The following is a 48137-nucleotide window of genomic DNA, read 5'->3' as shown; positions in this document are numbered from 1 at the left end:
CGGCAAAACATCTGGGCTTCTCGATGCGGGAGACCGTTGCCGGTCAATTTCGTCCTTGACGCCACACGCTCCACACGAGAAAAACAAAGGGGACGCACGCCGTACGAGTCACTCTTTTCTGTCCATTTATGCATACATAGTATTAAAGTAATGAAAATGAGATTTGAAACAAAAAATATATATGAATATAGTTCTGTTTTTATTATAGTCAAATCGAAAAATGAATGGAACAATCGGTGGATTATTTTGAATGAATAGAAAATTCATCTCGTCGTGAAACTTTTGAGATGATGGTGAAAATAAGAGATATCCATAAAGTGCTGTAGAAGAAATGTAGAACACTACCTGACAGTGCTATTTTCTGTCAGATAGTGTTTTTTCAGTTATTCATCGTGGTTAAGCGCATCTTGATGTCGTCGGTCATTTGTATCTTGTTGAATTTGCTGGGCATGAAAGCTGTTTACTTTAACCTGTTCTAAATCCTTTACAACGTTTCGAAGATTTTTATCCACATTTCTTTCTTTTTTATTGTTTTCCATATTTATTCCTTCTTTCTTTGCACTATTGCTTAGTCAAGGAATGGAGAGTCTGGGCACATTCATGAATATTGCGTGTATATTCCTCCGAGAGATTTTGAATATCTAGTGTTGGATCGTAGACCGTATCTCCCATGTGTTGAATATCCCGTAATGTGACCTGTACCTCACGTGGATCAATATAACGGCATGTATACTCAAATTCGTAATGGTTACGGCCTGCTGTGTTGACATGAATCCGAAGCGCGTCCTGATCCAGCGGATCAGCGGTGACTTCCACCTTATCCGTCTGTTTGAAAGTTGAAGGCAAAGTTTGCTGCCAGGCTGCAAGGAGTTCCTCTCGGCCCACAGACATGTGTGTTCGCTTGTTCATTTTTTAACACCTCCGCTTGTCTTAGCGTGTGGAACAGGAAATGCTTTTATACTGCAAGGAACAATAAGGCAAACAAAATAACGGGAAATTATGGAGATTACTATTGGCACCGAAAAGGTGAACGGATTGTTTGAGACGGTTGAATCCACTGATGCCACAATGAAAGAAGCAGAAGAGGTAAGCTCCACAACGTTGCGGTTAGCGAAGTAACAGCCGCCATCGAACAGGTTCAGCGTGAGGAGGCTACGGTGGAAGACGTAACAGATGAAGTAACCAGACAGCTCCGTGAATAGGTCAATAAATCTATACAAGCTATAAACGCACTCGCATCCATTGTAAAGCAGATAGAAGAAACTGGAGCCTTTGTAGAGATGATTGCTACCATTACAAAAGAACAGGAAGTCGTCACCCACGGCATTACGAGTGGCAAATAGAGGCGGAGAAGTAATGTTTGAAACACTACATACCCGTGATACAATAGGAGCAACATAATTTGGGACAGGGTGTGAGCAAAGGTGAATATATTTAACCAGAAAGTATTGCCCGCCATACGTCAGATGAAAGACTTCGAGGTACTTTTGCGTAGCCGCTTCGAATATATGGTGCTGCTGGACAGTCATATTGGACAGATTAAAAGCATTGTTCAGACCGCCCGTCAGCATGATAAGAAGATGCTCGTTCATGTCGATCTGATACAGGGCTTGCGTAATGATGAATATGCAACTGAATTTCTATGTCAGGAAATTAAGCCTGCGGGTGTGATTTCTACGCGTAAAAGCGCTGTAATGACAGCTCGGAAGAACAAGGTGCTGGCTATTCAGCGTCTCTTTCTGCTGGATACGAATGCGTTGGAGACAAGCTATCGGCTTGTAGAGCAGACGCAACCAGATTTCATCGAGGTATTACCGGGGGTGATGCCCCACATTATTGCTGAAATATATGAAAAAGTGAAGATTCCTGTGTTGGCGGGTGGTCTGATTCGTACGATCGAAGATGCGGAGATGGCTTTTGCTGGAGGCGCTATAGCGGTCACTACTTCACGAAGAGAAATATGGAAACACTTTGCGGGAAAAAAATAAAAGAAAACGCATTCACAATTTCTTGAAACTATGTTATATTGAACTTACTAAAAAGTTAATACAGCCATTTGGTTGGAGATATTGAGACGCAAACCATAAAAACAGGGTGAGGTATTCCTTTCCGCCTGTGTTTTTATGGTTTTTTGTTTTTGTTCTCTATTCTTTAATGAAAATGGACAAAGGAAAAGAGGAGGGAATTTATTTTATAAACCGGGGAAACACACATATACAAAGTGGAAAGGGATAAGAATATGTGGCAGCTAATCACAAATATTTTTCGTCCGGCTCCTCACATTGAACGCTTGCCGGAAGAACAGATCGATAGTACATATCGTCGGCTTCGTTTGCAAGTGTTCCTGGGGATTTTCATCGGGTATGCAGGGTATTATTTAGTAAGAAAGAATTTTTCTTTAGCGATTCCTTACTTTACAGAGCAAGGCTTTTCTAAAGGAGAACTCGGGCTTGTATTATCGGCTGTATCTATTGCATACGGCGTCAGTAAATTTGTTATGGGTATCGTATCGGACCGTTGTAACCCTCGTTATTTTCTTGCGGCTGGACTTATTCTATCAGGAATATTAAATATTTTATTCGGTACCGTACCATTTCTTACGTCAAGCATTGCTATTATGTTCGTAGCAATGTTTATCAATGGATGGTTTCAGGGGATGGGCTGGCCTCCGAGTGGAAGAACGATGGTGCATTGGTTCTCCGTCAGTGAACGCGGAACAAAAATGTCAATCTGGAATGTAGCTCACAACGTGGGTGGCGGGATTACCGCACCACTTGCAAGTTTGGGAATTTTACTTTTTGCAACATGGAACAGTATTTTTTTCCTTCCTGGAATTGTAGCTGTCCTTATTGGGGTTTATGTCATCATTACTTTGCGTGATACCCCTCAATCTGTGGGATTGCCTCCGATAGAAGAATATAAAAATGAATATCCGAATGATAATGTTGAAAATCGGGAGAAAGAGCTTACTGCTAAGGAAATTTTATTTAAATATGTATTTACTAACAAATTTTTATGGTTTATCGCTTTAGCTAACGTATTCGTCTATTTTGTTCGTTACGGGGTAGTGGACTGGGCACCTGCTTATTTAACCGAAGTCAAAGGGTTCAGTAATGATAATTCCAGATGGGCTTATTTTATGTATGAATATGCTGGAATTCCCGGTACGCTGCTTTGCGGTTGGATGAGCGATAAGCTGTTTAGAGGCCGCCGGGCGCCGGCAGGTATTTTATTCATGGCTGGTGTATTGGCTGCGGTGCTCGTATACTGGTTGAACCCACCGGGCAATCCACTTATCGATAATATCGCACTTATTAGCATTGGCTTCCTGATTTATGGTCCGGTTATGCTGATTGGTCTGCATGCGCTTGATCTTGCGCCGAAGAAAGCCGCAGGTACGGCGGCAGGGTTGACAGGATTTTTCGGTTATTTAGGTGGTGCGGCATTCGCCAATGCTGCTATGGGCTATATTGTTGACATATTTGGATGGAATGGCGGATTTATCTTGCTTATTATTTCTTGCGTTCTCGCCATTTTCTTCTTAGCTTTAACTTGGAATACCGGAAAGGTGAAAAATTAGAATTAAAAGGAAGTATTTTTTTGTATATTACTACCTGTTGCTTATCATTATTGATATACTTAACAGGTATGGTTTTATATACAAGTTAATTGTAGTGATGGAGACGCGGAGATCCACAGTGATACCCTGAGTTCTGTAGGGAATATTTGCTGTGGATTTTCTGTTTTCTTCGAAAAACTTAAGGAGGGGTACAGGGATGTCACCGTTTTTAGGAGAAGTAGTAGGGACGATGCTTCTGATTATTCTGGGTGATGGCGTAGTGGGTGGAGTTGTATTAAACAAAACGAAGGCTCATAACTCTGGCTGGATTGTGATTACGCTTGGTTGGGGTCTGGCGGTAGCTATGGCGGCATATGCGGTCGGTGGTATTAGTGGCGCGCATTTGAATCCGGCGTTAACGATTGGGCTTGCTATTGCGGGCAATTTCCCTTGGGCAGATGTACCGATGTACGTTCTGGCTCAAGTGATCGGTGCGTTTCTTGGTGCTATAGTAGTATGGTTACATTATCTTCCACATTGGAAAGTGACGGAAAGTTCAGCGGATAAGCTGGCGGTTTTTGCTACAGATCCAGCTATCCCTCATCGTGCAGCGAATTTAATAAGTGAAATTATTGGAACGTTTATACTTGTCCTTGGAATTCTGGCAATTGGCGCGAACAAGTTTGCTGATGGCCTTAATCCTTTTGTTGTCGGATTTCTGATTGTTAGTATCGGGCTTTCGCTCGGCGGTACGACAGGCTATGCGATTAATCCGGCGAGGGATTTTGGTCCGCGTCTTGCCCATGCGGTGTTGCCGATCGCAGGCAAAGGCCGATCAAACTGGGGTTATGCCTGGATTCCAATTGTAGGTCCGGTGATTGGCGGTGCTCTCGGTGCGTTATTCTATAAGCTAGTTTTTCTATCTTAAGATATATCAAACACTATATGTATAAAAAGGAGCGAACGTTCATGGAAAAAAAATACGTAATGGCTTTGGACCAAGGAACAACAAGCTCGCGTGCCATTCTATTCAATAAGCAAGGGGAAATTGTAACCGCTGCCCAGAGAGAATTCCAGCAATATTTCCCGAATCCGGGATGGGTTGAGCATAATGCACATGAAATTTGGGGCTCTATCCTTGCAGTTATTGCTGAAGTGCTTTCAAGCTCGAACATCAACCCAAAGGAAATCGCATCCATTGGCATTACAAACCAGAGGGAAACTGCGGTAGTGTGGGATAAGAATACAGGAAATCCAATTTACAATGCTATTGTTTGGCAGTCCCGTCAAACAGCCGATATTTGCGAGGAATTGAAATCTCAGGGCTACTCGGATATGGTTCGGAACAAAACGGGGCTTCTAATTGATGCCTACTTTTCTGGAACGAAAGTAAAATGGATTCTGGATCATGTCGAAGGGGCAAGAGAGAAGGCCAAGAACGGCGATCTGCTGTTCGGCACGATTGATACGTGGCTTATTTGGCGCTTAACTGGCGGTAAAGCGCATGTAACCGATTACTCGAATGCTTCACGCACGCTCATGTATAATATTTACGAGCAGAGATGGGATGAAGAGCTGTTGGAGATGCTTGGCGTACCTCATACGATGTTGCCGGAAGTTCGTCCATCCTCAGAAGTATACGGAGAGACTGTTGAATACCATTTCTTCGGCGAGCGTGTTCCGATTTCCGGTGCGGCCGGGGACCAGCAGGCAGCGTTATTCGGGCAGGCGTGCTACGAATCGGGCATGGCCAAAAATACGTATGGCACAGGATGCTTTATGCTGATGAATACTGGAGAAACAGCAGTAAGGTCAGAACACGGACTTCTCACCACATTGGCATGGGGAATTGATGGTAAAGTGGAATATGCACTTGAAGGCAGCATTTTTGTTGCAGGCTCGGCAATTCAGTGGCTGCGGGATGGCCTTCGCATGTTGAAATCGGCTGCTGACAGCGAGCAATATGCTACGCGGGTGGAATCAACCGATGGCGTGTATATGGTACCAGCTTTTGTTGGATTGGGCACACCTTATTGGGACAGTGACGTACGAGGAGCGATCTTTGGATTAACGCGTGGTACGCAGAAGGAGCATTTTATCCGCGCTACATTGGAATCGCTCGCATATCAGACGAAGGATGTGCTCTCCGCGATGGAGGCTGATTCTGGAATCGAGTTAAAGACGCTGCGCGTGGATGGAGGCGCAGTTAAAAATGATTTTCTGATGCAGTTCCAAAGCGATATTCTCGGTGTACCAGTAGAGCGTCCGACAATCAATGAAACGACTGCGCTTGGAGCAGCATATTTGGCAGGTTTAGCTGTAGGGTTCTGGAAGAGCCGTGACGAGATTGCTTCCAAATGGCGAATAGAGAAGCGGTTTGAGGTACAGATGCAGGAGGATGAACGTGCCCGGTTGTATGCAGGCTGGAAGAAAGCAGTAGAAGCAACGATGGGCTTTAAGCTTAAATGATTCACAACTCCCTATAGTTGAAGCCTAATAGTAGTTATGCTATACTTATGGATGATAAGACTGTAGAAGTTAATATTGGTCGGAGAATTGGAGAAGACCACAACAGATCCTTGAAATTCGTAGGATCTTGTTGTGGTCTTTTTGTTTTCGGGAAAAAGATAATTAATCGCATTCGGTTCATACTATATGGTAGGAGAGTGAATTTACATGGAACAATTATTTGCGAGCGTTAAACGTCAGCAGATTTTACGTGATATGGAAGCCCAACCGTTTGATGTACTTGTCATTGGTGGAGGTATTACAGGAGCAGGTATTGCGCTTGATGCCCAATCCAGGGGAATGAAGATCGCGCTAATAGAAATGCAGGATTTTGCTGCGGGAACATCCAGTCGCTCCACTAAGCTGGTACATGGCGGTTTGCGCTATCTTAAGCAATTCGAGTTTAAACTGGTTGCCGAAGTCGGTAAAGAGCGAGCCATTGTATACGAAAATGCGCCGCATGTAACGACACCAGAATGGATGCTTCTTCCAATGATTGAAGGTGGCACATACGGGAAGTTTGCCACATCTATTGGCTTACGCGTATATGATACGCTGGCTGGAGTTAAGAAGGACGAACGCCGTGTAATGTTGAACAAACAGGAAACATTAGCCAAGGAGCCGTTGCTGCGTACCGATAATTTAAAAGGCGGAGGCTATTACGTGGAATATCGGACCGATGATGCACGTCTGACGATTGAGGTTATGAAAGAAGCAGTGCGTCGGGGAGCCCGAGCGGTTAATTATGTGAAGGCTGAGGAGCTTCTGTATGAGAACGGCAAGATTATAGGTATCACGGCCGTTGATACACTCAGCGGTGAAAGATACAACATTCACGCCAAAAAGATTATTAATGCAGCAGGTCCATGGGTGGACAAGATTCGCGAGAAAGACGGTTCGAAGAAAGGTAAACGTCTGCATCTAACAAAGGGCGTACACTTGGTTATTGACGGAACACGGTTTCCGCTCCGCCAGGCAGTATACTTCGATACACCGGATGGACGGATGGTGTTCGCCATTCCGCGTGAAGGCAAAACATATATAGGAACGACGGATACAGACTATCAGGGAGACATTGCCAATCCGAAAATGACGATAGAAGATCGGGACTACATCATACGTGCAGCGAATTTCATGTTCCCTACATTGAAACTAACAGCTGAAGATGTGGAGTCCAGCTGGGCTGGTTTGCGCCCGCTCATTCACGAAGAGGGTAAGTCACCTTCCGAGCTATCTCGCAAGGATGAGATTTTTATTTCTGAATCCGGGCTTCTAACGATTGCGGGTGGTAAGCTAACAGGATATCGGAAAATGGCAGAACGAATTGTAGATTTGGTAGCCTCTCAATTGAAAGAGGAGGGGCACGGTTCATATCCTGGTTGTTCTACCGATAGCACGCGTTTATCGGGAGGGGATGTAGGCGGTTCGGCGAATTTCGAGTCATTTGTAAAAAAACAGGTGCCACAGGGGGTTGCTGCTGGACTCTCAACAGAGGAAGCGGAACGCTTAGCTCGCCGTTATGGCTCCAACGTAACCCGTATTTATACAATTGTTCGTGAGCGTGGGGAGGAAGCGGAAAAGGCAGGTCTGTCGAAAGAAATTTTTGCATCGCTCGTTTATGCGATGGAAGAAGAGATGGTTGCTACGCCGGAAGACTACTTCGTTCGTCGTACGGGTGCTTTATATTTTGCCATTAGCCAAGTTCAACAATGGATGGTTCCGGTTATAGCTTATATGGGACAAACACTCGGATGGAGTGAGCAGGAGACGGCTAGACATCGGGAACGACTGGAACAGCTTATCCATGATGCTACTGTTCCGCAAGCAGGTACAGCTTCTACATCTGCTTAATGTCATAAGAAAAGAGAATAGGTATAGTGATACAAAAAGACGGGTGATGATAACCCGTCTTTTTGTATGTGAAGCGTAATCCGGCTATGTAAAAAAATATGCCCGCTTATATGCTTTCGCCGCTTCGTTTATGCTCTTGAAGCCATATACTGCATTAATAATTTAGAAACTTTCCATAAAGTATGAACGGGGTGACGCATTTGGACGTGGCGGTCATCGGAACGGGATATGTAGGTACAACAACTAGCATCGCTTTTGCTGCTTGGGATCACAAGGTTATCGCTGTCGATAGCGACCAGATGAAGATTGCCAGACTTAATCAATCGATTCTTCCGTTTTATGAAGAGGGCCTGGAAAGGAGGCTGGAAAGATATAGGGAGAGTGGAAACCTTTCTTTTACGGATGACTTGGAACAAGGGATAACAAGGAGCGATGTTCTATTCATTGCTGTCGGCACGCCCTCTTCCCCGGACGGCTCCGCCGATTTATCGTATGTAGAAATGGTAGCAAGGCAGATTGGGCAAATGATGGATAAATACAAAGTAATTGTTACGAAAAGTACTGTTCCAGTAGGTACGGGAGATAAAATCAAATCAATTATTACCGATGAACTGAAGAGAAGAAATCTGTCTTTTTCCTTTGATATTGTCTCTAATCCCGAATTTCTTCGAGAAGGCAGAGCACTTTATGATGCGCTCCATCCCGAACGGGTTGTAATCGGCTGTGAGACAGAGACAGCGAGGAAGACGATGGCGGCACTTTATGAAAAAGTAGAAGCACCTATGCTTTATACAACTATCCGAGATGCAGAAATGATTAAATATGCTGCGAATGCATTTCTGGCAACAAAAATTTCCTTCGTAAATGAATTGGCCCGGCTTTGTGACAAAATGGGAACTAACATTATGAAGGTAGCCGAAGGAATGGGGCTGGATAGCCGGATCGGTCCGCAATTTCTCCGTGCTGGCATCGGATATGGCGGCTCCTGCTTTCCAAAAGATACGGCTGCGCTTCTTAACTTGGCCAAAGAACAGGAAACGATGCTTCCTGTTCTACAAGCTGCTTCTAATGTTAACCGGACACAGGTTTCCTGGTTTATGGAAAGAATTCACCATATTATGGGTTCCCTTGCAGGGAAGAAGGTTACATTGCTTGGTCTGACATTCAAACCGGAAACAGATGATGTTCGTGAAGCGCCCTCGTTAAAAATTATTGAGCAGCTGCTGCAAAACAAAGCGATTGTTAGTACTTACGATCCGCAGGGGATGGAGAACGTTAAAAAAATATATCCCCAGGTAGCATATAAACCTACGCCTTATGAAGCATTAGAAGGGGCGGACGCGATTATTCTCGCTACGGAGTGGAGAGAGATTCTTGATTTGGATTGGACCAAAGTGAAAGACTTGATAGCACAGCCTTATCTGTTTGATGGACGGAATGCGCTTGTTCCATCTGTCATGCGGAATTTAGGGTATTGTTATGTTGGTGTAGGCATCGACGGAAGAGGTGATTACCATTGAAAGGAGTTATCCTCTGCGCGGGAAAAGCCAAAAGAATGAAGCCGTTTTCGAATACGATTCCCAAAACATTGCTTCCGGTAGCCAATCGGCCGTTGCTTGAGCATTGTATCAACAAAATGACCCGTATAGGGATTAATGAAATTGGCATCGTTATGAATCCTCAGCAAAAAAGTATTGTTGAATATCTTTCGTTAAGTAATCTACCCGCTACATTTCATTATATTTTTCAAACGGAACAGCTAGGGGTCGCTCATGCGCTCGCTAGCGTGCAAGGGTTCGTTGGTACAGATTCCTTCCTGCTTTTGCTAGGAGACAATTTAACTGCTGAGCCGCTTGAAACGCTAATTGCAGCGTCTGGAGGAGACAAAAGTGCACTGTTGCTTGCGGAGGTGGATAACCCGCAAGATTATGGGGTTGCTGAAATTAGAGATAATCGGATCGTAAGCATTGAAGAGAAACCAAAACAGCCGCGAAGCAAATTGGCTGTTATTGGCACATATTTATTTGATGCAAATATCTTCATGGCTATTCAGCACATTCAACCTTCTACAAGAGGGGAATATGAAATTACCGATGCAATCCAATGGCTCATTCAGCATGGCTTTCCGCTTACTTATTCGATTACGAAAGAGCCATATACCGACGTAGGTACGCTGCAGCGATGGTTGGAGGCCAATCGCTGGATGCTGTCCCGGCAATTAGGAAACGAAGTGCAGGTCGGCGTGCAAACGAAGCTGGAAAACTGTGTCCTAAAAGGCCCCGTCATTATTGGGAATCAATGTACATTAAAAGATGCTGTGATAGGTCCGTATGTATCCATTCAGGATGGAACCGATTTAATGAATTGCACAATAGAGAACAGCATTTGTCTGAAGAAGGCTAGAATCCTCGATATTCCTTCCACTATCTCTCACAGCATTTTTGGCCAGCATGTCGTGCTGCAGGGGATTCACATGCAAGAGCCTTCATTGCGCTTCATACTTGGCAGCGATTCTCATCTTATATTCCCCGTGAGCGGAGGAAAGGAGGATGCAAATGAATGATAAAGAAATCGCACGGCAGCTTAAAAAAATCAAGGTAATCAATCAAGAACAGGCAGACGTAGAGGTCAAAAACCCAACGTCACTTACTATGATCGGCAAAGGACGGCAAGGAGCTGTATTTCAAATCGATGAAAATACATGTGCCAAAGTGTACGGAAACCCTGAGGACTGCGAACGTGAGCATTATGCGCTTTCTCTTGGACAAAAAACAAACCTTTTTCCGCGCATTTATGGTAAAGGTCAAAACTATATTGTCATGGAGATGGTCAGAGGCATTGACCTGCGCGAATATTTGCAATCACAACCATTAACGAAGGAACTATCATTTAAGCTAATCGAAATGCTGGTTACATTTCAGCAGGTTGGCTTCGACCGCATCGATCACCACAAAAGACAAATTTATCTTCAGCAAGATGGAACATTAAAGGTTATCGATGTTGGCAGGACCGTCTGGCGCGATCGGACGTATCCATATCCGAGAAAATTGCTGACCAGCCTGGGAGAGGAGTATAAAACACTCTTTCTTTCACATGTACAGGAGATGAACCCTAAGTTATATGCCGAATGGCAACACTATATGGCGATGGAAGCAAGTGCCCGTCAAATGTTTGAAACATTGTTTAGCAAAAGGCTGAAAAATGCAAAGGATATCGCTATTCAGCTTGCCGAACCGCTGCTAACAGTCGGCGATCAAGGGAAGCATTACGCAAAGCTGGAAGGACTTGTGCGCAAAGTTTTTAAAGAAGAGTGGATAAAGGTTCTGGTAGCCCAGGGACGTGACCCGGAAAAGGTCAAAAAGAAAATCGATGTGTTCATGGAAAAACAGGAGGGAATGGGGTGGGAGGAAATAGATCAAAAGAATGGAAATCAGCTTGATTGTTCGAAGAAACGACAAAAACAAAGTAAGAAGAAGGCATCCTTAAAGCAAAAAATGCTTATCGAAGACGTTATGAAGAATGTTAATAAACTTCTAAACGAAGGTAATAAGAAAAAGCGGGAAACTTTAACATCATATCCTGCTATCTACCGCACAAAGGTCAAGTAACAGGAGGTTATTATGAAAGTACTGGTTATTTGGCGTCTTTTGACGGTAGGGGGAGTTAACGCCGGTTGGAGAAATCGTGCGATTTACTTTAAACAACAAGGGATTTTTCCGGAATTTCTGTATACGACCGATCACGGTGGAAGACATATTATGGACGGTGTCGCCCCGGTTTATTTGACGAAAGACGAAAATAAAATCGTATCCATTATTCGAAATGGACACTATGACGCAATTATTGTAGTTGATACGGCAGATGCCTATCGTTGGCTGGAAAAGGCAGAATTTAGTGGGCCAGTGATTGTCGAGGCGCGTACACCGGAAATAAATAAGCTTATCCCCCATATTAAGGATTTTCGTTCGATTCGACCAGCCACAATAGTTGTTCCTTCCCTTTACCAAAAACGACTCGTTTCAATTCTTACGGAGAATATTCCTATTGAAGTGATTCATAACGGTATTGATACATCGTTTTTCCGGCCTATAGGCGGAACAGATATCGACCACAATACGCCCCCTAACGTAGCAGGGGATAAGAAAGTAATTGGCTGGATTGGTCGGATTGATAGGCGAAAAAACTGGAAACTGTTGCTGCGTATTGCTGATCTTATTAAAAAAGAGCGGAATGATATACAATTCTGGGTTATTGGCGGTGCACAAAGCGTGCAGCGGGAAAAATTTGCTGCACAGAGAATCGAAAAGCACCTTGAAGACATGGTAAGATGGTTTCCGGTAATCCCATATCAGGAAATGCCATATATGTATGCCAAAATTCGCGAAACCGGCGGTTGTACGCTTGCTACCACCCGGGGGGAATCATTCGGGAATACGTTCATCGAAGCGATGGCTTGCGGCGTACCAGTTGTTGCTCCAAAAGTTACTTCTCTTCCCGAGCTTGTCGTACACCGAAAAACTGGACGTCTTTTTCGTGAGGGGCATACACACGAGGCAATAAAGCATATATACCAAATCATAGATATGGGCCAAGTGAAGTATGAGAAGATGTCACATGCTGCCATCAGTCAGGTACGGGAGAGATTCGCCATGGAATGTATCGCGCCTCGCTATATTGAACTGTTACGAACGCTCGTTGGAGAGGTGAAGCATCCATGATTCAACCTGTGGCATATCAAAGAAAGGTGGATGGGAAATCAGGTGCTCATCTTATCACATTTGATGACGGACGCGACTATGTTGTCAAATTCCTTAAATCAGAATTTGAAAAGATGCTTGCTAATGAATGGATTGGCTACTGTTTGGCAAGGTTTATGCAGCTTCCGGTACCATTTGCACACATAGTGGAGATTCCTCCAGAATTTTATCGTAATATGCCCGATATAGGTTGCTTTGTTTATACAAAGCAGCAGTTTGCTTCTTTGTATATAGAGGATTGTAAAAATGGCTATACAGCTTCTAATATGAAGATGATTACTAATGCTGATTCGCTTGCCGGTATTATTCTATTGGATTACTGGCTATACAATCGTGATCGTACTCGGAAGAATATTTTGCTTCAGGAAGAGGCGGCAGGTGAATATAAATTATGGATGATTGATCAGTCGGAGATTCTAGGCTCCTATTCCTGGGTTCTTTCTGATCTTGAGACGCTGCCGGATACTCTCCTGCGAAGTGCCACCCACCAAATTATGGGGCGGTTTATTAGGGATGAATCGGCTTTCGAAAAGCATTTGCAAATTGCTGGAACCATCCCGCGACTTTTGCTGGAAGAAATCGTATCTTTAATTCCTGATGAATGGCGAGTATCTGTACAGGAAAGAGAGAAGCTAGTTGATTCCCTAGTTTCTCGCCGTGATCAACAGCTTCCACTAATGATGAAACGATTTATTGAGAATGTATACGAACCCCTTAAAAGAGGATGAAAATAAAAAGCCCAGCATGGTATCCTAGTATATAGACGGATGCCATGTCAGACTCGATTCTAAGATGAATTCAGACTAGTCATGTCGCTGTACTGCTTTTTTATCGCTATTTAAATTTTCGTTTTTTTTCATCACCTTCGTTAAATATCCTCCTTTAAAGGTGCGAGCTTCATAAGAAACAACAAATGCTTTTGGAGCTATTTCATTAATGATGGTTAGCAGCTCTTTTTCCCGTGTTCTCTTAGCCAGTACTTCTAAACGAGAGCGGCGGGCACTAATCCCCTCGGTCTCAAAAATGGTAACGCCAAACCCTGCTTTTCGTAGGGTATCAATTAATTCATAGTTTTTATCTAACAGGCTAACTTGATAAGTAACATAGCCAATCGCTAATTTTTTTTCAACTAAACCGCCTATATAAAGTCCACATCCAAACCCTAATGCATAGGCTGCTATATTGATGATGCGGGACATATCAGAGAAAACAATGCCTAGACTTAAAACGTTGATAACTGCTTCTAAAACACCTATGGCAGACGCCTTCTTTGTCTCATTTTTAACAAGAAGAATGGTACGAAGCGTAACGATTGGCATTAATATGAGCTGCATGCCAAAAATAAGCAAGGCTGTTAACAAGGTAAATCACCTCCTGCCTGTTAATGAACTTTTTATTCTATACCTCGATCAAGGCACTTATAAAAATGCAGCTATCAACTTGGGACTAAATCGTGTGCCAATAAATCAAAAAACCTGACATGACATCCTGTATGAAAAAGGATGTATGTCAGGTTTTTTCTATGCATCATTCGTAAGACCCGTTAATTCTTTGGCCCGCATCAGCTTTGTCATTCCTTGCAATACAAGACGATTGGAAAAGTCGCCTTCTTTCTTCATCATTTCAAGGGAGCTTGGTTCGTTATCATGCAGAAAACTCATTAAGTATTCCATTGTTTTTGTTTTTGAGGAATACGCGATAGAAAGCTTGCTCTTTGATTCAGTAAGAAGCATGGATATATTATCTGGTAAGCCAGCCGGCACATGCAATTTGTTATATGCACGTTGTATGGCCTCACACTCTTTTCTGGCATTATTGGCTGCTTCGTATGCATCCGAGAGACTTACTTGTCCATTACTGAATTTTTCAGCAACAATATTGTATTTTTCACCAACGGCTAAGGCTGTTTTTTCGATTTCATATATTTCCTGCTCGAACTGTAAAACCAGCTTTTGATGTTTATTATTGTTGGCTTCTTGTTCAGGCTTTTCAGTAGGTGTTATTTTTTCTTTAACTTGTGTACTGCTTGCTGGTGCGGCTATTGACTCTATAACATTTTTTTTCTGCTTATTTCCTCCTATATATCCAATAGCTGCAAGTAAAGCCAAAGATAAAAACCAAACCCACCACTTTTTATAAAATGGTTTTCTCACAATGAAAAAATTCCCCTTTCAAAGTATAAATAAGTAAAGTGACAAAGATAATGTAAGTAATTTTATTAAAATGATACAATGTGGATATAAATACCATATAAGTAAAGTATAATGTAAATGATTGCTTTAGATACAGTGTTTTTATACACATCTATTTTGATATATCGGTGTTTTTTTAGTGATTGGAAGCGAAAAAAAAGAAGTATTTGATATTTTTGATTCTATAAGCACGTGCCTAATGATGCGGTTTTTACAAGATGTCTATTGAGGGAATAAGATAAATGTCATACATAAAAGAAAAATATGATAAAATAGTTATATTATAAAAAGAGAAAAAAACGGAATCGTGTGGCATTTATGCTCAAGGATATAGAATAGCCTGAAACATATAAAGGGGAGAAGAGATATGAACTATACAGTAGAAAATCAGATGGAAGACTATCAGGAACGAACGCAAAGTGGGAGACCTAACGTATTCGAACATATAACAGAAGCGGAACTGGAAATGCGTAAACGCTTTCTCAATCTCACACCTTCTCGTTTGAGGCTCCTGGCTGAAAGTAAGCCGTTGATAGGGGAGCTTGCGCAGGAACTGGTAGAAGTATTCTACAAGAAACTGATGGCGAACGACGAGCTACAGAACATTATCCAGGAGAATTCCACAGTAGAGAGGCTGGGTAAAACGTTTGTTAAGTATTGTGAAAGTTTGGCTACGGATCAGGTAGATCTAGACTATGTGAAGAATCGGATGCGGATAGGCGATGTTCATAACAAGGTTCGTCTTTTGCCTAGCTGGTATATTGCCGCAAATCAGGTGATTATAGAGTTCTTTATTCAACGTATAACGGAGAAATATGCCCGCCATGATCTAGCTAAGGGGATTGAACTGACTACGGCGTTATCAGGTTTGATTAATCTTGACACCCAAATTATCATGGAATCATATATTGCTATTTACATCAAGGATCGGATGCGTGTGCAGGAAGAGATTAAGCAGGTACAACGCAAGCTGGTAGAATCGGGTGAAACATTGGCTGCTACGGCAGAGCAAACAAGTTCGTCTGCAAGCGAGATGTTTTACGCGACAGAAAAGGTATATGAAGATGCGCAGCGGATTGAAGCGAGCTCCGAGAATATCGTAGTACATGCAACAACAGGAGAGGAAATTATCGATAGAACATTCGAAACGATGGAGAGGATCGAGACGTTCTTCAAGGGTGTACAGGAAAAAATTCTAAAGTTAAGCGAAAGCTCTAATCAGATCGAGTCTATCATCGAATTTATCCAGAAAATATCTAAAATGACCAATATTTTAGCCCTCAATGCAGCTATTGAAGCTTCGCGTGCTGGCGGAGAGCATGGGCGTAGCTTCATGGTAGTGGCAAACGAAGTAAAGAAACTGGCTGATGATACGAGTAAAGCATTAACCGAAATTTCCGAACTGGTGCAGGTTTCACAGACAGATGTACAGGATGTGGTACGTTCGCTGAATGGAACGACTGATATGGTAGAGACGGGAACCAACCATGCTTCTAAAGCAAAAGCCAGCTTTCAGGATATCATGAAGGCGATTTCTGAATCGCTTTCCGGTATAAAGAAGGTAACCGCCGACATTAAGAATCTGGAGATGGTCTCACAGGAAATGCGCGATGCTTCCAGCAATGTTGCTGAACTGGCGGGTGAGTTAGCGGAGATTAGTCGTGAGATTAACCGTAAAATTAATCAGGCGTAAGCAGGCAGATGCAATGATGATGAAAAAACAGTCCTGAGCGTCAGGACTGTTTTTTTATTAGGAAATTTACGTTTTTCTGTCTGGATTTTGTGGCTCTGATGAATCCTCCAGTATTCCCTTTGTAGAGTGTCGGAATTCGCGCAGTGCATCGCCTGCACCACGACCAATTTGTGGTAGCTTCTGCGGACCAAAAACAATAAGCGCAATCACAAGAATAAGAATCAGACCGGGAATGCCGATATTGCTTATCATGCAAGTGAACCGCCTTTTTGATGATACTTGATAATGCCTTCAGCAGCACGATAAGCCAAAGCCCCTACCGTTCCGGTAGGGTTATAGCCGCTATTATGCGGAAAAGCGGAAGCGCCTATCACGAATACGTTTTCTGCATCCCACATCTGTAGGTAATTGTTTACGGCTGATGTATCCGGGTTATTTCCCATAATGACTCCGCCGGTATTGTGTGTGGATTGATATGGCATAATATCGTAAGGTCCCAGGTTTATGTTAATGTCAACTCGGTTTGCACCCATTTCCTTGAGAATGTCCCCGCATTTTGTAGCAAGAAACTTGGCCAGCTGGCGGTCCTGCTCTTCAAAATCAAATGTCATGCGAATGAGCGGATCTCCAAAGACATCCTTGTATACTGAATCGAGATCCAGGTAATGATGTCTGAAAGGCATTGAGGAACCTTGACCAGCAACGGTTAATGTCCGATTAGCGTATTTAACGGATTGGGCTTTAAATTCTTTTCCCCAGCTTGGCGTCCCTTTCGGAACCGGATTATTGGCGATAGGTCTAAGCCCAGTTTGGGTCATGGCGATGTTGCCACCATGAATAAAGTTTACGTTAGAATGATCAAAGTTATCTCCGTTGTAATCATCCAAGCATGCCCCAAGGGCGCCAGCACCAGCGAAAGTATTGAATTCTTTATTATCAAAAAAACCTATGGCGCTACCTCTCATAACCTGATAGGCATAGTTTTTGCCGATGACACCTTTCCCGGTTGACGGATCATATGGACGGCCTAACTTCGAATTTAATAACAGGCGTACATTATTGAATACATAGCTTGTAACAACAACGATATCGGCCGGCTGTTCAATTTCCTCTCCGGTCGTTACATCCGTATACATAACTCCGGTGGCTTTTCCGCCTTTATGCAAAATACGACGAACATAGGAGTGGGTTCGAATCTCGAAGTTACCGGTTTTTTTTGCAACAGGGATAACAGTAACAACCGGGTCGGCCTTAGCTCCATATTCGCATCCGAAGCGTTCGCAATAGCCGCAATATTGACACGCCGCACGTGCCACTCCGTCTGGATTGGTATATGCCTGGGATAGATTGGCAGAAGGTAGAATATAAGGGTGAAGCTTCATTTTTTTAGCTGCGTCAATGAACATTTTCATAGATGGCGTCGTTTTCATCGGAGGATTAGGATATTTGTCAGAACGTTTGCCTGCTAGTGGGTTTTCTTCTCCGGAGATGCCGGCTGTTTTCTCGAATTTATCGAAGTATGGTTCAAGCTCTTCGTATGTAATACCCCAGTCCTGTATAGACATGCCGTCAGGAATTTTATTTTTTCCATAGCGTTCTATTGTTTTGCTTTTAATCTGGAAGTCGTAGGGAAGAAAACGATAGTTTTGACCGTTCCAGTGAACTCCCGCACCGCCAATACCATCCCCGATTAAAAAGGAACCGTATTGCCTCATAGGAAGGGCACGAATTCGTTCGTTGCTGCGAAATGTAATGGTCTCTTTAGAAAGATCTTGCATCAATTCATAGCGATAAGCATAACGAAGCTCGTCGTGCACCATCAGATAATCTTCCGTTTTGCGTTCCTTGCCGCGCTCCAGCCCTACCACTTTCATTCCCTTTTTTGTCAGCTCTGAAGCAATAATTCCACCGCCCCAGCCTACGCCTACAATAACGACGTCAACCTTCGGTAATTTTTTCATTTTTTCACCTTTCTTTGACTTAATGGAGATGGTCTTTCAAGCTTTTTGGCGGCATTTTTGCGAATTCATCTTTGTCGATGATTTGCATATACGCCATCTGGTTGCCGGGATAGTTTTTGAGTTTCCACCCGTCCATATTTTTATTCCCGCCATACAACGGGTCTGCATACGCGCCCTCAATCGTAGCGCTTCTCAATATGCGGAAAAATCCGCTGGGCGAGATAGTCGTTAATTTCACCTCGTCCTTCTCAAATGCAGTGAGTACGGCATCCTGCTGTTCCGGTGTCAAATCAACGAAACCTTTCTTATACTTACTTTGGCTGTAATTCTGCATTTCTTGTAATGCAATATCAAAAATTTCTCTTCGTTTTAAACGTCCTTGATAACCTTGTACAGCTTCCCCTTTATAAAAAGGAGGCTGCATATAATCTCGGGCATTGAAGCCCCAATCACCGGCAAGCTGATGATCGATGAAAAAAGCGACACCGAGAGCTTTTGCTCCTGGACCGCTATCGTCAGCAGGAAAAATTCGTTCAGTCGCGGCTTCCACGATACGGAATTGATCCTGTTTAAAATACATTAACGCCTGATTGTAATCAGAGGGAGCAGATGTTGGTTGCTCCGGATTGGCTAAAGGCGGTTTTTTTCCTCCAACATTTAATAAGCTTCCGATAACTCCGCCTGCAAGTACGCCTCCAAGTACGTATCCGGATTTTTTCAGGAAGTTTCGTCGCGATACGGATACATCTGTTTTTTCCTTTGCCCTGCCTTCTGTTTTCTCGTCGTTAGACAATCTATTTACCTCCTGTCCTATATGTCTATTATCTTTTTGTACAAAGGTGGTAACTATTAAACTTTCTTGCATGAAAATTTTGTTCGAGATTAAGAGAGCAACCCGTATTAGGAAGGAAAATAAAGGGAAAACTAAGCGTGCAGATAGATTAAAACATAAATTGGTAAGGACGGAGGATACAATAATGCAGAAAAATTGGATAAGCACAGGGGCTGTTGTGGTACTTGCGCTTATTATTCTTGCAGGATGCAATAATCAAGAAAATCAGAATGGAAATGTTGCACCTTCGACTGCAAATGCAAACGTACAAGGGCACGTTCATCCCGATAGCGGGAAGATTCAGATTCCCGGTTATAATGAAGATACGGGCAGAATAGAAGGATCAACAGTTAAAGCCAATAACTATGAAGGACATACTGTGCAAAATGCAGGTACATCCGTATATAGTACCATCGGAAGCTCAGGGCTTCATGAAGGAGGGATATCTGCGCATTTGCAGTCCAGATTAACTGGAGCGGGGATTGAAGGCATTAAAGTGCTAGTGCTTGACGATGCAGTAATTCTTGGAAGAGAGAAGAAACAAATCGTCTCCACAAGTTATGATCCAATGCAGAATAAAGTATTAAATAGTACATCAGGAACATCAGGTACAGGAACGGCGAATATGAGCCGCCCTCCAGAAGCGCTTCCTCCCGGTAAAGCAGGCGGAGAGAAGGTAAATGGAACATCGGGCACATCAGGAACATCGGGCGTGCCTGCATCAGATAACCTTGAAGCTGCCAGGGGACAAATTGCAGAGATGTTTGGAAATAATGTTCGAATCCTGACGGTAGAACGGAAGGAGGCAGTTGCTTCGATTGACCGCATAAAAAAAGAAATGCAAGCGACATCGCCTTCTCCCAAAAAGCTGGTTAAAGAAATTTCGTTGCTTATGAAGTATGCATCCGATAAAGCAAAATAAAGAAAAAGCGGGCTCCGATGAATTCGAAGTCCGCTTTTTTCTTTACGGCTTAATCCAATATGCACTGCAATCAGGATAGCGCTCCATAAAGCCATATTCAATTAAATAACGTCTAATCGTAACATAATCCGAATAGATTTGCTTCAGTATTTCATTTACTTCTTTCTCGGTATATTGTCGGTTTAGCTCAAAGCGCTGTGCAATGTGTTTCAGAATAGCTATCTTACGCTTTTCCTTCTTGGGAAACTCAGTTAGTGGCCCATTTTTTCCTTGTTTGAAGTAGGTATGCAGAATGGCTTCATGCTCTTCCTCTGTAATAGCAAAGCGTTCATCCACCATGACTGCACCACGAGGAATATTGATGAATTTGTTTGGCTTGGCTGTTCTTTCCTCCACCAGATCCATAATTGCCAGCATAATCTTGGCCTGTTTCGCTTTTTCCCTAAGTGTAAAGCGATGATTACGTATTGTAGATGTACTGCCTCCGCCCAGTTTTTTAACGATGTTGCTGTCGCTTATTCCTTCACGGAAGTAGCGGATAATAGCTTTCTGGTGCTCAGTAAGGCCTGTCAGCTTCTTATCTAAGCTAAGCAGGAAGTCGAACGTAGAGCCGTGTTCATGTGTAATGTGTAGCTTGGTAAATTTCTCTGCCTCATACAGTATGTCTTCATAAGGATAAATTATGCCCTGATCAAAGCGCCGACCGCAGATTAGACAGATATATTGCTCAGTTTCCTCCTGATAAATATAGCCGTGTTTTATCTCTTCCAATGAGGCGTTCCAAAACAGTTCGGAGATTCCTTGCATAGAAACAATTCCCTTCATTGTTTGTATATTTTATAGACATAATACCACTGCGTTTGAGAAGCTACAACTTTTTCGTTGAATTAAGTCAAACGTAGGGGCATAGCGTCCTTATTAGAGCAGACGGAATCTTGAAATGTCTATAAATAAATGCTTGTGAAGGTATGATTGTATGCTTGGCAGAGATAAAGTAGAAACAGGGGAGCAAGGAAACCGCCTGCCGGTAAGCGTATAAAGCGAGATTTCATGCAATCAGCCGGGGGTTCGTTTGTCTTTATCCTGAACTGTTGGGAAGTTTTACCTTATTGTTTTTTGTCCTGCACGCCCGTATCACGGTAGTTTATCTCGTCTTGTTCGATTTCATCCACTAGATTTGAAGTGGTTGGCGTTTTTTCCATTTGGTTAATGAGCGTATGCACATCCTGGATATCTTGCTTCTTTTTATTTTTCTGGGCCATTGTTTTCATCTCCTTGCATTGAGAAGTTTTGGCGGGAATTCCGCTTCATCCTTTTTAACGTGCGAAAACTGCCGATAATTTATGCATATAAACGATCCATATATATAGGAAAGAATTAGAGAGGAAAATGATTCGGTACCGAACGAATAACATGCATGCAGGCATGGAATCAAGGCTGAATAAAAAAGTAAAGATCATCTCTTGCTTTTTAAACTTGTATACGATAGAATATTCAAGGTCTGAGTCATTATTTAAAAATGATGCAGAATGAGAAAAACCTTGCATTCAACCTATATTTTCGATATAATGTTGAATGTTGGTTTGATGAACGCGATGACGCGGGAGGTTGCTGACACACCAGGCTCCGATGCCATGGCCTGGCGGTCGGGTTTTTCCGCTGAGAATTGTCTGTTTATCAAAATAGGCGACAAAGGAGGGACTAAAATGGCAAAACAAAAAATTCGTATCCGCTTGAAAGCATACGATCACAGAATTCTTGACCAGTCCGCAGAGAAGATTGTTGATACTGCGAAACGTTCCGGTGCAGAGGTGTCCGGCCCGATTCCGCTTCCGACTGAGCGCAACGTCTTCACAATTCTGCGTGCGGTGCACAAATACAAGGATTCCCGTGAGCAGTTCGAGATGCGTACACATAAGCGCTTAATCGACATTGTGAATCCGACACCACAAACGGTTGATTCGCTGATGCGTTTGGACCTGCCGTCCGGTGTGGACATTGAAATCAAACTGTAAGTTTGAATCAACATACTAATGACAATAAATGAACGTACTAAATACATGAATTTGATTACTCAATAGGAGGTGGCTATCATGACCAAAGGAATCTTAGGTAAAAAAATTGGGATGACCCAAGTTTTTACTGCTGAAGGTATCGTAGTTCCAGTAACTGTTATCGAAGCAGGTCCTTGCGTGGTTCTTCAAAAGAAAGATCAAACCACTGATGGATATGAAGCAATTCAAATTGGTTTCGCTGACAAGAAAGAAGTGCGTGCTAATAAGCCTGAAAAAGGCCATGCAGCAAAAGCTAATACAACACCTAAGCGCTTCGTTCGTGAACTTCGTAATGTTGATTTAGCTGGATACGAAGTAGGTCAAGAGTTAAAAGCTGATATTTTTGCAGAGGGAGACGTTGTTGACGTAACCGGAACATCGAAGGGTAAAGGTTTCGCCGGTGCTATCAAACGTCATGGTCAAGCTCGTGGACCAATGGCTCACGGTTCCCGTTACCATCGCCGTCCGGGTTCTATGGGTCCGGTTGCTGCAAACCGTGTACCGAAAGGCAAAGCTTTGCCTGGACGTATGGGCGGAGAAAAAATAACAGTGCAAAACCTTGAAGTTGTTTCTGTTGATACAGAACGCAACTTGCTGTTGATTAAAGGCGCTATCCCAGGCCCTAAAAATAGCTTCGTAGTTGTAAAATCTGCGATTAAAGGCAGCAAATAAGCAGGAAAGGAGGACTCGCAATGCCTAAAGTAACACTTTTCAATCAAGCAGGCTCTCAAGTAGGTGAAATCGAACTGTCCGAGGCAGTATTCGGTATCGAACCGAACGAAGCAGTGCTTGCCGATGCAATTATCATGCAGCAAGCTTCCCGTCGTGCTGGTACGCATGCTGTGAAAAATCGCTCTGCGGTAAGAGGCGGTGGCCGTAAGCCTTGGAGACAAAAAGGAACAGGACGTGCTCGTCAAGGTAGCATTCGCTCCCCGCAATGGGTAGGCGGTGGTGTGGTTTTCGGACCAACTCCTCGCAGCTATTCTTACAAGCTTCCTAAAAAAGTTCGTCGTCTGGCGATCAAATCCGCTCTTTCTACTAAAGTAAAGAACGAGGAAATCGTAGTATTGGACGCTCTGAACTTCGATGCACCAAAAACCAAAGAAATGGTGAAAGTGCTCGGAAATCTGAAAGTGGACAACAAAGTGCTTGTTGTAACAGGTGACTATAATGACAATGTAGCGCTGTCCGCTCGCAACATTCCTGGCGTGAAGTTTGTTTCCGCTAATGGAATCAACGTTCTTGATGTTCTGCATCATGACAAGTTGCTGATTACGCAGGATGCAGTCGCAAAAGTTGAGGAGGTGCTTGTATAATGAAAGATCCTCGCGATATTATCAAGCGCCCGGTTATTACCGAACGTACTGCTGATATGATGGGCAGCAACAAATACGTATTCGAAGTTGATTTACGTGCGAATAAAACGGAAATCAAAGATGCGGTTCAACGCATTTTTGACGTGAAAGTCGTAAATGTAAATACAATGCGTGTTAAAGGTAAGCCGAAGCGCGTAGGTAAATATTTCGGTAAACGTTCTGACTGGAAAAAAGCTATCGTTCAGCTGAGCGAAGATAGTAAAGCTCTTGAGTTCTTTGAAGGTGTTTAATTCGTAAGACAGAGCGAAGGAGGGAAAACAAATGGCAATTAAAAAGTACAAACCGACTTCTCCTGGTCGCCGTCAAATGACTGTGTCTACTTTTGAAGAGATTACGACTTCCACACCGGAAAAATCTCTGCTTGCGCCGAAGCACAAAAAAGCCGGCCGCAATAACCAAGGTAAAATCACAGTTCGTCATCATGGTGGCGGTCATAAACAGAAGTATCGTATTATCGACTTCAAACGTAATAAAGACGGTATTCCAGGTCGTGTTGCTACAATCGAGTACGATCCGAACCGTTCAGCTAACATCGCGCTGATTAACTACGCTGATGGTGAGAAGCGCTACATCCTGGCTCCGAATGGTCTGCAAGTGGGCATGACTGTTGTATCGGGTGCGGATGCTGATATTAAAGTAGGTAATGCACTGCCGCTGGCTAACATTCCAGTAGGTACGGTTATCCACAATATCGAACTGAAAGCAGGCAAAGGTGGCCAGCTTGTTCGTTCCGCTGGTACAGAAGCTCAGCTTCTCGGTCGTGATGGCGATTATGCAATCGTTCGTCTGGCTTCAGGCGAGACTCGCATGATTCGTAAAGAGTGCCGTGCAACAATCGGTCAAGTAGGTAATGGAGAACACGAACTTATCACTATCGGTAAAGCAGGTCGTTCTCGCTGGTTAGGCAAGCGCCCGACAGTTCGTGGTTCTGTAATGAACCCGAATGATCACCCACACGGTGGTGGTGAAGGTCGCGCTCCAATCGGACGTAGCGGTCCTCTTACTCCTTGGGGTAAACCGACGCTTGGTGCAAAAACTCGCAAGAAAAACAAACAATCTAGCAAGTATATTGTTCGCAGCCGTAAGAAAAAGTAATGCTGCTTAACTAAGGTGCGGTTGCAAGGCACCGCACTTCTATTACGAAGGGAGGTTCGTTCATGGGACGCAGCTTAAAAAAGGGACCTTTTGTTGATGATCATTTAATGAAAAAGGTCGAAGAGCAAAACGAAAAAGGCGACAAAAAGGTAATCAAAACTTGGTCTCGTCGCTCTACAATCTTCCCGGACTTCGTTGGTCACACATTTGCAGTGTACGACGGACGTAAACACGTACCTGTATATGTAACCGAGGATATGGTCGGACACAAGCTTGGAGAATTCGCTCCAACCCGTACCTTCAAAGGTCACGTTGATACCGACAAGAAAACAAGAAGATAATTGATACGTTGAAGTAAGAGAGGGGGTTACTCAAATGGAAGCGAAAGCGGTAGCTCGTAATATTCGTATTGCTCCCCGCAAAATGCGTCTGGTAGTTGACTTAATCCGCGGCAAGCAAGTAGGCGAAGCGATTGCAATCCTGAAGCACACGCCGAAAGCATCATCTCCAGTTGTTGAGAAGGTTTTAATGTCAGCTATTGCGAATGCGGAGCACAACATGAACCTGGATGCTAATAACCTCGTTATTAGCAAAGTATTTGTTGATGAAGGTCCGACATTGAAACGTTTCCGCCCTCGCGCAATGGGTCGTGCGAGCCGGATTAACAAGCGTACAAGTCACGTTACAGTAATTTTATCTGAGAAATAAGGAGGGATAGCGAGTGGGTCAAAAAGTTAGCCCGGTAGGACTTCGGGTTGGCATTATCCGTGACTGGGAATCCAAATGGTTCGCAGAGAAAGATTATGCTGATCTATTACACGAAGATCTGAAGGTACGTGAATATGTGAAAACCAAGTTGAAAGACGCTTCTGTTTCCACCGTTGAAATTGAGCGTGCTGCCAACCGTCTGAATATTTCTATCCACACTGCTAAGCCAGGTATGGTAATTGGTAAAGGTGGTAGTGAAGTTGAAAAGCTTCGCAAAGCATTGTCTGCCCTTACTGGCAAGAAAGTGCACATCAACATCAATGAAATCAAAAATCCAGATATGGATGCAAACCTTGTTGCACAAAGCATCGCGCGTCAATTGGAAAACCGTATTTCTTTCCGTCGTGCGCAAAAGCAAGCTCTGCAGCGCTCAATGCGTGCAGGCGCTCAAGGTATCAAAACAATGGTAAGCGGACGCCTGGGTGGCGCGGATATCGCTCGTTCTGAAGGATACAGCGAAGGTACAGTTCCGCTGCACACATTGCGCGCTGACATCGACTACGGTACAGCTGAAGCTGATACAACGTACGGAAAAATCGGTGTTAAAGTATGGATTTATCGCGGAGAAGTTCTTCCTCAAGCGAAGAAGAGAACTGAAGAGGAAGGAGGCCAATAATCATGTTGATCCCTAAACGCGTAAAACACCGCAAGCAGCATCGCGGAAAAATGAGAGGGCAAGCAAAAGGCGGTACTCAAGTAACGTTCGGTGAATATGGCCTTCAAGCTTTAGAAGCCTCTTGGATAACAAACCGTCAAATCGAAGCCGCTCGTATTGCGATGACTCGTTACATCAAACGTGGCGGTAAAGTATGGATTAAAATTTTCCCGGACAAACCGGTTACTGCGAAGCCGCTTGAAGTACGGATGGGTTCCGGTAAAGGTTCTGTTGAGAGCTGGGTAGCAATCGTGAAACCTGGAAAGGTTATGTTTGAGCTGGCAGGTGTACCTGAAGAGGTAGCACGTGAAGCAATGCGTCTGGCTATGCATAAGCTTCCGGTTAAATGTAAGTTTGTAAAACGGGAAGAATTGGGTGGTGACGCAAATGAAAGCTAATGAAATTCGCAACCTAACCACTGCCGAAATCGAACAAAAAGTAACTTCCTTGAAAGAGGAGCTTTTTAACCTCCGTTTTCAATTAGCGACTGGTCAATTAGAAAACCCTGCACGTATCCGTCAAGTACGTAAAGATATCGCAAAAGCAAAAACGATTCTGCGTGAACGTGAATTAGGCATTAGCTAATAGATTAGAGAGGAGGTCGCAAACATGGCAGAAGAACGCAACGCACGTAAAGTGGTTCTTGGTCGAGTTGTTTCCGACAAAATGGACAAAACAATTGTTGTTCTGGTCGAAACATACAAAAAACACCCGCTGTACGGAAAGCGCGTGAAATATTCCAAGAAATTCAAAGCTCATGATGAGCAAAACACTGCAAAAATCGGCGATCTGGTAAAAATCATGGAAACTCGTCCGTTGTCCAAAGACAAGCGCTGGAGACTTGTTGAAGTGGTTGAGAAAGCCGTTATTATCTAAAGTAAAATGAATGCTTAGTTACATCTGAAGGGAGGGACTCTCCGTGATCCAAACTCAATCTCGTTTGCGTGTAGCCGATAACTCCGGTGCAAAAGAATTAATGTGCATTAAAGTATTGGGCGGTTCCGGCCGTAAATTCGCTAACATTGGTGATGTTATTGTTTGCTCGGTAAAACAAGCAACACCAGGTGGCGTTGTTAAGAAAGGCGATGTAGTGAAAGCTGTAATCGTTCGTTCTAAGAGCGGTGCTCGCCGTAAAGACGGTTCTTACATTCGCTTCGATGAAAATGCAGCAGTTATCGTTCGTGATGATAAAGGCCCGCGCGGAACTCGTATTTTCGGACCGGTTGCCCGGGAACTTCGTGACAGAGACTTCATGAAAATCGTTTCTCTGGCTCCTGAAGTACTGTAAATCCTGCTTACAAAGGCATTAAGTTAAACATAAGGAGGTGCCGTCATGTCCGAACAAAAGAAAATGCATGTAAAATCCGGTGACAACGTAGTTGTTATCAGCGGTAAAGATAAAGGCAAGAAAGGACGCATTCTCGCTGCTTACCCGAAAACAGGCCGAGTGCTTGTGGAAGGCGTAAACATGGTGAAGAAGCATACTCGTCCGAACGCTAGCAACCCGCAGGGCGGTATTGTTACACAAGAAGCTTCTATTCATGCTTCCAACGTAATGATCGTAGACCCGAAAACGGGCGAACCGACTCGTATCGGTTCTAAAATTGTAGACGGAAAGAAAGTACGTATCGCAAAAAAATCTGGCGAAGTATTGGATAAGTAGTCAGGTCGGAAAGGAGGTCATCTAAATGGCTGCAAGAATGGTAGAGCAATATAAAGAGAAGATTTCTCCTGCGTTGATGCAGAAGTTCGGATATAAGTCTGTCATGCAGGTTCCGAAAATAGAAAAAGTTGTTATTAACATGGGTTTGGGTGAAGCGGTATCTAACCCGAAAATCCTGGATAGCGCGGTTCGCGATCTGGAGATCATCGCTGGTCAGAAGCCGGTTGTTACTCGTGCGAAGAAGTCCATCGCCGGTTTCCGCCTTCGCGAAGGCATGCCAATCGGTGCGAAAGTAACCTTGCGCGGTGAGCGCATGTATCATTTCCTGGATAAATTATTCAATATCTCTCTTCCACGCGTACGTGACTTCCGCGGTATTTCCAACAAAGCGTTTGATGGACGTGGAAACTACACGCTTGGTTTGAAAGAGCAATTGATTTTCCCGGAAATCGAGTACGATAAAGTGGATGCTATCCGCGGAATGGATATCGTAATCGTAACAACGGCACAAACGGACGAAGAAGGCCGCGAACTTTTGACTCAATTGGGCGCTCCTTTCGCCAAGTAATTTCGGATTCCTATACGATAAGGAGGGAAACACGTGGCTAAAAAATCAATGATCGTGAAACAGCAACGTAAGCCGAAGTTTAAAGTGCAGGCCTACACACGCTGCGAACGTTGTGGTCGTCCGCATTCTGTGTATCGCAAATTTAAACTTTGCCGCATTTGTATTCGCGACTTAGCATACCAAGGCCAACTGCCTGGAGTGAAGAAAGCAAGCTGGTAATCCCGTAGAATGGGAAGGAGGTTAAACATATGGTAATGACAGATCCAATTGCAGATATGCTTACACGTATTCGCAATGCCAATATGGTACGTCATGAGAAGTTGGAAGTGCCTGCTTCCAAAATCAAGCACGCAATCGCGAACCTTTTGAAAGAAGAAGGCTTCGTACGTGACGTAGAGTACGTAGAAGATAACAAACAAGGCATTCTCCGTATCTTCCTGAAATACGGTGCGGATAATGAACGTGTCATCAACGGTCTGAAACGCATCAGCAAGCCTGGCTTGCGCGTTTACGCTAGCAAAGGCGAGGTTCCTCGTGTTCTGGGCGGATTAGGAATCGCCGTTCTTTCTACTTCAAAAGGCGTTATGACTGATAAACAAGCTCGTCAGCAGCAAGTAGGCGGCGAAGTAATTGCATACGTTTGGTAATACATTCGACGACGAATGGAGGTGTAACGAATGTCCCGTATTGGTAAAAAACCGATCGCTATTCCTGAAGGAGTAGACGTGAAGCTTGATGGAACAGTATTGACCGTTAAAGGTCCGAAGGGTACGCTGACTCGTACGCTTCATGAGGAAGTAACTGTGAAAGTGGAGGGTAACGAAATTAGCGTTGAGCGCCCTTCCGATCACAAATTGCACCGCGCTCTGCACGGTACAACTCGCAGCATTATCGCCAACATGGTGGAAGGCGTAACGAACGGATTCTCTAAAACGCTTGAACTCGTTGGTGTAGGTTACCGTGCTACTAAAAGTGGTAGCAACCTAACACTGAATGTTGGTTATTCTCATCCAGTGGAAATCACTCCGGAACAAGGCATTGAATTCGAAGTTCCGGCTCAAACGCAAATTATTGTCAAAGGTATTGACAAAGAGCGCGTAGGCCAAGTTGCTTCTGAAATTCGTGCGGTACGTAGACCTGAGCCTTATAAAGGTAAAGGTATTCGCTACCAAGGCGAACGCGTACGTCGTAAAGAAGGTAAAACTGGTAAGAAGTAATCGCTAAGGCGTATGTAAGAAAGGAGTGAATCACGTGATCTCGAAACAAGACAAAAACAAGGCACGGAAGAAAAGACACCTTCGGGTTCGTAAGAAAATTTCCGGTACTGCTCAAGCTCCTCGCTTGAACGTATACCGTTCTTCTAAGCATATTTATGCTCAGTTAATTGATGATGTAGCGGGCGTGACAATCGTTTCTGCTTCTACTGTTGATCCTGAGCTGAAAGATCAAGTGAGCCATGGTGGCAACCAAGAAGCTGCTGCTAAAGTTGGCGAATTGATCGCAAAACGCGGTATCGAAAAAGGCGTAAAAGAAGTCGTGTTCGACCGCGGTGGTTACCTGTACCACGGACGTATTAAAACTCTTGCAGATGCTGCGCGCGAAGCTGGCCTGCAATTCTAATTGAACGAAATTCCTTACACAAGGAGGGAAAATTTCATGCGTATTGACGCTTCGAACCTGGAGCTGGAAGAAAGAGTTGTCGCCATCAACCGCGTTGCGAAAGTTGTTAAGGGCGGACGCCGTTTCAGCTTCAGTGCTCTAGTAGTCGTTGGCGATAAGAACGGGCATGTAGGTACTGGCATGGGTAAAGCTCAAGAGGTACCGGATGCAATCCGTAAAGCCATCGAAGATGCAAAGAAAAACCTGATTAAAGTTCCTCTCGTGGGAACAACTCTGCCTCACGAAATCAACGGACGCTTTGGCGCCGGTAAAGTGTTCATGAAGCCTGCTGCAGAAGGTACCGGAGTTATCGCTGGTGGCCCGGTTCGTGCGGTACTTGAGCTTGCCGGTGTAGGCGACGTATTAAGTAAGTCTTTAGGCTCTAACAACCCGATTAACATGGTGAATGCTACGTTAGAAGGTTTAAGCCGTCTGAAAACTGCCGAGCAAGTTGCAAAACTGCGCGGTAAAACTGCGGAAGAGCTTTTAGGTTAGGAGGGGACTTGACTCATGGCAAAATTACAAATCACCCTCAAAAGAAGTCTAATCGGACGTACGCAAAACCAAAAAGCAACTGTAGCAGCTCTTGGTCTTCGTAAGCTTAACCACACAGTCGTTAAAGAAGACAATGCGGCTATGCGCGGCATGGTGGAAAAAGTGAAGCACATGGTTGAAGTAAAGGAAATCGCTGAGTAATAGATAACTTGCGTAAAGAGGAGGTGCAACGATGAAATTACACGAAATCAAACCTGCTGAAGGTTCCCGTCACACTCGTAAGCGTGTAGGTCGCGGTATTGGTTCTGGTAACGGAAAAACGGCCGGTCGTGGACATAAAGGTCAAAACGCCCGTTCCGGCGGCGGTGTTCGCCCTGGCTTTGAAGGGGGTCAAAACCCGCTGTATCGTCGTTTGCCGAAGCGCGGTTTTACAAACCCGAACCGCAAAGTGTATGCTGTAATTAATCTTGATAGACTGAACCAATTTGAAGAAGGCACAGTAGTAACACCTGAAGTACTTCTTGAAGTTGGTGTAATTAAAAATGCACGTGATGGCGTGAAGATTTTAGGGAATGGAGAACTTAACGTGAAGCTGACGGTTCAAGCCCAGAAGTTTTCTCAATCTGCAGTTGAGAAGATTGAAGCTCTTGGCGGAAAAACCGAGGTGATCTGATGTTCTCTACGATTGCCAATGTATTTAAGATTGCCGACTTGCGTCGAAAGGTTATTTTTACCCTTTTGATGCTTGTCGTCTTTCGAATTGGCAGCTTCGTTCCAGTGCCGAACATTAATGTATCGGTACTTGAACAGCTGTCACAGCAAAATAGCATCTTCGGACTCTTAAATACATTTTCGGGCGGTGCCCTGCAGAACTTCTCTATCTTTGCGATGGGGATTATGCCATACATCACCGCTTCGATTATTATGCAGCTATTGTCGATGGACGTTGTTCCGACATTTACCCAGTGGTCAAAAGAAGGCGATATTGGCCGTCGCAAAATTGCCCAGGTTACTCGTTATTTCACGATCGTACTGGGCTTGATTCAGGCAATCGGTCTTTCCATTAGTTTTAATAGAATGATGCCTGGACTAGTGAAGGATCCTTCTTTTACGACATATGCGATGGTTGCGATTGTACTGACCGCAGGAACTGCCTTTCTTATGTGGCTTGGAGAGCAAATCACAGAAAAAGGCATCGGAAACGGTATTTCTATCATTATCTTTGCAGGTATCGTAGCTGCGATTCCAAACGGTGCGAAACAGTTGTATGCCTCAGAGTTTATTGGCGCTGAGGATCAGATGTTCCTAAATATTGTTAAAGTATTGGGCATTCTGCTTGCGATCATTCTCATCATTGTGGGAATTGTTTTCATCCAGCAGGGAGCACGTAAGATTCCTGTGCAATATGCGAAACGCGTTGTAGGCAGAAAAATGTACGGTGGGCAGTCCACACACATTCCGTTGAAAGTAAACAGCGCCGGTGTTATTCCGGTAATCTTTGCTTTATCGCTGATTATTTTCCCTCCTACAATTGCTCAATTCTGGCCAGGGCATCCCGTTTCCAACTGGGTAATTCAAACGTTTAACATCCAGACGTTTAGTTCTCAGAACTGGATTGGCATGGTACTGTACGTTCTCCTTATTTTCGGATTTACGTATTTCTATGTACATGTGCAGGTTAATCCGACGCAGATGTCTGACAACATGAAAAAGAACGGCGGATATATCCCAGGCATACGTCCAGGAAATGAGACAGCCCAATTTATTACTCGAACGTTAAACCGAATTACTTTGGCAGGAGCAGCATTCTTGGCACTTGTATCCATTCTTCCGGTCTTCTTCTCAAAGGTGAGCGGACTGCCGCCTTCGATTCAGATTGGTGGAACGGCCATCCTTATTGTCATCGGAGTAGCACTGGATACAATGAAGCAAATCGAAAGCCAGCTTGTAAAGCGCCACTACAAAGGGTTTATTAAGTAATACAAAAGATAGGCTGTGAACTTACTGACGTATGGAGGGGTAGAGATGAATATTATCTTAACCGGATTACCAGGAGCGGGAAAAGGAACCCAGGGCGAGAGAATCGTCGAGGAATTCGGCATTCCGCACATCTCGACCGGCGATATGTTTCGCGCGGCCATCAAAGAAGAAACAGAGATGGGCAAACAGGCGAAGTCGTATATGGACCAGGGGCTCTTAGTACCGGATGAAGTTGTGATTGGTATTGTAAAGGAACGTTTAGGCAAAGCTGATTGTGAGAAAGGCTTTATGCTTGATGGTTTTCCTCGCACAATGGCTCAGGCGGAAGCGCTTGACGCAACGCTTGCAGAATTGGGACGCGGCATCGACCATGTAATCAATATTGATGTAGATCGCGGCATTTTGATGGAGCGGCTGACAGGCCGCCGCATCTGTAAGAACTGCGGCGCTACGTATCATGTAATATTCAATCCTCCTTCTCAAGAAGGGATTTGCGATAAGTGCGGCGGGGAGTTGTATCAGCGGGATGACGACAACGAAGCGACCGTTGCGACTCGCCTCGATGTAAACATCGAACAATCCGCCCCGATTTTGAAGTATTACAATGAAAAAGGATTGCTCCGTAATATTAACGGACAACAAGATATAAACAAAGTTTTCGAGGATGTTGCACAAGTATTGAGAGGTCAAGCTCAATGATTATATGCAAGTCCAAAGCAGAAATCGAGATCATGAGAGAAGCGGGACGTCTCGTTGCTCTCACGCATAAAGAGCTGCAGAAAGCGATTCGTCCAGGCATCACTACAAGTGAGTTGGACGCGATTGCGGAAACTTTCATTCGCAAACATGGAGCGAAACCTTCTTTCAAAGGATATGGAGGCTTTGCAGGCAGCATATGCACTTCAGTTAATGAAGAACTTGTTCATGGCATTCCAGGCAATCGCAAGCTCAATGAAGGGGATATCATCAGCCTTGATATCGGTGCTGAGGTAGACGGTTATCATGGCGATTCCGCTTGGACATACGGAGTAGGTCAGATTTCCAGGGAGAATCAGCATTTGCTTGATATCACCGAGAAATCTCTCTATGAAGGGTTGGCTCAGGCGAAGCCAGATGCTCGTCTAACGGATATCTCGCATGCTATTCAGGTTTGCGTAGAAGAAGCCGGGTACTCTATTGTTCGCGAGTATGTAGGTCATGGCATCGGAAGGGATTTGCACGAAGATCCGCAGATTCCTAATTTTGGACCTCCAGGTCGCGGACCGAGATTAAAGACGGGAATGGTATTGGCGATTGAACCAATGGTTAATGCGGGTAAGCGTTATGTACGTACGCTCGCAGACAATTGGACGGTTGTTACTGTGGACGGTTCCATGTGTGCTCATTTTGAACATACGATTGCAATTACTGAAGATGGCTATGAGATCTTAACCAAAGAATAAAATTGCAATTGTATTTCCCTTTGGGATAAACATTGTGTTATGATTGCCGATGGGGATATTGTAGGTTTATCGACTGAGTTAAGAATGCTTATGCATAAGCAGCCATGCTAAAGAAAGGAGAGTGGCTTTATGGCAAAGGAAGACGTAATTGAAGTTGAAGGTACCGTGATAGAGCCTCTACCGAACGCGATGTTCCGTGTGGAGCTAGAGAATGGGCACAAAGTGCTTGCCCATGTATCCGGTAAAATCCGTATGCATTTCATTCGTATATTGCCTGGTGACAAAGTCACCGTTGAATTGTCGCCGTATGATTTGACCCGCGGGCGGATCACATATCGCTACAAATAGAGAAGGAAACGTAAAGAGTTAGAGGTTAATATAGCCTCCACCCTCTAATATTTCCACTCTAGAAACGACAGGAGGTAATCCAAGTGAAAGTAAGACCATCTGTAAAACAGATTTGCGAGAAATGCAAAATCATTCGCCGCAAAGGCAAAATTATGGTAATTTGTGAAAATCCGAAGCACAAGCAAAGACAAGGCTAATTTATAAGGAGGTGCATGCTACATGGCACGTATTGCTGGGGTTGATTTACCTCGTGACAAGCGCGTAGTTATCGCGTTAACTTACATTTTCGGCATTGGTCGTTCCACTGCTACTAAGATCCTGAGCGAAACAGGTATTAATGAGAACACTCGTGTTCGCGATCTGACTGAAGAGGAAGCAGCTAAACTTCGTGAATATATCGATAAGACTGTTAAGGTAGAAGGGGATCTTCGTCGTGAAGTATCTCTGAACATCAAACGTCTCATCGAAATCGGTTGCTACCGTGGTGTTCGTCACCGTAAAGGTCTGCCGCTTCGTGGTCAACGTACGAAAACCAATGCACGTACTCGCAAAGGTCCGCGTCGTACCGTTGCGAATAAGAAGAAGTAAAGGGGGTAAATGAAGTTGGCGAAAAGAAAAGTAGCTGCGACGCGTACTCGTCGTCGTGATCGCAAAAATATTGAAACTGGTATAGCGCATATCCGCTCCACATTTAACAATACGATCGTTACTATCACTGACCCGCACGGAAATGCAATCTCCTGGGCTAGTTCTGGTGGACTCGGTTTTAGAGGTTCACGTAAAAGCACTCCGTTTGCTGCGCAAATGGCTGCTGAGCAAGCTGCGAAAGCTGCAATGGAGCATGGCATGAAAACTGTTGAAGTTCTGGTTAAAGGACCGGGCTCCGGTCGTGAAGCTGCAATCCGTTCCCTACAGGCTACTGGATTGGAAGTTAACATGATTAAAGACGTAACACCTATTCCTCACAATGGTTGCCGTCCACCAAAACGTCGTCGTGTATAATTTGGCAGCAAGTCGCATAAACTAACAGTTTAAAAAGTTATACACCTGTGCATACTATTATAATATGACACGAACAGGTCTGTGCTTTGGTTGCGATTTACTGGTAACCGCCAAGGGGAATTCCGGTCGTGGACCTTAGACCCGTCCGGAATTTTCGACGTTTTGAAGGAGGGTTTGTTTGATGATCGAAATCGAAAAGCCAAAGATCGAAGTGGTAGAAGTAAGTGATGACTCTACCTATGGCAAGTTTGTGGTAGAGCCTCTTGAGCGCGGATACGGCACAACACTCGGCAACTCTCTACGCCGTATTTTGCTCTCTTCACTACCAGGTGCCGCAGTAATTAGCGTTGAAATCGATGGGGTTCTTCATGAGTTCTCCACGATCGAAGGCGTGGTAGAGGATACTACCCAGATCATCTTAAATTTAAAAACTCTTTCTCTCAAAATCCATTCGGACGAGGAGAAAGTGCTTGAAATCGATGCGGAAGGCTCCGGTGTCGTGACCGCTGCTGACATTCGCGCAGACAGTGATGTTGAGATTCTGAATCCGGAACTGGTAATCGCAACGATGGAAGAGGGAGCTCGCCTCCATATTCGCATGGTTGCTAACCGTGGACGCGGTTATGTGCCTGCCGATCAGAACAAACGCCCGGATTTGCCAATCGGCGTGATTCCGATTGATTCTATCTATACACCGATCAACCGTGTGAACTATCAAGTAGAAAACACGCGTGTAGGTCAAGTAACAAACTACGATAAGCTAACGCTTGAAGTTTGGACGGACGGAAGTATTCGTCCAGAAGAAGCTGTTAGCCTCGGTGCGAAGATTATGACGGAGCATCTGAATCTGTTTGTGGGACTCACCGACGAGGCACAAGAAGCCGAGATTATGGTTGAGAAAGAAGAGGACAAGAAAGAGAAAGTGCTTGAGATGACTATCGAAGAGCTCGATCTTTCGGTTCGTTCCTACAACTGCCTGAAGCGTGCCGGTATTAATACGGTGCAGGAGCTGACGCAGAAAACGGAAGAAGACATGATGAAAGTCCGTAATCTTGGCCGCAAATCGCTTGAGGAAGTACAGGAGAAGCTTGAAGAGCTCGGTCTTGGACTTCGTAAAGACGATTAAGGACGATAGATTGTTTGTCTTAAGGAGGGAAAAAGCATGGCATACTCTAAATTAGGCCGCAATAGTGCTGCTCGTAAAGCTCTGTTTCGCGATCTGGTAACTGACCTGATCATCAACGAGCGCATTGAAACAACGGAAAGCAAAGCGAAAGAAGTTCGTTCTATCGCTGAAAAAATGATTACGCTGGCTAAACGCGGTGACCTGCACGCTCGTCGTCAAGTAGCCGCTTTTGTGCGTAAAGAAGTAGCAGATAAAGAGACCAACCAGGATGCAATTCAGAAACTGTTCGATAATGTTGCACCTCGCTTTTCTGAGCGTCAAGGTGGTTATACTCGCATCTTGAAAATTGGACCTCGTCGCGGAGACGGCGCACCAATGGTATACCTTGAGTTAGTTGAATAGTTAGCACTGGCGCAAGAAAGGGTGAGGTTGAAATCACCCTTTTTTTGCATGGAAGAAAAGATGCTGCTTACTAAATTTCGAGCGCTAGTCTGAAAGTGATGTGGTAGTTGTGAGTAAAGCTATCATACGCCTGGCCGACGTTTCGTTTTCATATGAAGGAGCGGAGGAAAGAGCGTTACAAGGTGTTTCATTTACGGTAGAGAAGGGCGAGTTTCTCTCTATTATCGGACATAATGGATCCGGTAAATCAACGTTAGCAAAGCTATTAAACGGTCTTCTCCTACCTTCTGAAGGGAAGATAGAAGTAAACGGTATCCCTACGGCAGATGATGCACATATTTGGGAAGTACGCAAAGTCGTGGGAATGGTATTTCAGAACCCGGATAACCAGTTTGTCGCGCCGACTGTAGAAGATGATATCGCTTTTGGTATGGAGAATATAGGTGTTCCTCCTGTAGATATGGAGGCACGGATTCAGGATGCGTTGGAACAGGTGAATATGACTGGGTTTCGTACCGCTGAGCCGAATCGTCTGTCCGGCGGGCAGAAGCAGCGTGTAGCTATTGCTGGCGCGCTTGCGATTCAGCCAGCAGTACTTGTGCTTGACGAAGCTACCGCTATGCTTGATCCAAGAGGGCGTAAGGAAGTGCTTGAGGTGGTACAGCGGATGAATCGTGAAGCCGGAATGACGGTTATCCAGATTACGCATTATCTTGAAGAAACATTGGATAGCGATCGAATTATAGTTATGGATGGAGGTAGGCTGGTAGGAGAAGGGACGCCCGAGAGCGTCTATCAGCAGGTAGATTGGTTACGCCGTCTTGGCCTGGACGTGCCGTTTGCTTGCGACTTACAGTACCGCCTCCAGCAAAAGGGTTTCCGCTTTTCAACGCTGAAAATGACTGGGGAGGGAGTGTTAGACAGCTTATGGACATCCGACTAGAGAATGTTAAATATACGTACTCTCCCGGCACTCCATTTGCCTATCAGGCGCTACAAGGTGTCTCGCTACATATTCCCCACGGCCGGTATGTTGCGATTATTGGACATACGGGATCAGGTAAGTCTACGCTTATTCAATTATTAAACGGATTGCTTTTACCAACAGAGGGAACAATGCAGGTTGGTGAATTTACGCTGCCGCCCAAGAAGAAAAAAGGGATGGAAAAGCTGCGCCAACAGGTAGGGCTTGCGTTTCAATACCCTGAGTATCAGTTATTTGAAGAAACGGTACGCAAGGATGTCGCTTTTGGTCTTATCAATATGGGGCTGCCCCCAGAGATGATTCCAGGGCGTGTAGATGCGGCTCTGCGACTTGTTGGACTTGATCCGGACAAATATGGGGACAAGTCTCCTTTTATGCTTAGTGGCGGACAAATGCGGCGCGTAGCGCTGGCAGGTGTTCTGGTGATGAATCCGCAAGTATTGATTTTAGATGAGCCGACGGCAGGGTTGGACCCGGCAGGGCATCATGCGATTCTTGATATGATTGCCCGGGTGCATCGTGAAGAAGAGCGCACCACGATCCTTGTGACGCACAGTATGGAGGACGCAGCACGCTACGCCGATTATCTATATGTAATGAATGAAGGGCGCATATGGATGGAAGGAACACCGCATCAGGTATTTCAAGATCCTGTAAAAATTCGGCAGGCAGGGTTAGAGTTGCCGGAGATTACTCGCTTTATTTTTGAATTCAATGAGAGAGTTCGGATAAGTGGAAGTAAAATCGCTCCTCTCCCATTTGATATTTTTGATGCGGGAATGCTGACGAATGAGTTAGCACGACGTTTCCGACGGAAGGAGGGGAGCAGGGGATGAGCTTCTTGAATTCGATACCGATCGGACAGTATGTACCCCGTAATTCGTTTCTACATCAGTGCGATCCGCGCAGTAAGCTCTTATTTGTCTTCTTTTTTATTATTTTTATTTTCCTGGCGAATTCGTTGTATGCATTTCTGTTTGTTGCTGCTGTAAGCGTCATTGGCATCGTAATGTCTCGTATTCCCGTCATTTATATTCTCAGGGGACTGAAGCCGGCACTCTGGATTATTCTTCTGACCGTTGTGTTGCAGATTTTTACGAACAAGGAGGGCGAGCTTCTTTTCTCGTGGAGGTTCATCGAGATTCACGAAAAAGGGCTCGTAAATGCGGGATTTGTATCAGCTCGTATTATTCTTCTAATGATGTCTGCATCTTTACTTACGTTGACTACGTCTCCGATTCAATTAACAGATGGGCTGGAAAGCCTGTTTTCACCTTTGCGCCGTTTCAAATTTCCGGCGCATGAATTGGCATTAATGATGTCAATATCGTTGCGCTTTATTCCTACTCTGCTGGAAGAAACGGATAAGATTGCGAAAGCGCAGATGTCTCGAGGGGCTTCTTTTTCGAGCGGATCGATTGTTAAACGGATTAACGGGATTATACCGTTGATTGTCCCATTGTTTGTCCAGTCTTTTCGTCGAGCGGAAGAGTTGGCATTTGCGATGGAAGCACGTGGATATCGCGGGGGAGAAGGACGTACGAAGTATCGACAGCTCCGTTATGGCGGTCGGGACGCTATGCTTCTTATAGTAATGATCGTAATAGCTGTAATTGTCCTGTTGCTACGTGCATGAGTATGCGAGAAGATTTTGATTGATTGGTTTTGTAAGGAAAGGATGAAGGGTGCATCGATGGAATGGCGCAAGATTAAGCTTACATTCGGCTACCAGGGGACGGCTTACTATGGATTACAGCGACAAACGAATGGACCGAGTATACAATTGGAGATAGAGAAAGTGCTGGCGCGCGTACTTCAGCATGATACCGTAATTGTTGCGTCTGGACGAACCGATTCGGGTGTACATGCCCGTGAGCAGGTAGCTCATTTTCGCACGACGAGCAGAATTCCGGCTGAACGACTTATTCCAGCCATGAATACCCTTCTGCCGGATGATATTGTCGTACTGAATGCAGAAGATGTTCCGATGGATTTTCATGCCCGTTATCATGTTGTGGAGAAAACGTATCGCTATCGGCTACTCAACCAACCTATTCCTGATCCATTTCTGCGTGAATGGTCACAGCATATTAAGGCACCGCTCGATTTGGAGAAAATGCGCGCAGCGGCCAACTATCTAATCGGCACACATGATTTCACTTCATTTTGCTCGGTACGAACAAAGGTAGAGGATAAGGTACGAACCATCTATGAGATTCTTATTGAGGAATACGAGCGTGATGCCGCTCTGCCGCATCAAGGTAAGGATATCTGGTTGACATTTCGAGGCAATGGTTTTCTGTATAATATGGTCCGCATTATTGTAGGCACACTGGTGGAAGTAGGCAAGGGCAAGTGGCAGGTTGATGATGTCAAGGCGATGCTTGAAGCCAAAAACCGCGATGTAGCTGGTATCACTGCTCCGCCACATGGCCTCTATCTCTGGAAGGTAGAGTATAGGAAAAGCCCGGATGTTTGATGGGACCAGCTTGGAGATAGGGACAGTGGACAGAAGACAGAAGAAACTTCTTGCAAGAAAGAAACAGATATATTTTTCCAGTCATTTCATCCTGTCAACGCTACCTGGTGTATAATTTTTTCTTGACTTCATCACCTAATATGTAGTATCATCAAATTCGGTATTTTAAAACCCACTATGCCCCGAATATGTCGGTTTTTAAAATATAATGGTTAACGGAACATTTATGAAATGCACGCTTTTTAGGAGGGAAAACAATGCGCACCACATACATGGCCAAGCCACTCGAAGTAGAGCGTAAATGGTATGTAGTTGATGCTGAAGGGCAAACGCTTGGACGTCTTGCTAGTGAAGTAGCATCCATTCTTCGTGGAAAATTCAAACCTGAGTTTACACCACACGTTGACGCAGGCGATTTCGTCGTTATTATCAACGCTGAAAAAATCCAACTGACTGGTAAGAAAATGACAGATAAGTTCTACTATCGTCATTCCGGCTATCCGGGTGGATTGAAAGCAACTTCAGCCGGTCAAATGATCGCAACGAAGCCTGAACGTATTATCGAGCTTGCTGTTAAAGGCATGCTGCCGAAAAATCGTCTAGGCCGTAAGCTGATTACGAAGCTGAATGTATATGCCGGCACTGAACATCCACATCAAGCGCAAAAACCTGAAAAATGGGAACTGCGCGGGTAGTAAAAGGAGGGTAAATTCGTGGCACAAGTTCAATACTACGGAACAGGTCGTCGTAAAAACTCCATTGCACGCGTTCGCCTTGTACCAGGCGATGGTCAAATCATTATTAACAAACGTTCAATGGATGAATTCTTTGGTCTTGAAACTCTGAAACTTATCGTAAAACAACCGCTCGTTCTTACTGAAACAGAAGGTAAGTACGACGTACTCGTAAACGTAAATGGTGGCGGTACAACAGGTCAAGCGGGTGCGATCCGTCATGGTATCTCCCGTGCGTTGCTGGAAGCTGATCCGGAGCTTCGCGGTGCATTAAAATCCGCAGGCTTCCTGACTCGTGATCCGCGTATGAAAGAGCGTAAAAAATACGGTCTTAAAGCGGCTCGTCGTGCGCCTCAGTTCTCCAAACGCTAATTTGGAGCCCATTCATATAGACACCCACGCCCAATCCCAAAAGGATTGGGCTTTTTGTTTTTTTATGTATGAGTCAGCGAAAAGGGAGGCAATCCTAAAGCGAGGACCATAAGATAAAGCAAGGTGATTGCATGGAAAATAATATTGTTTCTTTTGAAAAATATGCCCGAACCCGGGATGAAAGCATCCGAAAAAGGGTGATGAACGGCATCGACCGGAAAGAGGTACATGAATACTACGCCAGTGTCATTCATGTTTCCATTCGTCATCTTACGTTGCTTCAGCGTTACCTGATCGAAGAATACCTGACTGAGATTATTTGTGAGTTCTTCTTTCGCGGAGTAGACGCGAGTAAACAGTATGAAGCGGGCCGAACCACCGAGGAAATTGAGCATAGCTATACAAAAGAGCATTTTTCCACGATTTATTCTCTTGCAAATGAGTATCGGCTGTCTCGCCATATTGGAGAATGGGACGTGTATTCCGTCTCCATTATTGCTGAGGATGTGGCACTTAAGTGGTTTCGCAACGGTTTATCCTACGGAAAAAAACAACGCAAGTTAAGACTCCTGTAACAGCGAAAAGCGGACTTTTATAATGAAGCCCGCTTTTTTGTTGTTTGAGAATAGCTAATACGAATAAACATGGAGGTTGTACATATGTTGTAGTAAAAGAGGTAACGGGGAGGAACGGGACGTGCTGAGACGAAAAACATTGATTTGGCTAGGAGCATTACTGCTTCTCGTAACATTGTTCACATATAATATGCCGGCAGATGATGAGTCATGGTCCACATGGTCGCTTCCCCTATCCGGGAAAATTATCGTAGTTGATGCTGGACATGGAGGCCCGGATGGAGGAGCGAAGAGTAAAGCCGGATTGATTGAGAAAGATGTAACGTTACCTATCAGCTTATTCTTACGGGATTTTTTGCAGGAAGCAGGAGCGCTTGTCGTTATGACCCGGGAAGTCGATACTGACCTAGCTAACCCGGGTACGAAGGGTTTGAGTAAAAGAAAAACCGAGGATCTTCTGAGTCGAGCCAGAATGATTAAAGAAAAGGATGCTGATTTGCTAATCAGTATACACTTAAATGCCATTCCATCCCCACGCTGGAAGGGGGCACAGACGTTTTACTCACCTACCCTTAAGGGCTCTGGTCAGGTAGCCCACTTAATCCAGGATGAAATTAAGCGTGTAATAAATAATACAGACAGGACCGCCAAAAAAACAGGAGACATTTTTATTCTGCGTGCGGTTGAATGCCCAGCTGCATTAGTTGAGGTCGGATTTTTATCTAATGAACAGGAAGCTAAGCTAATGGAGTCTTCCCAATACCAGAAGCAAATGGCGAATGCTATCTATCAGGGTATTCTTCGTTATTACTCCGGTGAAACTGTGGAAGGTGTACAATAAACTTTGGAGGATAAATTGCGGGGTGGTATAATGGGAAGAGTACGTCATTTCGAAGAGGTGAACCATATTGATTACAGAAGAAAAAGTATTGGAAGCTCTCCAAGGAGTCGAAGATCCGGAGATCCATCGCAGCGTGGTAGAGCTAGGCATGGTACGCAATATTAAGATTGATGATAATAAAGTACAATTGGACGTAATCCTGACCATTCAAGGCTGTCCGTTAAAAGTAAAGATTCAGGAGGACGTAGAGAACGCGATTAAAGCGTTAGGGGCACAAGAAGTAGTTGTCCATTTTGGAACGATGACGGATGAAGAGCGTGCACGTGTAGCTGCATTAATCCGCGGGGGCAATACAGCTCCTGGGGCTTCCGCGCCCAATGGAGGCACTGTACAGGGACATGGTGCGGGTCTACAGCAGATTTCTCCGTTGCTTGCCCCGGATTCTAAAACCCAATTCATTGCTGTAACAAGTGGAAAAGGCGGCGTAGGTAAGTCAACTGTAACGGTCAACCTGGCTGTTTCTTTGGCCCGTATGGGGAAAAAAGTTGGTGTGATTGATGCGGATATTTATGGTTTTAGCGTGCCGGATATGATGGGGATTACTCAGCGGCCTGTTGTAGTAGAAAATATGGTAATGCCGGTACAACGGTTCGGTGTAAAAGTTATTTCCATGGGCTTTTTCGTTGAGGACAATTCGCCGATTATTTGGCGCGGGCCAATGCTTGGTAAGATGCTTCGCAACTTCTTTACTGAAATTCATTGGGGCGAGCTTGATTATATGATTCTTGATCTGCCACCTGGAACGGGTGATGTAGCGCTTGATGTGCACCAGATGATCCCGCAGAGTAAGGAGATTATTGTAACGACACCACATCCGACTGCAGCCTTTGTTGCCGCACGTGCCGGTGCGATGGCGATTCGTACCAATCATGAAATTCTTGGTGTGGTCGAGAATATGTCTTATTACATCAATAAAGATGGACAGAAAGATCCGATCTTCGGCAGTGGCGGTGGAGAGAAGCTGGCGGATGAACTACAAAGCGAGCTGCTGGCGCAAATTCCGCTGGGCCAACCGGAGCCAATGCGTGATGAAGAGCGTTACGGTCCTTCTGTATATCAGGAAAGCGAATTGATTGGCGCAATTTATATGGAACTGGCCAGAAAAGTTGACCAAAAAGCGGGTATTACCGTATAGGATATAGATTTTTTATATAAAAAAACGGAAGAGAAGCGACAGTTCTCTTCCGTTTTTCTTAATGGATAAGAAAGCGACAGAGACGTTCTTCCGAACGTATTGCTCGAAAAATTGGCGATTAGGTCGTGTGTTAGACTTTGCTTGTGCAAAAGAGCTGCATAATGGTTTGGCACCAACCAGGCTTTCTTTTTTCCTGTGAAGCTGGTGATTGAGGAATAAATATTATTTTTCACCACCACCGCCGCCACCTGCTTTACCTTGGCCTTGTCCGCCTTGACCTTTACCTTGTCCGCCTTGTTCACCCTTCTTCCCTTTCTTCGTTTCCTTGGTTGGTTCAGGCTTTACCATTTCTTCCTGAGCTTTCTGGGCGATATTAATCATTTCAAGGCGAAACATGGGACTTTGTAAAGCTTCTTTCATTACTGCCATAGTCTGTTGACGATAGGCTGGACTTTTCATCGTTTCCAGCACCATTTTTTGATAGTCTGGATCCTTCATTGTGTTTAACATCATTTTTTGGTATTCGGGATCTTTCATCAAGTCTTTAATGAGTTTTTTGTTTTCTTCCTGCATAGCTTTGGCCATTGCGCCAGCGAACTTAGGATCCTTCATCATCTCATGAGCTTGGATGGTCATTTCCCCGCCTGCCCCTGAGCCCTGTCCTGCCCCTTGTTTACTTTGGGTGGACATACGGTTTCCTTTCATCGCTTCTTTTATGGCTTTTTGGCCTTCTTTTGTTTTGAGGATATCGACGACCATGTGCTTGGTTTCATTGTAGCTTGCTGTTGTCGATTTCTCCTTCTGTTGTTTTCCTCCGCCACATCCGGCAAGGATAACTGCAATAAGCAGTATGGAGAAAAGTATATAACCTTTAGAAGCTGTAAAGCGTTTCATGTTGTCCTTCCCTCTTTTCTCGATTGGGGTGGCTATTCATTAGCATGCGAAAGTGGAGTATGGTTTATCCTGCTGAGATGAAAAGGACGTATGGTGGATGATGGCATGTTTGGTGATTATGGCAAATACGCGAAATTGCTGGTTTTTTTATAGGGCGATTGGTACAATCATATAAGAAAGAAAAGGAACATGGGGGTATATCAGTGACATTAAGGAAGTGGTCTTTTCTTTTTTATACAACGCTTCTTATGGGAGCAGTTGGCGCGCTAATTTCGGGTTCGATTATCGGGCAGGAGCAATTGGATGGCGGGTTTGCTAATTTTGGTATGGCTCTTATCGGGAGTCTGCTTGCAGGCTTAATGTTTAGTGTAGTCAGTCAGATGGGCTTTTTTGCGTATTTGACACTGAATTATCTTGCGCTAAGCGTTTTTAGACGCAAAAGTCTATGGATAGGAATACAAATTATTCTAATTGTGTTTGTATTTATAGATTTTGTCGTACTAAGGCATGATATCTTTGCAAAGCATGAGTCGATGCTTACTTATACATGGCTTCCGCTTATTCTGTTGGCGTATGCCGTCGTTGTAGCTTATTTCAAAGTTAGGGCTACCAATGCTTCAGCCTGGGTTCCGACCATCTTCTTTATGTTTGTTGTCACGATTCTTGAATGGATTCCAGCGTTGCGGGAGAATAACCCGAAATCGATGATTATGATGATCGTACCTCTCCTGTTATGCAATACATGGCAGATTATGCAATTGCACCGTATTTTGCAGAAAAACGAAAGCCTGGCGAAGTAACCGCCAGGCTTTTTTAATGGATAAGAAAGGTGTCCTCTTTTCTGGATGGGTCTCCTTGAAAAACTTGCAGTGCGTCTGTTTGTAGCATGGAAGGAGAAGCAATTGGAAACGCCCACGCATTTTTCTTAATTTATCCCGACTTAACGGGCAGCAAACCTCCCCTATCAAGATCCGAAGAAATCGAGGAAGGGTGGATGAGGGAGGAAGAAACTGCCTGCTTCGTCAGATTTCATTTTATTTGATTTCTTTTGTGTTTACCTTTGTACCTGCCATCAGTTCTGAGACGGTAGCAAATTCATATCCCTTTCCACGAAGCTGATCGATAATTGTAGGGAGCGCCAGGTGTGTTTGTTTGCATGAATCACTGGCATGCATAAGAACGATATCGCCAGGGTGAGCTTTTCCCACTACATTTTGAACAATTTGTTCGGTTCCTGGGTTCATCCAGTCTTTTGAATCGGTGTCCCACTGGACAACGGTATAACCCATCTTGTCCGCAATTTTAAGTACCCGTTTGTCAAAGTCGCCATTCGGTGTGCGGATAAGATTTGGAGCATTGCCTGTTAGTTCCCTAAGAGTTTCATGAGCTTTTCCGATTTGGGCCTTGATTTCTTCATCGGTTAAGCTACTGTAGTTGACATGTTTATGACCGTGGGAACCGATTTCATAGCCCATGTCCTTAATCCGTTTAACGATTTCTGGATGAGTTTCACTCCAAGGCGAAGAGAGAAAGAACGTTGCTTTTTTTACACCCTTTTTCTCCAGAATATCAAGAATTGGTCCGGTTCTTTCCTCACCCCAACTGATATCGAATGTGAGTGCGAGCTTTTTCTCTTTCGTATCTACTTTATAAATTGCATTCGGACCGTTCTTTCCGGACGTAAAGATGGAGATGTTGTCTCTTTCTGCCCAGGCAATGCCTATGGCGAATAAAGCAGCCGTGATAATAATAAGATACTGTTTAAGGCGTCTGGCATTTACAATCCAAAACAAAATTACACCCCCTTACAGGCTTAATCCTTGTCCATTACATATGTATGCAGGTGAGACAAGGATATGTCTGCAGAATAAGAAGAATGCAAAGAAAAGAATTATGATATTATCAAGAAGGGAAAACTGCATAGGAAAGGAGAGCGGAAGAACATGATGCGAAGATTGGGAACCATTGTTCGTAAGAATAAACGATATATATGGATTGGTTTAGCGTTAATGTTGCTCGGCATTTTTCTGGGCTATACGAATGCGGAAGCCATTAAACAGGCAGCAAAGCAAATGATGGACAGTATCCAGCGTATTGCCAAGCATATTAATGATGCGAATAATCCACTGTACACGTTCTGGGTGATTTTTGAGAACAATGTGATAGCTGCGTTTAGCATGGTGGGATTAGGAATCTTTTTCCTTGGCCTGTATCCGGCTCTTGGACTTATCACCAACGGCATTCTGCTCGGATTTTTGCTTAAGGTATATGCCAATGGGGGAGTAAATCCGCTTAAGATTTTTTTGGCTGGAATTTTGCCCCATGGGATTTTGGAGCTTAGTGCGATTATTTTTGCTTCAGCAATTGGTATTAAGCTTGGTGTTCTAACGTATGATTGGATAGTCAGCTGGTTTGTAAAAGAGCGGCGGGCTGGAGCGAAAGCAAGATTTGGAGAAATGCTTAGGGATCTGCCTCTTATTATTGGGACCATTGTTGTTATGCTGTTCTTGGCTGCCATTATTGAAAGTACGGTTACACCACTGTTGATTCAGAATTTTATGGGGCAAGAAATGAGTGTTGTGAAAGACATGTTTAAATAAAGCTGCGGGAAGCCAGGCTTCGCCGTGGCTTTTCCTCCTTTTTGGGGTATAAAGAGCACAATAAATTGGAAATATAATCCCATATTTAATCGAGTGAAGAGGAGTGGGAAAGATTATGATGGGCTTTTTATTTTCCGCACGTGAATGTTCTGAGATTAAGTATTTGATTCGTAAGGAATTAGAGGAAGTGTTGTTTGATCTAGGTGACTACCGCATAGATGAGATGGTCCGCAAAGCGATGGAAGAACGCTACCACATACTTTTCAGGATGTATGCCAGGTTTGTATCACCGAAAGAGCTAACCAAATATATCCGAAATAAGAAGTATAAATAAATTATAAAAACAATGTTGACATTGCCATAAGATGCATGATATATTGTTTTTTGTCGCTGTGAAAACAGCAAACAACCCTTTTTGAAAAAAAATCAACAGAAATTCTTAAAAAGATATTGCTTTTTCAAATTGGATTTGATAAGATATAAAAGTCGCCGCTCATGATTGAGAGCAAGCGACAAAGTCCCTTGAAAACTGAACAGTGAAACTCGAATGTGTG

The 48137-nt window shown here is 44.2% G+C and carries 65 protein-coding genes; 54 read left to right on the top strand and 11 right to left on the bottom strand.

The annotated features are described in order from the left end of the window. Positions 1–383 precede the first annotated feature (383 nt). Complete coding sequence (locus HMPREF0083_RS28905; protein ID WP_021624791.1) at positions 384–539, bottom strand: hypothetical protein; 156 nt, start codon at positions 537–539, stop codon at positions 384–386. 22 nt (positions 540–561) lie between these two features. Continuing rightward, a complete protein-coding gene (locus HMPREF0083_RS25105; protein WP_021624790.1) occupies positions 562–909 on the bottom strand; it encodes a hypothetical protein in 348 nt (115 codons plus the stop codon). A gap of 515 nt (positions 910–1424) precedes the next feature. Here HMPREF0083_RS25105 and HMPREF0083_RS25100 point away from each other — a divergent pair. From HMPREF0083_RS25100 to HMPREF0083_RS25055, 10 genes are all read left to right on the top strand, one after another. Further along, on the top strand, positions 1425–1988 hold the full coding sequence (locus HMPREF0083_RS25100; protein ID WP_021624788.1) for a glycerol-3-phosphate responsive antiterminator: 564 nt from the start codon (positions 1425–1427) through the stop codon (positions 1986–1988). A 263-nt stretch (positions 1989–2251) separates the two neighbouring features. Further along, entirely contained in the window at positions 2252–3580 is a 1329-nt protein-coding gene (gene glpT / locus HMPREF0083_RS25095; RefSeq protein ID WP_040305065.1) for a glycerol-3-phosphate transporter, read from the top strand. A 196-nt stretch (positions 3581–3776) separates the two neighbouring features. Beyond that, positions 3777–4487, top strand: coding sequence for an MIP/aquaporin family protein (locus tag HMPREF0083_RS25090; RefSeq protein ID WP_021624785.1), 711 nt, complete (start codon positions 3777–3779; stop codon positions 4485–4487). 41 nt (positions 4488–4528) lie between these two features. After that, positions 4529–6028: a glycerol kinase GlpK gene (gene glpK, locus HMPREF0083_RS25085; protein WP_040305041.1), complete on the top strand. Its 1500-nt coding sequence runs from the start codon at positions 4529–4531 to the stop codon at positions 6026–6028. 207 nt (positions 6029–6235) lie between these two features. Further along, complete coding sequence (locus HMPREF0083_RS25080; protein ID WP_021624783.1) at positions 6236–7918, top strand: glycerol-3-phosphate dehydrogenase/oxidase; 1683 nt, start codon at positions 6236–6238, stop codon at positions 7916–7918. Between the two features lie 200 nt (positions 7919–8118). Further along, entirely contained in the window at positions 8119–9438 is a 1320-nt protein-coding gene (locus tag HMPREF0083_RS25075) for a UDP-glucose dehydrogenase family protein (RefSeq protein ID WP_040305039.1), read from the top strand. Next, positions 9435–10481, top strand: a complete 1047-nt coding sequence (locus HMPREF0083_RS25070) for a sugar phosphate nucleotidyltransferase (protein WP_021624781.1) — start codon at positions 9435–9437, stop codon at positions 10479–10481. Before HMPREF0083_RS25075 ends, HMPREF0083_RS25070 begins: the two co-directional genes overlap by 4 nt. Further along, positions 10474–11526: a hypothetical protein gene (locus tag HMPREF0083_RS25065; RefSeq protein ID WP_051354799.1), complete on the top strand. Its 1053-nt coding sequence runs from the start codon at positions 10474–10476 to the stop codon at positions 11524–11526. The genes HMPREF0083_RS25070 and HMPREF0083_RS25065 overlap by 8 nt, the downstream gene beginning before the upstream one ends. Positions 11527–11538: 12 nt before the next feature. After that, entirely contained in the window at positions 11539–12636 is a 1098-nt protein-coding gene (locus HMPREF0083_RS25060; RefSeq protein WP_021624779.1) for a glycosyltransferase family 4 protein, read from the top strand. Continuing rightward, complete coding sequence (locus HMPREF0083_RS25055; RefSeq protein WP_021624778.1) at positions 12633–13403, top strand: HipA family kinase; 771 nt, start codon at positions 12633–12635, stop codon at positions 13401–13403. Before HMPREF0083_RS25060 ends, HMPREF0083_RS25055 begins: the two co-directional genes overlap by 4 nt. Before the next feature lie 75 nt (positions 13404–13478). On the opposite strand, the gene HMPREF0083_RS25050 is transcribed toward HMPREF0083_RS25055, so the two are convergent. Then, the gene (locus tag HMPREF0083_RS25050) at positions 13479–14036 is read right to left on the bottom strand and encodes a DUF2179 domain-containing protein (protein WP_051354798.1); all 558 of its coding nucleotides are present in this window, start codon (positions 14034–14036) and stop codon (positions 13479–13481) included. Positions 14037–14195: 159 nt separating this feature from the next. Then, a complete protein-coding gene (locus HMPREF0083_RS25045) occupies positions 14196–14828 on the bottom strand; it encodes a hypothetical protein (RefSeq protein ID WP_021624775.1) in 633 nt (210 codons plus the stop codon). A gap of 406 nt (positions 14829–15234) precedes the next feature. On the opposite strand from HMPREF0083_RS25045, the gene HMPREF0083_RS25040 reads away from it, so the two are divergent. Further along, positions 15235–16560 (top strand): globin-coupled sensor protein, encoded by a 1326-nt coding sequence (locus HMPREF0083_RS25040; protein ID WP_021624773.1) that lies wholly within the window; start codon positions 15235–15237, stop codon positions 16558–16560. A 66-nt stretch (positions 16561–16626) separates the two neighbouring features. On the opposite strand, the gene tatA is transcribed toward HMPREF0083_RS25040, so the two are convergent. Genes tatA through HMPREF0083_RS25025 form a run of 3 tightly spaced genes read right to left on the bottom strand, consistent with a single transcriptional unit; the run spans position 16627 to position 19314 of the window. Further along, entirely contained in the window at positions 16627–16812 is a 186-nt protein-coding gene (gene tatA / locus HMPREF0083_RS25035) for a twin-arginine translocase TatA/TatE family subunit (RefSeq protein ID WP_021624772.1), read from the bottom strand. Continuing rightward, positions 16809–18521 (bottom strand): GMC family oxidoreductase, encoded by a 1713-nt coding sequence (locus tag HMPREF0083_RS25030; RefSeq protein WP_021624771.1) that lies wholly within the window; start codon positions 18519–18521, stop codon positions 16809–16811. Before HMPREF0083_RS25030 ends, tatA begins: the two co-directional genes overlap by 4 nt. 19 nt (positions 18522–18540) lie before the next feature. After that, on the bottom strand, positions 18541–19314 hold the full coding sequence (locus HMPREF0083_RS25025) for a gluconate 2-dehydrogenase subunit 3 family protein (protein ID WP_040305037.1): 774 nt from the start codon (positions 19312–19314) through the stop codon (positions 18541–18543). Between the two features lie 184 nt (positions 19315–19498). Here HMPREF0083_RS25025 and HMPREF0083_RS26790 point away from each other — a divergent pair, with 184 nt between their 5' ends. Next, positions 19499–20275 (top strand): hypothetical protein, encoded by a 777-nt coding sequence (locus HMPREF0083_RS26790; protein WP_148316066.1) that lies wholly within the window; start codon positions 19499–19501, stop codon positions 20273–20275. A 42-nt stretch (positions 20276–20317) separates the two neighbouring features. Here the strand turns inward: HMPREF0083_RS26790 and HMPREF0083_RS25015 are convergent, their stop codons facing one another. Together HMPREF0083_RS25015 and HMPREF0083_RS28545 are read right to left on the bottom strand one after the other, a co-directional pair. Continuing rightward, a complete protein-coding gene (locus HMPREF0083_RS25015; protein ID WP_040305033.1) occupies positions 20318–21082 on the bottom strand; it encodes a DUF2087 domain-containing protein in 765 nt (254 codons plus the stop codon). A 299-nt stretch (positions 21083–21381) separates the two neighbouring features. Continuing rightward, the gene (locus HMPREF0083_RS28545; protein ID WP_155847253.1) at positions 21382–21537 is read right to left on the bottom strand and encodes a hypothetical protein; all 156 of its coding nucleotides are present in this window, start codon (positions 21535–21537) and stop codon (positions 21382–21384) included. Between the two features lie 444 nt (positions 21538–21981). On the opposite strand from HMPREF0083_RS28545, the gene rpsJ reads away from it, so the two are divergent. The 39 genes from rpsJ to HMPREF0083_RS24820 all read left to right on the top strand — a co-directional run bounded on the left by rpsJ (position 21982) and on the right by HMPREF0083_RS24820 (position 44089). Beyond that, positions 21982–22290 (top strand): 30S ribosomal protein S10, encoded by a 309-nt coding sequence (rpsJ, locus tag HMPREF0083_RS25010; RefSeq protein ID WP_040305031.1) that lies wholly within the window; start codon positions 21982–21984, stop codon positions 22288–22290. 78 nt (positions 22291–22368) lie between these two features. Beyond that, a complete protein-coding gene (gene rplC / locus HMPREF0083_RS25005) occupies positions 22369–23001 on the top strand; it encodes a 50S ribosomal protein L3 (protein WP_021624764.1) in 633 nt (210 codons plus the stop codon). Between the two features lie 20 nt (positions 23002–23021). Then, positions 23022–23645, top strand: a complete 624-nt coding sequence (gene rplD, locus HMPREF0083_RS25000; RefSeq protein ID WP_021624763.1) for a 50S ribosomal protein L4 — start codon at positions 23022–23024, stop codon at positions 23643–23645. Beyond that, positions 23645–23935, top strand: a complete 291-nt coding sequence (gene rplW, locus HMPREF0083_RS24995) for a 50S ribosomal protein L23 (protein ID WP_021624762.1) — start codon at positions 23645–23647, stop codon at positions 23933–23935. The genes rplD and rplW overlap by 1 nt, the downstream gene beginning before the upstream one ends. 31 nt (positions 23936–23966) lie before the next feature. Then, positions 23967–24800, top strand: a complete 834-nt coding sequence (gene rplB / locus HMPREF0083_RS24990; RefSeq protein ID WP_021624761.1) for a 50S ribosomal protein L2 — start codon at positions 23967–23969, stop codon at positions 24798–24800. 62 nt (positions 24801–24862) lie between these two features. After that, a complete protein-coding gene (rpsS, locus tag HMPREF0083_RS24985; RefSeq protein ID WP_021624760.1) occupies positions 24863–25141 on the top strand; it encodes a 30S ribosomal protein S19 in 279 nt (92 codons plus the stop codon). 34 nt (positions 25142–25175) lie between these two features. Further along, positions 25176–25508 carry a 50S ribosomal protein L22 gene (gene rplV / locus HMPREF0083_RS24980; RefSeq protein ID WP_021624759.1) on the top strand — a complete coding sequence of 111 codons (333 nt, stop codon included), beginning with the start codon at positions 25176–25178 and terminating at the stop codon, positions 25506–25508. 13 nt (positions 25509–25521) lie between these two features. Then, the gene (rpsC, locus tag HMPREF0083_RS24975; RefSeq protein ID WP_021624758.1) at positions 25522–26184 is read left to right on the top strand and encodes a 30S ribosomal protein S3; all 663 of its coding nucleotides are present in this window, start codon (positions 25522–25524) and stop codon (positions 26182–26184) included. A 2-nt stretch (positions 26185–26186) separates the two neighbouring features. Next, the gene (gene rplP / locus HMPREF0083_RS24970) at positions 26187–26621 is read left to right on the top strand and encodes a 50S ribosomal protein L16 (protein WP_021624757.1); all 435 of its coding nucleotides are present in this window, start codon (positions 26187–26189) and stop codon (positions 26619–26621) included. Continuing rightward, positions 26611–26808, top strand: a complete 198-nt coding sequence (gene rpmC / locus HMPREF0083_RS24965) for a 50S ribosomal protein L29 (protein WP_021624756.1) — start codon at positions 26611–26613, stop codon at positions 26806–26808. Before rplP ends, rpmC begins: the two co-directional genes overlap by 11 nt. A 24-nt stretch (positions 26809–26832) precedes the next feature. Continuing rightward, on the top strand, positions 26833–27099 hold the full coding sequence (gene rpsQ / locus HMPREF0083_RS24960; protein ID WP_021624755.1) for a 30S ribosomal protein S17: 267 nt from the start codon (positions 26833–26835) through the stop codon (positions 27097–27099). 43 nt (positions 27100–27142) lie between these two features. After that, positions 27143–27511, top strand: a complete 369-nt coding sequence (gene rplN, locus HMPREF0083_RS24955) for a 50S ribosomal protein L14 (protein WP_021624754.1) — start codon at positions 27143–27145, stop codon at positions 27509–27511. A 63-nt stretch (positions 27512–27574) separates the two neighbouring features. Next, positions 27575–27886: a 50S ribosomal protein L24 gene (gene rplX / locus HMPREF0083_RS24950; RefSeq protein WP_040305054.1), complete on the top strand. Its 312-nt coding sequence runs from the start codon at positions 27575–27577 to the stop codon at positions 27884–27886. 25 nt (positions 27887–27911) lie between these two features. Beyond that, on the top strand, positions 27912–28454 hold the full coding sequence (gene rplE, locus HMPREF0083_RS24945) for a 50S ribosomal protein L5 (RefSeq protein ID WP_021624752.1): 543 nt from the start codon (positions 27912–27914) through the stop codon (positions 28452–28454). 33 nt (positions 28455–28487) lie between these two features. Further along, the gene (locus HMPREF0083_RS24940; protein ID WP_040305028.1) at positions 28488–28673 is read left to right on the top strand and encodes a type Z 30S ribosomal protein S14; all 186 of its coding nucleotides are present in this window, start codon (positions 28488–28490) and stop codon (positions 28671–28673) included. Between the two features lie 29 nt (positions 28674–28702). Continuing rightward, positions 28703–29101 (top strand): 30S ribosomal protein S8, encoded by a 399-nt coding sequence (gene rpsH, locus HMPREF0083_RS24935; RefSeq protein ID WP_021624751.1) that lies wholly within the window; start codon positions 28703–28705, stop codon positions 29099–29101. A 30-nt stretch (positions 29102–29131) separates the two neighbouring features. Then, positions 29132–29671 (top strand): 50S ribosomal protein L6, encoded by a 540-nt coding sequence (gene rplF / locus HMPREF0083_RS24930; protein WP_021624750.1) that lies wholly within the window; start codon positions 29132–29134, stop codon positions 29669–29671. Positions 29672–29705: 34 nt separating this feature from the next. Beyond that, a complete protein-coding gene (gene rplR / locus HMPREF0083_RS24925; protein ID WP_021624749.1) occupies positions 29706–30074 on the top strand; it encodes a 50S ribosomal protein L18 in 369 nt (122 codons plus the stop codon). Between the two features lie 36 nt (positions 30075–30110). Next, entirely contained in the window at positions 30111–30608 is a 498-nt protein-coding gene (rpsE, locus tag HMPREF0083_RS24920; RefSeq protein ID WP_021624748.1) for a 30S ribosomal protein S5, read from the top strand. Between the two features lie 15 nt (positions 30609–30623). Continuing rightward, positions 30624–30809 carry a 50S ribosomal protein L30 gene (gene rpmD, locus HMPREF0083_RS24915; protein ID WP_021624747.1) on the top strand — a complete coding sequence of 62 codons (186 nt, stop codon included), beginning with the start codon at positions 30624–30626 and terminating at the stop codon, positions 30807–30809. Between the two features lie 31 nt (positions 30810–30840). Continuing rightward, complete coding sequence (rplO, locus tag HMPREF0083_RS24910; protein ID WP_021624746.1) at positions 30841–31281, top strand: 50S ribosomal protein L15; 441 nt, start codon at positions 30841–30843, stop codon at positions 31279–31281. Continuing rightward, entirely contained in the window at positions 31281–32588 is a 1308-nt protein-coding gene (secY, locus tag HMPREF0083_RS24905) for a preprotein translocase subunit SecY (protein ID WP_021624745.1), read from the top strand. The genes rplO and secY overlap by 1 nt, the downstream gene beginning before the upstream one ends. Before the next feature lie 45 nt (positions 32589–32633). Beyond that, a complete protein-coding gene (locus HMPREF0083_RS24900) occupies positions 32634–33287 on the top strand; it encodes an adenylate kinase (protein WP_021624744.1) in 654 nt (217 codons plus the stop codon). Beyond that, positions 33284–34030 carry a type I methionyl aminopeptidase gene (map, locus tag HMPREF0083_RS24895; RefSeq protein WP_021624743.1) on the top strand — a complete coding sequence of 249 codons (747 nt, stop codon included), beginning with the start codon at positions 33284–33286 and terminating at the stop codon, positions 34028–34030. The genes HMPREF0083_RS24900 and map overlap by 4 nt, the downstream gene beginning before the upstream one ends. Positions 34031–34159: 129 nt before the next feature. Continuing rightward, positions 34160–34378, top strand: coding sequence for a translation initiation factor IF-1 (infA, locus tag HMPREF0083_RS24890; protein WP_003322635.1), 219 nt, complete (start codon positions 34160–34162; stop codon positions 34376–34378). 83 nt (positions 34379–34461) lie between these two features. Further along, positions 34462–34575: a 50S ribosomal protein L36 gene (gene rpmJ / locus HMPREF0083_RS24885; RefSeq protein ID WP_021624742.1), complete on the top strand. Its 114-nt coding sequence runs from the start codon at positions 34462–34464 to the stop codon at positions 34573–34575. 22 nt (positions 34576–34597) lie between these two features. Then, on the top strand, positions 34598–34966 hold the full coding sequence (gene rpsM / locus HMPREF0083_RS24880; protein WP_021624741.1) for a 30S ribosomal protein S13: 369 nt from the start codon (positions 34598–34600) through the stop codon (positions 34964–34966). A gap of 15 nt (positions 34967–34981) precedes the next feature. After that, a complete protein-coding gene (gene rpsK, locus HMPREF0083_RS24875; RefSeq protein WP_080869385.1) occupies positions 34982–35380 on the top strand; it encodes a 30S ribosomal protein S11 in 399 nt (132 codons plus the stop codon). Between the two features lie 181 nt (positions 35381–35561). Further along, entirely contained in the window at positions 35562–36506 is a 945-nt protein-coding gene (locus HMPREF0083_RS24870; RefSeq protein ID WP_021624739.1) for a DNA-directed RNA polymerase subunit alpha, read from the top strand. A gap of 36 nt (positions 36507–36542) precedes the next feature. Next, a complete protein-coding gene (gene rplQ, locus HMPREF0083_RS24865) occupies positions 36543–36908 on the top strand; it encodes a 50S ribosomal protein L17 (protein WP_021624738.1) in 366 nt (121 codons plus the stop codon). Positions 36909–37017: 109 nt separating this feature from the next. Then, the gene (locus tag HMPREF0083_RS24860; RefSeq protein WP_040305022.1) at positions 37018–37851 is read left to right on the top strand and encodes an energy-coupling factor transporter ATPase; all 834 of its coding nucleotides are present in this window, start codon (positions 37018–37020) and stop codon (positions 37849–37851) included. Then, on the top strand, positions 37836–38729 hold the full coding sequence (locus HMPREF0083_RS24855; RefSeq protein ID WP_021624736.1) for an energy-coupling factor transporter ATPase: 894 nt from the start codon (positions 37836–37838) through the stop codon (positions 38727–38729). The genes HMPREF0083_RS24860 and HMPREF0083_RS24855 overlap by 16 nt, the downstream gene beginning before the upstream one ends. Further along, positions 38726–39529: an energy-coupling factor transporter transmembrane component T family protein gene (locus tag HMPREF0083_RS24850; RefSeq protein ID WP_021624735.1), complete on the top strand. Its 804-nt coding sequence runs from the start codon at positions 38726–38728 to the stop codon at positions 39527–39529. Before HMPREF0083_RS24855 ends, HMPREF0083_RS24850 begins: the two co-directional genes overlap by 4 nt. Before the next feature lie 57 nt (positions 39530–39586). After that, the gene (gene truA / locus HMPREF0083_RS24845) at positions 39587–40372 is read left to right on the top strand and encodes a tRNA pseudouridine(38-40) synthase TruA (protein WP_040305020.1); all 786 of its coding nucleotides are present in this window, start codon (positions 39587–39589) and stop codon (positions 40370–40372) included. 257 nt (positions 40373–40629) lie between these two features. After that, positions 40630–41067 (top strand): 50S ribosomal protein L13, encoded by a 438-nt coding sequence (gene rplM, locus HMPREF0083_RS24840; protein ID WP_040305018.1) that lies wholly within the window; start codon positions 40630–40632, stop codon positions 41065–41067. A gap of 18 nt (positions 41068–41085) precedes the next feature. Beyond that, entirely contained in the window at positions 41086–41478 is a 393-nt protein-coding gene (rpsI, locus tag HMPREF0083_RS24835) for a 30S ribosomal protein S9 (RefSeq protein ID WP_021624732.1), read from the top strand. A 131-nt stretch (positions 41479–41609) separates the two neighbouring features. Beyond that, the gene (locus HMPREF0083_RS24830) at positions 41610–42053 is read left to right on the top strand and encodes a hypothetical protein (RefSeq protein ID WP_021624731.1); all 444 of its coding nucleotides are present in this window, start codon (positions 41610–41612) and stop codon (positions 42051–42053) included. A gap of 124 nt (positions 42054–42177) precedes the next feature. Beyond that, positions 42178–42894: an N-acetylmuramoyl-L-alanine amidase CwlD gene (gene cwlD, locus HMPREF0083_RS24825; protein WP_040305052.1), complete on the top strand. Its 717-nt coding sequence runs from the start codon at positions 42178–42180 to the stop codon at positions 42892–42894. 67 nt (positions 42895–42961) lie between these two features. Beyond that, positions 42962–44089: an Mrp/NBP35 family ATP-binding protein gene (locus tag HMPREF0083_RS24820; RefSeq protein ID WP_021624728.1), complete on the top strand. Its 1128-nt coding sequence runs from the start codon at positions 42962–42964 to the stop codon at positions 44087–44089. Positions 44090–44311: 222 nt separating this feature from the next. Here HMPREF0083_RS24820 and gerD read toward each other — a convergent pair whose 3' ends face one another. Continuing rightward, positions 44312–44983 (bottom strand): spore germination lipoprotein GerD, encoded by a 672-nt coding sequence (gene gerD / locus HMPREF0083_RS24815; RefSeq protein WP_021624726.1) that lies wholly within the window; start codon positions 44981–44983, stop codon positions 44312–44314. A 203-nt stretch (positions 44984–45186) separates the two neighbouring features. Between gerD and HMPREF0083_RS24810 the strand changes: the two genes are divergently transcribed. Then, positions 45187–45783, top strand: a complete 597-nt coding sequence (locus tag HMPREF0083_RS24810; protein ID WP_040305016.1) for a KinB-signaling pathway activation protein — start codon at positions 45187–45189, stop codon at positions 45781–45783. A 234-nt stretch (positions 45784–46017) separates the two neighbouring features. On the opposite strand, the gene pdaB is transcribed toward HMPREF0083_RS24810, so the two are convergent. Next, a complete protein-coding gene (gene pdaB / locus HMPREF0083_RS24805) occupies positions 46018–46779 on the bottom strand; it encodes a polysaccharide deacetylase family sporulation protein PdaB (RefSeq protein ID WP_040305014.1) in 762 nt (253 codons plus the stop codon). 147 nt (positions 46780–46926) lie between these two features. Between pdaB and HMPREF0083_RS24800 the strand changes: the two genes are divergently transcribed. Both HMPREF0083_RS24800 and HMPREF0083_RS24795 read left to right on the top strand, forming a co-directional pair. Further along, the gene (locus HMPREF0083_RS24800; RefSeq protein ID WP_021624722.1) at positions 46927–47583 is read left to right on the top strand and encodes a stage II sporulation protein M; all 657 of its coding nucleotides are present in this window, start codon (positions 46927–46929) and stop codon (positions 47581–47583) included. 115 nt (positions 47584–47698) lie between these two features. Further along, positions 47699–47917 (top strand): hypothetical protein, encoded by a 219-nt coding sequence (locus HMPREF0083_RS24795; RefSeq protein WP_021624721.1) that lies wholly within the window; start codon positions 47699–47701, stop codon positions 47915–47917. Positions 47918–48137: the final 220 nt, after the last annotated feature.

This window comes from Aneurinibacillus aneurinilyticus ATCC 12856 (genome assembly GCF_000466385.1).
GTDB lineage: Bacteria > Bacillota > Bacilli > Aneurinibacillales > Aneurinibacillaceae > Aneurinibacillus > Aneurinibacillus aneurinilyticus.
Note: the sequence above shows the minus strand (reverse complement) of the source record. Positions and strands in the feature narration are given on the sequence as shown.

Excerpts from the sequence above, each read along its gene's own strand:
- HMPREF0083_RS28905 (WP_021624791.1), bottom strand. The coding sequence starts at position 539 with ATGGAAAACAATAAAAAAGAAAGAAATGTGGATAAAAATCTTCGAAAC.
- rplB (WP_021624761.1), top strand. The coding sequence starts at position 23,967 with ATGGCAATTAAAAAGTACAAACCGACTTCTCCTGGTCGCCGTCAAATG.
- HMPREF0083_RS25055 (WP_021624778.1), top strand. The coding sequence starts at position 12,633 with ATGATTCAACCTGTGGCATATCAAAGAAAGGTGGATGGGAAATCAGGT.
- rplC (WP_021624764.1), top strand. The coding sequence starts at position 22,369 with ATGACCAAAGGAATCTTAGGTAAAAAAATTGGGATGACCCAAGTTTTT.
- HMPREF0083_RS26790 (WP_148316066.1), top strand. The coding sequence starts at position 19,499 with ATGCAGAAAAATTGGATAAGCACAGGGGCTGTTGTGGTACTTGCGCTT.
- map (WP_021624743.1), top strand. The coding sequence starts at position 33,284 with ATGATTATATGCAAGTCCAAAGCAGAAATCGAGATCATGAGAGAAGCG.
- rpsE (WP_021624748.1), top strand. The coding sequence starts at position 30,111 with ATGCGTATTGACGCTTCGAACCTGGAGCTGGAAGAAAGAGTTGTCGCC.
- HMPREF0083_RS25090 (WP_021624785.1), top strand. The coding sequence starts at position 3,777 with ATGTCACCGTTTTTAGGAGAAGTAGTAGGGACGATGCTTCTGATTATT.
- infA (WP_003322635.1), top strand. The coding sequence starts at position 34,160 with ATGGCAAAGGAAGACGTAATTGAAGTTGAAGGTACCGTGATAGAGCCT.
- rplO (WP_021624746.1), top strand. The coding sequence starts at position 30,841 with ATGAAATTACACGAAATCAAACCTGCTGAAGGTTCCCGTCACACTCGT.
- rpmC (WP_021624756.1), top strand. The coding sequence starts at position 26,611 with ATGAAAGCTAATGAAATTCGCAACCTAACCACTGCCGAAATCGAACAA.
- rplD (WP_021624763.1), top strand. The coding sequence starts at position 23,022 with ATGCCTAAAGTAACACTTTTCAATCAAGCAGGCTCTCAAGTAGGTGAA.
- rpsS (WP_021624760.1), top strand. The coding sequence starts at position 24,863 with ATGGGACGCAGCTTAAAAAAGGGACCTTTTGTTGATGATCATTTAATG.
- HMPREF0083_RS24900 (WP_021624744.1), top strand. The coding sequence starts at position 32,634 with ATGAATATTATCTTAACCGGATTACCAGGAGCGGGAAAAGGAACCCAG.
- rplQ (WP_021624738.1), top strand. The coding sequence starts at position 36,543 with ATGGCATACTCTAAATTAGGCCGCAATAGTGCTGCTCGTAAAGCTCTG.
- tatA (WP_021624772.1), bottom strand. The coding sequence starts at position 16,812 with ATGATAAGCAATATCGGCATTCCCGGTCTGATTCTTATTCTTGTGATT.
- HMPREF0083_RS24800 (WP_021624722.1), top strand. The coding sequence starts at position 46,927 with ATGATGCGAAGATTGGGAACCATTGTTCGTAAGAATAAACGATATATA.
- HMPREF0083_RS24870 (WP_021624739.1), top strand. The coding sequence starts at position 35,562 with ATGATCGAAATCGAAAAGCCAAAGATCGAAGTGGTAGAAGTAAGTGAT.
- HMPREF0083_RS24795 (WP_021624721.1), top strand. The coding sequence starts at position 47,699 with ATGATGGGCTTTTTATTTTCCGCACGTGAATGTTCTGAGATTAAGTAT.
- HMPREF0083_RS25105 (WP_021624790.1), bottom strand. The coding sequence starts at position 909 with ATGAACAAGCGAACACACATGTCTGTGGGCCGAGAGGAACTCCTTGCA.
- rplW (WP_021624762.1), top strand. The coding sequence starts at position 23,645 with ATGAAAGATCCTCGCGATATTATCAAGCGCCCGGTTATTACCGAACGT.
- rplM (WP_040305018.1), top strand. The coding sequence starts at position 40,630 with ATGCGCACCACATACATGGCCAAGCCACTCGAAGTAGAGCGTAAATGG.
- rplV (WP_021624759.1), top strand. The coding sequence starts at position 25,176 with ATGGAAGCGAAAGCGGTAGCTCGTAATATTCGTATTGCTCCCCGCAAA.
- gerD (WP_021624726.1), bottom strand. The coding sequence starts at position 44,983 with ATGAAACGCTTTACAGCTTCTAAAGGTTATATACTTTTCTCCATACTG.
- rpsH (WP_021624751.1), top strand. The coding sequence starts at position 28,703 with ATGGTAATGACAGATCCAATTGCAGATATGCTTACACGTATTCGCAAT.
- HMPREF0083_RS24855 (WP_021624736.1), top strand. The coding sequence starts at position 37,836 with ATGGACATCCGACTAGAGAATGTTAAATATACGTACTCTCCCGGCACT.
- glpK (WP_040305041.1), top strand. The coding sequence starts at position 4,529 with ATGGAAAAAAAATACGTAATGGCTTTGGACCAAGGAACAACAAGCTCG.
- secY (WP_021624745.1), top strand. The coding sequence starts at position 31,281 with ATGTTCTCTACGATTGCCAATGTATTTAAGATTGCCGACTTGCGTCGA.
- HMPREF0083_RS25060 (WP_021624779.1), top strand. The coding sequence starts at position 11,539 with ATGAAAGTACTGGTTATTTGGCGTCTTTTGACGGTAGGGGGAGTTAAC.
- rplE (WP_021624752.1), top strand. The coding sequence starts at position 27,912 with ATGGCTGCAAGAATGGTAGAGCAATATAAAGAGAAGATTTCTCCTGCG.
- HMPREF0083_RS24850 (WP_021624735.1), top strand. The coding sequence starts at position 38,726 with ATGAGCTTCTTGAATTCGATACCGATCGGACAGTATGTACCCCGTAAT.
- rpsQ (WP_021624755.1), top strand. The coding sequence starts at position 26,833 with ATGGCAGAAGAACGCAACGCACGTAAAGTGGTTCTTGGTCGAGTTGTT.
- HMPREF0083_RS24830 (WP_021624731.1), top strand. The coding sequence starts at position 41,610 with ATGGAAAATAATATTGTTTCTTTTGAAAAATATGCCCGAACCCGGGAT.
- HMPREF0083_RS28545 (WP_155847253.1), bottom strand. The coding sequence starts at position 21,537 with ATGGCCCAGAAAAATAAAAAGAAGCAAGATATCCAGGATGTGCATACG.
- HMPREF0083_RS25080 (WP_021624783.1), top strand. The coding sequence starts at position 6,236 with ATGGAACAATTATTTGCGAGCGTTAAACGTCAGCAGATTTTACGTGAT.
- rpmD (WP_021624747.1), top strand. The coding sequence starts at position 30,624 with ATGGCAAAATTACAAATCACCCTCAAAAGAAGTCTAATCGGACGTACG.
- rplX (WP_040305054.1), top strand. The coding sequence starts at position 27,575 with ATGCATGTAAAATCCGGTGACAACGTAGTTGTTATCAGCGGTAAAGAT.
- HMPREF0083_RS25040 (WP_021624773.1), top strand. The coding sequence starts at position 15,235 with ATGAACTATACAGTAGAAAATCAGATGGAAGACTATCAGGAACGAACG.
- HMPREF0083_RS25065 (WP_051354799.1), top strand. The coding sequence starts at position 10,474 with ATGAATGATAAAGAAATCGCACGGCAGCTTAAAAAAATCAAGGTAATC.
- rpsJ (WP_040305031.1), top strand. The coding sequence starts at position 21,982 with ATGGCAAAACAAAAAATTCGTATCCGCTTGAAAGCATACGATCACAGA.
- truA (WP_040305020.1), top strand. The coding sequence starts at position 39,587 with ATGGAATGGCGCAAGATTAAGCTTACATTCGGCTACCAGGGGACGGCT.
- rplP (WP_021624757.1), top strand. The coding sequence starts at position 26,187 with ATGTTGATCCCTAAACGCGTAAAACACCGCAAGCAGCATCGCGGAAAA.
- rplF (WP_021624750.1), top strand. The coding sequence starts at position 29,132 with ATGTCCCGTATTGGTAAAAAACCGATCGCTATTCCTGAAGGAGTAGAC.
- rpsM (WP_021624741.1), top strand. The coding sequence starts at position 34,598 with ATGGCACGTATTGCTGGGGTTGATTTACCTCGTGACAAGCGCGTAGTT.
- HMPREF0083_RS25030 (WP_021624771.1), bottom strand. The coding sequence starts at position 18,521 with ATGAAAAAATTACCGAAGGTTGACGTCGTTATTGTAGGCGTAGGCTGG.
- HMPREF0083_RS25015 (WP_040305033.1), bottom strand. The coding sequence starts at position 21,082 with ATGCAAGGAATCTCCGAACTGTTTTGGAACGCCTCATTGGAAGAGATA.